The organism is Clostridium sp. ETTB3 (genome assembly GCF_053571985.1).
This window is the reverse complement of sequence record NZ_CP199832.1, coordinates 1,437,231-1,494,901: the sequence shown is the minus strand read 5'-3', so window position 1 is coordinate 1,494,901 and position 57,671 is coordinate 1,437,231. Positions and strand designations below refer to the sequence as shown.

Sequence of the window (57,671 nt, the reverse complement as noted above, 5' to 3'; positions counted from 1 at the left end):
AAAGAAAAGATAGAGTCAATCTAAAAATATAGTTATACCATTGCCAAAGATTAATGATTATAAGTATTCAAATAAAAAATTATATGAGCTATCACAAAATCAAGGGGAAAGAGAAGTCTTTGAGAAGCTTTATCCAGGATTTATTTATACTGGACATGATGTTGCCTTTAATGATATTGATGGTGGGACTTATATTTATATAAAGATGAGAAGAATGGAGTAGGATATATAAAAAAATAAAAAATATCACTAAGTCTTGGAAAATAAGTTCGTGATAGGTTATAATTATATCATTAACTTTATGCTTACAAAGGGGGAGAAAATATGGCAATACTAAAAAATGAATTTATAACATTTTATAATGATGAAGTAAAGTACGATGGGAATAATGAAATTAGAGAAAAAAAGAAAAAACTAAAGGATGACTTTAAGAGTAAGTTCCCAACCAAATTTAAAGAAAAGTATGAGGAAGATATTAAGGTGGAAGAGATAAGATTTATAGATCAAGGTAGTTATAGTATAAATACCACTATTAATCATACTGATACAGCATTTGATATAGATGTAGCCACAATTATAGATTTAGATAAAAATAAGTATGATGATGTATTAGAGATTAAAGAGTTAGTAAGAGAGGCATTAAAAAACACAAATAGAGAACCGGAAATAAAAGAACCTTGTGTGACTGTAAAATATACTAAAGTAGGAGAAGAAAAGTATCATATAGATTTTCCAATATATGCAAAGTGTGGTGATAAGCTATATTTAGCTAGAGGTAAAGATCCAAATAAAGAAGAAGAGATAAAATGGGAAATTGCTGACCCTGAAGGATTAAGTGAGTATTTTAAGAAGGATCATCTGCAAATTGAAGGGTTAAATTTAGATGATGAAGAAAAAAAACAAAGGAAACAAAAGAGACGTATTATAAGATATATAAAGTGGTGGAAAGCAGAAAAATATGGAACTTCAAGACGAGATCACTCTATACCACCAAGTATAGCATTAACAATATTGGCATGTGAAAACTTTGAAAGTGTAAAGATTGATGGTGAGTATAATGATTTAAATGCATTATATAAAACAGTAAAAAATATAACAAGTGAATTATTTGAAAAAACAATTGATGAAGAAGGCAAAGAAGTTATTGATTTAATAGAATGTAAACTTCCAAAAGCTCCAGGCTCAGATTGTTTCTTTAAGATAAGAAATTCATATTCATATATAAAGACTTTTTACACAAGATGGACAACATTTGAATCAAATTTAAAGAAGGCAGTAGAAGAAGAAAATGAAAGAACGGCTGGGGAAATATTGGTGGGGATATTTGGAGATAAATTTCCGCTTCCAGAAGTCGATGAGGTAAATAGTGAAGATAGCTTTGCAAAATAAATATATTGAATATTTAAAAGAGTTAAACCACATTTCAAATGTTGAAGTTTTTGAAGCTGGAATTATAAAATTTACGTATAGGATAAATGAGAAAGAGTATAGTTTTCTATTTGCATCATTAGATGAATATAAGTTACCATGTGTTTTACTATGTAATTCTAAAGATGAAATATCAAATAAACCACATATGTTATATTTAGATAAAAATGAGCTTTTTTATTTATGCTTATCAATTAGAGAGGATATAAGTGTTAGAAATAAGGATTATAGAGAAATTATTAACTATACGCTAATTAGAATAGAAAAGTTAATGACTATGAGCCATGAAGAAGAGAGAAGAGAATTTAGAAAAGAATTTTTATATTTTTGGAATAAGTGCGCTGAAAATAAGAATAAAATTCAGTTATATATAAATTCTTCATCTCAGATAAAGGTACTAAAGCCATATAATAAGAAAGATATTGATATTTATATTGATGATGATATTAATATAAATGATATATTCCTAAAACAAGATTGCAAGACTAAAAAGAGTGTTATTTATATACCGTTAATAAACAGTAATCTAATTATGCCACCAGTAGGTGATAAAAAATGGTCTGCTGATGAAGTTAGATATATAATAAATAATTGTGTTAGTGAAGAAAATATAGAAACTTTAGAAAAATTAATTATAGTTAATAAAGAAGTGTTCTTGGTATTTGAAATGTATGTTCCAGGAGTTGTACCAATATCATTTGTGCTAAAACTTAAATTTAAGAGTAGTAAAAATAAAACAATATTATCTGGATTAGATGAAATAATGTTTATTGAATATTTGAAATCAGAAAGATGTGATACTGAATATTTATTTAGAAGAATTGGCGTAAAAAACAGACTGAGAGATAAGAAAATACTTATCGTAGGGGCAGGTTCACTAGGTAGTTATATAATTTCTGAGTTGCCTAAAATTGGTGTGAAAAACATAACAATTATTGATCCAGATGATATTAATATGGAAAATATAATGAGACATTCACTTGGAGCTAATTATTCAAACTATAGTAAAGTATTTAGTATGAAATTTGATTTAGAGTTAGAATATCCAGAGGTTGAAGTAAATATAAACAAGAGTAAGTTTAATGTTGATAATATGCAAGAGTATAATCTAAGTGAATATGATTTAATAATTATAGCTACTGGTGGAACTGATTATATGATAAAGCTAAATAAGGCATTTAAAGAACTTAAAATAGATACACCTGTTTTATTTACTTGGATTGAATCCAGAGGAATAGGTGTACATGCACTTGCGGTTAATTATAATAGAACTGGTTGCTTCAATTGTCTATATACCAATAGCGATACCAACAAAGCTCATTTTAGTAATAAGAATTACAAGGATGAATTAACAGGAACTGGGTGTGGGGGAGTTATTAATCAATATGGAAATATTGTATTATTAAAAGGTTCTGCAATGATATTAAATATAATATTAGATATGTTAAATTCTAATAAGATTAATGATAATATTTTATTTTCAGTAAAAACTTTGAATGAATATATATTTAATAACGGAGATATATCTTTAGGTGGAGATACATTGGCAAAAACTTCATATAAAAGTGAAGGATGTGAGATATGTGGAATTAAAATATAAGGTTGATGAAATTAATTTTATATTAAATGAAGTAGTAATTAAAAAATTAAATGAATTTAGACAAAAGCGTAATATTGATCCTGAAAGTGGAGGGTTATTGTTAGGAAGAACTGATATACATGGGAATACAAGAATTATAGATATAACAGTACCTTTAGAAGGTGATGTTCAATCTAGATTTATATTTTTAAGAAAAAGTAAAAAACATAAAGATATACTCAGGGAATCAAAAAAAAGATGCTTATATTTTAAAGGAAATTGGCATACTCATCCCGTTAAAGTTCCAAAACCTTCTTGGACAGATATCATTTCATGGAAAAATACTTTAAAAAAGTCTAAACCAGGAGAAAGTATGTATTGTTTTTTTATCATAATTGGAATAAAAGACATTAGGGTATGGTATGGAAATATATACACTAAAGAAATAAAGGAAGCAAATTTAATTCAATAGGTATTAGAAGGAGATAAAGATGAAATATAGATGGTTACATTTGTCAGATTTACACTCTTATTGTGATGGTATAAAAACAAAAGTAATGAGAGATGCGCTTATTGATGAGGTAGAAGAGTTAAATAATGAAGAAAAGTTTGATTTTATTATTATAACAGGGGATATAAGTGACAAAGACACTGGTTATGATTTAGCTGAAGAATTTATATTAGAATTAATTTACAGAATTGATATAAACAAACAAAATGTATTTATAATACCAGGAAATCATGATTTAAGTAGGAATATACCGGATAATAGAGGTAGTATAGTAAAAGAATTATGGGATAGTGGAATATTAGATGAAGAAAAAGAAATTAATAGTATAAAATCATTAATTAGTGCTCAAAATAATTTTTTTAATACGTATAAAAATATATTAAATAGAGATTATCCAAAAGAAAACGTACATTTTGTTGAGAGATTAATAGAAGGTGTAAATATTATTCACTTAAATACAGCGTGGATGTGTTATGATTCAGGAGTAGAAGACGGAAGAATTCATATTGGAATTAATAGTGTGTATAAGTGTTTAGAGGAAGTAAATAAAGATGAATTTAATATTGTAATAGGGCATCATAGATTAGAGGATTTAAATCCACAGGAAAGGAGTCATTTGAAATCAGTATTTAGGAGTAAAGGTATTGATATGTATTTAGGTGGTCATTGTCATCAAGCAGTTATTAAGCAAGATATGATTGCAAATATGGTATTGTGTTTTTGTAAACAAGCAAGAGCAGAGTTTGATGATTATCCAGCAGGATTTATTATAGGAAATATTGATGTTGATAACAATCAAAGTTATTACTTGTTTTATAATTGGAGTACAAAATTTGCAAAATGGATGTATGATTATTCGGTAGATGAAGCTAAACATGGTAAGTATTATTTAAAAGGGGAGAAGTATAATAAGGAAAGAACAAGAAAGCAAGACACTATTGTTGATTTAAAGCTTATGGGAATGCCTTTAGATTATGAAGATATAAAAAATAAATTTGGACTTCGTAATACTTCTAACTATAAGTTTGGACATAAAAATATCTATCTTAAAACAGATGATGAGTGGAAATTATACTTAAGTGAATTAGTAACTTTTTATGATTCTATAATAGCAAAAATAACAACTGATAATATTCATATATTTCCTATAGCCCAAATACCATTATTAATTTCATTGGGATATTTAATGCAAAATGATTCGCCAAATGTAAAAGTATATCAATATATAGAGAATGAATCAAAGTGGGTATATGATGAGAGCGATGATAATATAGAGATTAAAGAAGAATTTATTGATAGAAGTAGTGATATTTTAGCATTAGCATTACAAATAAGTTCAAGAATAAATAGTGAAGATATAGATCAAGTTATTGATAAAGATTATGACTTATTATCATTTAAAGTTGATAATCCGAAGCTGTCGTATTTAAACTACAAAGCTGATGTGTTAAGAGTGAAATCTATAGTTAAGAATAAACTAGATAGTATATATAATAACTATAAAGAAATTCATTTATTTATAGCAGCACCAGCAGGGGTATGTATAGAAATAGGAAGAATAATAAGATATAGTATGTATCCAGATACATTTGTATATAATTACAATAATACGGATAAAGTTCACTATAAAAAGGTTTGTAATTTAAAAAAATTGAGAGATATAAATTAAAAATGATTAACCAATAAAGATTATCTGAAGAAAAGCTTAATAATAAGGCATTGGATTTCTAATCCAATGCCTTTTGACTAGTTAAGATCCCATTTTGTAACTTCTCTTTGTACAACTTGAGCGCTGTATTTACTAATTAATGCACCTTTACTTGTTACAAAGATATTGCTTGCGATAATGGTGTCCATTAGGGCTATTACATCTGAGTTTGTAAGTCCAGGTTTTACATCTGAAATTGTAATTGAACTCTTTTCACCACTCTCACATAAAAAGACCATTTGTAATGAGTATTCCATGGTTTATCCTCCTTTCTATAAGATTTGGATTAATAAGCTAAGCGTTGTCTTCTAGCATAGAGATTTCATTAACTAAGGTGTATCTAGTTGGATTAGCTAACACTAATTTAATTGCATCTGCAACGGTTGCTAGAGCTTCTGGTGTAGCATCTCCGTTAATACCTGAAAAATTCTTTTTCTTGTATGATGGATTACCATCTTTATCAACACCGCTTTGTACTTCAATATTTAAAGTAGTTGTTTTTAATTCTTTTGAAGTTGCCATGTTATTCACCTCCTTGTAGCTTGGTATTTAATATATATGGTTTAAAAAGAAGAAATCAAAAGTTAATAATAAAATATAAAAAATCTGATAAACTTTTGGCCTATCAGATTTTTTATATTATGCGGCTTTGTCTTTTTCATCTTTTACAACAGCACCTAATTTTACTGAAACAATGGTATTTAATGTATTTATACTATTTGATAGTGAAATAAGTTGCTTTTCTAGTCTAATCAATAGATAGGCAGTAATAGCTATTGGGAAGCTAGTACTGACTATTAATGATATAAGAGCTAAATTTTTCATGATATCACCTCTAAATAATATATATGGTTTTGAAGCAGGGAGTATAGGTTGTTTGTTTATAAAAAAATAGATCAGTAAGTTTTCGTTTAAGCTAGAATAATCTTGGGATATAATAGTAGGAGAAAAATAATAAATATTTATTTGAGGTGTTGGCTATGGATACATTTATTCCTAGATATAGATATAAATTTAAAGATGAATTACCACATGATATAAAGTTATCATGGGATTATGTTGTTAATTTGAGTAGAACAAATTCTTTAGAGTTAAACAAAGAAGTTATTTGTGATATTCATGGTAAAGTTGCTAAAGATGAGGCATTAATAGTAGGTGACTTTAGAAAGGGTAACATTGGAATTGCAGGTACTGTTGAATATAAGTGTATTAATTATGAGGATTTAGAGGAAGTATTTAAAGCTGATATAGATAAAATAAATTCTATAGATAATTTACTTGAAAAAGCTATTATACTTAATCTATGGCTATCTTACTGTCAGTTCTTTTATGATGGAAATGAGAGAACAGCTAGACTTTCATCAAACCTTATCCTGTTATCAAATGATATAGGAGTACTTTCTATACCAGCTAGATATAAGGTTGAGTATAATAAATTAATGCTAGATTTTTATGAAACTTTAGAAGCTGATGAAGTAATAAAGTTTATATTAGAAAAATGTATAACGTTTTTTTATGGATTTAACTATAAAAAATATAATGAATTAATCTAAGGTGTTAAAATAAATCCTCTCATACACAGTTAAACTGCAAAAGAGAGGATTTACTTTTAAAAAGGAAACCTTTAAAAAAATTTCATTTATTATTATCTTGTAATCTTAATCTTTATTTTATTTCATAAAAATCTATTTAACTATTTATTATCACTGAAGATATAAAAGAATTTTTTAAAAGCTCTAAATTATAGTCCTACGGACAGTAGCAGTCCACTTTTTCAAAGTTAACAGAGTAGAAGTTTGGCTTACGCCAAACCACTAAAACAAAAGTGCTAACGCACCTTTTATATTTATAATAATATTTTGTTTTGCTTTATTTTTAATTATTATTTTTATTGATTATGTTAGTAACTATTACTATTTAAAAGTGTTATTCCTAATATTACTCATACTATTGAAGCTACTAGTATACTGAAAATTTATACTTTGGGGCCCTTATCCACCACCCGAAATAGTACAGGATATTACCTTTACTATCTAAGGCAATATAAGTCTCTTAAAATGAAGCAAGCATTATATTACCTAAGATAGTAATAGGATTAATCTAGTCCTATTTAGGGTACCCGGTGGGGGCTATTATTTAATATGAAACCTTCCATGCTGGAAGCTCTAAATAAATATAATGGGGCGTGCCCCAAATCCTAGCAGCTAATCTATTTGTGTTAATTTTAACCATTTCTAATCACGAAACTGTGCCCATTTGGACAGGTAGGACAGGTATTCTTCCATTACATATTTTAATGACAAGTAGCCTTACTAGTCCTAAAAATATATAATTCCAAAATACTAGTCCTACTAGTCCACCTTAGACAGGTAAAAAAATCTTACTACTTAAATGACTTTTGGGTACAGGTTGCCTAACTAGTACGCCAAAAGTCATTTATTCTGCAATCTTTTTTTACTAGCCTAAGGAGGGGCTTTTACTTTTATTTAGCAGTCCACTTACAGCTACGCTCACATGGACAGAGTAGAAATAATTTTTTCAAAATTCTAAATTTAATTTTACATATGTAACACTTAAATATTAGTATTTTTTTAAAAGCGTTGAAATATGAGTAACCACTGGAAAACACAGAGTTTTAAAAGAAGAAGTATAAATTATTAATAGTTGATAAAATTGTTTTAATATTACTATAATTTATATATAAATTATAGTAATATTAGTTATATAATGAGAGTAAAGTAATATATAGATAATATAGTCTAAAGTTTGGATGGTGATATTATGAATAACATATTTTTAAAAGAACCTTGGTTAAAATGGGCAATTGAGATACAAAGTATTGCACAATGTGGATTAACATATACAAAAGATATATATGATAAAGAACGATATGAGCAATTAAGAAATATTGCAGCTGAAATGTTAAGCTATAAAACAGATATTCCTATTGGTAAAATAAAAACTTTATTCTGTAATGAAAGTGGTTATCAGACCCCTAAATTAGATACTAGAGCAGTAATTTTTAAAGATGAGAAAATATTACTTGTTCGTGAGAACAACGGATTATGGTCACTACCTGGTGGTTGGGTAGATGTTTTAGAATCAATAGAATCAAATACTATAAAAGAAGTAAAAGAAGAATCTGGGCTTGATGTTACTGCAAAAAGAGTTATTGCTATTCAAGATAGAAATAAACATAATAAACCGTTATATCCTTATGGAGTGTGTAAGGTTTTTGTTGAATGTGAAGTTACTGGTGGAGAATTTATTGAAAATATAGAGACTATAGAGATGAATTATTTTTTAGTTGAAAACCTTCCAAATCTTTCTGAAGAAAAGGTTACATCTAAACAAATCGAAATGTGTTTTGAAGCTAAAAATAATCCAAATTGGCAAGTAATGTTTGACTAATATATAGATGTATTTAAGGGGAGAGATATATGATAAAAGCAGTTATATTTGATTTAGATGGTTTATTAATTGATAGTGAGATAGTTTCATATAAAATCTATAAAGAAATATTAAACCAATTTGGACATAGCTTTTCTATTGAAGAATACGCTCAAAATTTTAGCGGAAAAACAGAAGTTAAGAATGTTACAAATTTAATAGATACATATAATTTACCGTGGACTATTGAGGTAGGATTAGACAACGTATTAAAAGTTGAAGATAAGTTTATTAATGAAGGTATTGATTTAAAGACTGGAGTAAAAAAATTATTAACGTATTTAAAAGATAACAATTTAAAAATTGCTATTGCTTCATCAAGTACAAGAGGTAGAGCATTAACGATATTGAGACAGCATAACATTGTTGAATACTTTGATGAATTTGTATTTGGTAATGAGGTTGAAAAAGGAAAACCAAACCCAGATATTTTCTTAAAAGCTTGTGATAAAATTTCAGTAAATCCAGAAGAGTGCTTAGTTTTAGAAGATAGTGAATCAGGAATTCAATCAGCATATTCAGCTAATATTCCAGTAATATGTATACCAGACATGAAAGTTCCAAATCAATATTATTTGAATATGACAAAAGCAGTATTATCTTCATTAGAAGAAGTTATTTATTATTTATAGAGTAGATTTAATGAACAATTTTAATAAATAACGAACTAAAAGTATAAATGAATTTATAAGTCCTTTTTAAATATATTATTTAAAGCTTTGGTATAATAATGAATATTCCTATAATATCAAGAATATGGATTGTTTTACAGAAATAAATTTTCATAAAACTTTATATTTAATTTTTGAAGAAAATTTCCGCTCTGTCCCATGAGTAGTGGGACTGTAACGTGAAAAGTAATTGCAAGGGGGACTAGCTTTCTAGCAATTGACAAAAAGGTACTAGTAAAGCTACGAGGGCACTGAAAAAGTGCCTTTCGGAATAAAAGACCTAAAAAATTTTTTTAAGACAATTTTTTAGGTCTTTTATGTTATACTTAACTTATAAAATAATGTGGGTGATGTGTATGATAAAAAAGCAAGAAACAATGATTTTAAGTGAATATACAGGAATTTATGATTTAGTTGTTTGGTCTTATGTCAATATTTTGGACACAAAAAGAAGGTTGTTATAAAGACGGAGCTAAGAGTAAAACTTATTCAGTTACTATAAAAAGTGATATACATAAATCGCAGATAGCTTTTCAAGAAAGCGAATATTTTAAAGAAAAGTCTAAAGAGCGTTATAAAATAGAATCAAAAAATAGTGAGTTAAAACATAGACATGGATATGATAAAGCATCATCTTCAGGTTTAATTGGCATGGAAATTCAAGGGGAATTATCAATATTTACAGTAAATATTAAAAGAATATTGAAGATATTAGGATAGAAATATCCTAGTTATTATATAAATAACTAAATAAAAATAGTTAATGAAACTAAAAGCTTCAGCTTCATTAACTATTTTTTACTTTGTGGATAATCGCACTTGAAAAACATTAAGTTTTTCAGTGCCCTCTAAGGCTAGCTGTACTTTTTTGTTAATGCTGATTGCCTGTCCCCCCTTAGCACCGTCTTGTGGTGATATTTACTGGTGTTAATGAGGAGTAGAAGGGCTTCCTGTTCTCTAATTAGCAACTAAGGAAATATTACCGAAAGTGTCCCTGCTGCAAAAAGTGGAGGAGCAAGGTTGCCTGTATACTTTTTGCAGCTATGAAATTAAAGGGAGTTGACACGTTGTATTTAATCACAGACCACAATAATTTTTATGAGAGATACGGATGGAAATTTTTATGTATGCTTCAAGGAGATGGAGAACCTAATATGACAAGAATGTATATTCATAGAGAACGTTAAATTTCAATTTATTTCTTAGTTTAAAGTACTAGTAGTTAATAAAAAGTGACTACATAGATGGATTATAGTGTATAATATCGACAAAGAGATTGAGTTAAACTAAGGTAGGTGAAAGTAATGCCATATAATGTGAAGATTGAATTGGAAAGTTTATTAAAAGAAATAAATCAAGTGGTCAGGGCAAGTTCTATATATTTATTTGGTTCTTATGCGTATGGAGAGCCTACTGAAGATAGTGATCTTGATATATGTATAGTAACTGATGATAAAAGTAAAAGAAAAGTTGAAATAATGAAGCTTATTAGAAAAGCTATAGCTAAAGTTCAAAATATGCCAGTAGATTTATTAATTTATTATAGTGATGAATTCAATGAAAGAGTTAAGTCTAATTGTACATTAGAAAGTAAAATATTTCATCAAGGAGTAAAGCTTTATGGATAATAATAAAATATATACTGAATGGTTTGAATTTGCTAAAAGAGATTTAGAATCAGCTAAATTCTTAATGAATATGCATCCAAGACCTATAGAAATGATATGTTATTATCATTGGTTTGTTATAGTTGAACTATAAACCTTTGAATTACCACTATAGAAATGATATGTTATTATCATTGTGAACAAAGTGCAGAAAAATACTTGAAAGGTTATCTTATTAAATCTGGGAATAAGATTGAAAGAACTCATGATTTAGTATTACTTAACAATAAGTGTAAAGCTATAGATAAAAGTTTCGAGATAATAGAAGATGAATGTATTGAATTAGCACCATATGGAGTACAAGTTAGGTATCCATATCAATTAGATGTTACAGATAATGATATGATAAGTGCCATAAATTGTGCAGAAAAAATAGAAAACTTTGTTAGAGATAAAATAGGTAATTAGGATATTTTACATTATTATTAATTTTCATATTTTAATTTTTTAAAAAAATTTCCACTCTGTTCCATGAGCAATGGGACTGCAACGTGAAAAGTAATTGCGAAGGGGGACTAGCTTTCTAGCAATTGACAAAAAGGTACTAGTAAGGCTACCTGTCTACTTTTTGTAGCAAGGATAAGGTGCGTTGCAAGTTTTAGATTAAAAATAGTTAAAAGATAATAAAATAAATTATGAGCAAAAAGTCTTAAAAGAAAAGAATTAGTTAGTAGGTCATGATATGAAAGTTTTACTGGAAAAGATCATTGGCCCCCAACGGTTACCTGAAAGAGAAATGTTTAATCTGTAGAATTTCTTAGGTTAAAAATGGTTCGGTTCATTTTAAGAAACCTTTTTTGCCTTAGAAATACTAGGTAATAACATGCACTTCTTTTAGGTGTTGGATTAAGGGCCCAAAAAAATATAAAATAATATTATCTAATATGGATATAGCAGTTATAGTAAATAAGGTAATATTGGTAGTAGATATACTGTGCAATAAAGAAATGTATTTACTATATTAAAGCCATGAGGAGTTATAACAATTAAAATAGCAGAATTAATTATAAGTAATATATATTTTTATTTATTACTTTACGAAGTAAAGTTTCCACTTTAGAAAAGCAAATAGGAGCACAGTTTACGTAATATTTAAAGAACATAAATTAAGTATAAGAATTGTAATAGTGTCATGATAAATTGAGGGCTCTTATTTGTGACTAGATAGAATTAACATGATTTGAGCCCATAGGTTTAAGGGAATGGAATTCTCTTTTAAATTCAAGCTTAACAATTAATTCTTTTATCTATTTATAGAATAATATTAGTTGTATTATTTAAAAATTTAAAGAAGAAAGAGTGGTTAGAAATTATAGATAAGTGAATTAATTATTAAGGTTTCATTTGATCAAAATCATGAATAAAGGTAATTAGTTGTAATGAATATATGGATGAAACGATCTTGCAATATTGAACTTAATCATTATCTATTATTACAGGTATAGTGGTGAAATATTAATATTTTTAGTTTCTTTTTAATTTATAATCGAATATATGTTCTGTATAATTATATTATGGGATAAAAAAGGGGGGGCATATAGTGTGAGTAAAAAGCAAAAGGAAATTTTAGAGATTATAAAAACTTTTATTAAGGAAAATGGGTATTCACCAACAATTAGGGAAATATGTAGGATAGCTAATATTAAATCAACAGCATCAGTACATGCTCATATTAAAAAATTAAAGGCTGAAGGTCATATTACAAGTGGAGTAGATATGCCTAGAAGTATTGTTCTTACAAAGAGAGAAAAGAATGTTAAAGTTGTTGTAAATGCTATAGCTTTAATGTGTACAGAGGATAAAGAGTACATATTGCTGCAAGAGAATAAAAATAAACATACTAATGAGAGTATATTTGAATTACCTGGTGGAGTTATTAAAGAAAGTGAAAATGTATATGAATACTTAAGACGTAAATTAAAGGCTAATGGATTTGAAGTAACAAAGATATTTGGTGAAGATAAATGTAATGAATTAAGCTATGAAGAGGAAGTATTGACAGTATTTAAGCCGTTTTGTGTCACCCAAAGCTTTAATGATAATAATTCAATTATTTCTAGTACTATTTTATGTGAAGTAGATAGTGCAAATGTTAAAAATGATAGCAACAAATATGATTTTAAGTGGGTTTGTACTGATGATTTAAGAACTATGCTAGTAGATCAAAATAAAAATATATGTGTTCATAGTGTTGAGGCATTAAAATTATTTTGTAAAGTTTAAAAAAGCTATATTTATTAAGTTAATATATAGAAAAAGAAAAGTTATAGTAGGTGGGTTCTACTATAACTTTTCTCATGTTAGGATTTCTTTTCTTAATTGATTTATTGCTCTATTTTTAATATTTACCGTTGTAGGATAATTAATGTTATTATTTTTTGAGTATTCCTTAAGAGAGCCATTATTTATAAGTGTAAAATTAAGTATATCCTTATGCTGCTGTGGTAGTTTGTCTATATATTTATAAAGGTTTTTTGCTAGTATACTGTCAGTAACTTGTACATCTACTGGTTCATTGTTTGATGGTAGGACATGCTCTAAGGTTCCATTTAATATTAATGCCTCAGAGCCTTCACATGAGCTTCTATTACAAGTCTTTTTTATTAGATAATTAATGTTATTTTTAATTGCCATGGTAGCATAAGCAACAAATCTCTTTTTATCTAAGTCATAAATCTTGATGCATTTTAGTAATGTAGCATAACATTCATGCTCTATATCAGAAAAGTCATATCCATGGACAAAGGTTCTTTTTGAGATATTTAATATCATAGGTCTAAATTCTTTGAAAATAATTTCCTTAGATGATACATCTCCATTTTTAGCTTTAGCAACTAAAGATTCTATATAATTAAAATTCATAAAAAATTACCCCCTTTCTTAGTATATATGGTTTTAAGCCATATATTTTAATTGGAGGTGAAATTTCATGAAAGAAATTATATTAGCAATAGACATTGGACATAATGTTCCTTATGATACAGGAGCAGTGGGAATACGTAGGGAGGATGATCTAAATAGGTTGGTTGGAAATTCTTTAATAAGTAAGCTTAGGGAAAGAGGGATTACGGTTGTGAATTGTACGCCTAATACTGCTAAAAGCCTTAATGATTCATTGTACCAAAGAGTAATTACAGCAAATAACTGCGGTGTAACATTGTTTGTATCAATACATCATAATGCATGCCATGGTGGATATGGAGCAGAGGTTTTATGTATTAAAGATAATCACCAAGATGGATTATCAACAAAGATAGGAGAAGCTATCTTAAATGAATTAGCTTCAATTGGACTTAAAAACAGAGGCGTAAAGGATAGAAGGGACTTATATGTCATTAATAATACTTCAATGCCTGCATTACTTGTTGAATGTGCCTTTGTTGATAGTAGTTCAGATATGAAAAACTATAATCCAGAAAATACTGCAGCTACAATATACAAAGGAATATGTACAGCTCTTGCTATATCAGAAGATCAACAACCTAGTACTAATGATGAAGAGTATTATATTGTTAAATATGGAGATACATTATGGGCAATAAGTAGAAGATTCAACACTACTGTAGAAAGGTTGGTAGCACTAAATAATATAGCGGATAGAAATTTAATTCATGTTGGACAGAAATTAAGGGTAAAGTAAAACTAAAGTGGAGAAAAGGTTTATGTATTAAGGTACATAAGCCTTTTGTTATTTAAGAGAATAAAAGAAAAATAGTGTTATTAAATTGTTTAAGTAACCTTAATATGTGATATAATATATTTACTAATTTTTAGATAAAACAAATTAAGGGCGGTATAAACATGGCTAATTCAAATAATTTTACGAAACAGAATATACTTGATGCAGTTAAATATATTGATAAGAATGGTATTCCAGATAAAAATAAAAGTGCAAAATATGAATTTGCTTTTGATTCAGGCAAAAAGTACCCAGCTAAATATGTAATTTCTGTGGCAAATCATCTGGTTAATAACGTAGATATTTCAAATGAAGAATTTAATGATATAGAAGCTAGGAATATATTAATGGGATTGGATTTTGTGATAGAAACAAGACAAGAAAAGTTTACATTAATAATTACTGCTAATGAAGTTATATCAAGTGATGAACGTTTTACAATGGACAATCTTGGACTTGGAGATAACTATAAACCACTAGATACATATTTTAAGAATTCTTCAGGTGATATAATTAGGCGAAAGTACACTAAAGGTGAAAAAAAGAGCTCTAATCAAACAATGCCACGATTGGCTTGTCAGATTTTTGAAGAGTCTCTAGTAGCTTTATCTGAAGAGGAAAAAGTAAACTTTCCTATTTGTCAATATACTCCAGAGTCTGAATTAATTCGAGGGATTTTTTCTAGCGTTGAAGAATTCAAGAAATATAGAAATTCAATTGAATATTTCAGATATAAGTATGGGGATGAAAAACTACTTGTTAGTTATTGTTGGAATATCTTTTCAACTATTATATTTGTTAAAGAATGCTTAAAGCGTTTTGGGAAAGAAGGCGATCAATTTGTTCTTACGTATCGTGAAAAAGATAAAAAAGAAGTTGATCAACTTGTAAATGAAAAATTGACAGATAAAGATGATGTAATAGAGTCTAATGGTTATATGAATCCATATTCTAATCAATTAATAGAATCTAAGAATATTATTTTACGTGGAGCACCAGGGACGGGTAAATCATATTTAGCAAAAGAGATTGCTGCTGATATCATTAGTAATGGCTACTTTGATAATTATACGTTACTTACCGATGAACAAAAAAAGCAAATTGAATTTGTTCAGTTCCATCCGAGTTACGATTACTCTGATTTTGTAGAAGGTTTAAGGCCTAAAGCAAATGATGATGGCTCTATGGGGTTCGAACTTCGAGATGGCATATTTAAAAAATTTGTAGCAAGGGCAAAGAAAAACTTTTATGATTCTCAAAAATCTGAAGAAGTTATTGAGAAAGAAGCATCAGTTCAAGCAATAATGACAGATTATTTTTCAGAACTTGAATTTGGAGTGGATGAACTAAAAATTGCCCGTGGCACTAAATTTTATATTACTAGTGTTGATGATAAACACATCAACATTTCAATTCCTGAAAATAATGTATCAAATAAGCTGAGTTTAAATATTAAAGAATTAAGAGAAATGTTAGAGTCAGGACAAGAATTTACACAAGTAAAAGATGTTACCAAATTCTTTGGAAAGAATAATGCTACTCAAGGATACTCGTATAATTTAGCCATTTTTAATGCAATCAAAGCAAAGAAAACAACAATATCAAAGACAGTAACTAAGCAAGAACAATTAAAAAAGTACATTTTTATAATTGATGAAATTAATCGTGGTGAAATTTCTAAAATATTTGGTGAGTTATTTTTCTCTATAGATCCTGGATATCGTGGACTAGCTGGTGAAGTATCCACTCAATATGCAAACTTACATGAAGATCCTGATGAAAAATTCTTTATTCCAGATAATGTTTATATCATCGGCACAATGAATGATATTGACCGATCTGTTGATAGTTTTGACTTTGCTATGCGTCGTCGTTTTAGATTTATTGAAATTAAAGCTGACGAACGTTTGGAAATGTTGGATGCTTTAGGGGAAAAAAAAGAAGAAGCAATTCGTCGTATGACTGCTCTAAATAGTGAAATATCAAAAGTTGAAGATCTCAATGAAAACTACCATATTGGAGGAGCATATTTCTTAAAATTAAAAACTTTAAGTTTTGACCAGCTGTGGACTGATTACCTTCAACCTTTACTTCAAGATTATGTGAGAGGTATGTATGACGAAGATATCATTATGAAAAAATTTGAAAAGGCTTATGAGAATGTACTACCTAGAGTAGGTGATGGCAATGACGGAATTCAAGATTAAAGACAATACAACTATTAGTAAATATGATTTTGATGAAGTAAGGCTAATAACAAAAAAAGTTTTAGATAAGACACTTGGCCAGCTTGAAAAAGAAGGAGTATTTGTTTTTCCTGAACTTTTAAAAGATGCTGAGGATATCACTAAAGAACAGATAATTTTACAAAGTGTTAATGATTGTTATCGTTCAAGTAATGTTATGGGGTTTTTAGGATATGGCAAGGAACGTCTTATAATTAAATCACGCTTTTCAACTGTGGAAAACGATTATTTCTTTCAATATCTAATTGAAAATGTATTGGAGATACCTAATGTTTTAGATTTAAATACGGATGCTAACCAAGATAACCGATTGTTTAATTTGTTGTTATTTCTATTTCCATATTACTTAAAAATAGCGATGAGGAAAGGCTTATTTAAAACATATATACGGAGTCAATATAATGATGGGAACGTTAAAGGAACAGTTGATATTGCTCGTCATATTAGAGATAATACCCCTTTTACTGGCAAAATTGCATATAACCAACGAGAATTTTCTTACGATAACTCTATAATGGAATTAATCAGACATACTATTGAGTTCATTAAGAAGAGGCCATATGGAAATAATGTGTTACGAAAAGCTAAAGATGAAGTTTCAGTGGTAATTCAAGCAACAAATAATTATGAGTATTATGATAGAAGGAAAATCATAATTAAAAACAAGAAGAAACCTATTAGTCATGCGTATTATCATGAGTATAGGAATTTACAACGTTTATGTATAATGATTTTACAACAAGAGAAGCATCAAATTGGTTCAGGGATGACTAAAATTCATGGTATTCTCTTTGATGGTTCATGGCTATGGGAAGAATATATCAATACATTGATTGGGAATAACTTTTATCATCCAATGAACAAAGGTAGAAAAGGAGCACAGAGATTATTTGATGGTAATATTGGACTTATTTATCCTGACTTTATTAGTAGAAATGCTACCAATCGGATAATTGCTGATGCTAAGTATAAACCATTGGGTAACATTGGAAATAAGGATTATCTTCAAGTATTAGCCTACATGTTTAGGTTTGATGCTAAGAAAGGTTTATACTTGTATCCCGAAAATGGTAAAGTAGAAAATCAATTATTAAAAATGAATCGTGGATTGACATATGAAGATAATGTAGAACCAAGAACTGACATTCAAATAATTAAATGTGGATTGAAAATACCAACTGATGCAAAAGACTACGATGAATTTAAGCATAAGATAAAGACTAGTGAGGTAGCCTTTATCAATCAGTTAAAAATATACAGTTGTGATATAAAGGATAATTGAATCTAATGAAGAGTACATAAGGCTATATAGAGGCTATATTGAAATTTATGTTAAGGATAAAAATAATACTAACAAGAAAAAAGAATTACTTAAAAAATGGTATCAAGAGAAAGCAAAAAAGAAGTTTGCAGAATTAGTACATGAATATGAACAGATAGTAAAAGAAGAGGTCAATAATATTAGAGTTATAACAATGCAAACAAGATGGGGTAGCTGTAATGTTGAAAGAAAAAATATTAATCTAAATTTAGAGTTAATTAAAAAGCCACGTTATTGTATTGAATATGTAATACTTCATGAGTTGGCACACTTAAAGTATCCTAATCATAGTAAACAGTTCTGGGATTATATGAGTGTTCATATGCCTAACTGGGAGTGGAGAAAAAATAAGTTAGAGTCAATAAATTAAATATTATATAAATAAAAAATAAATAGAAGAATATATTAGATTTACATTAAGGGATGAGAGATATGTATGAATTAATAACACAAAATGAAGCAAATAGAATTAAGCAGATATTAAATGAAACTGGATTAAAAGAAGATATTAATATAGAAGTATTAAATGGTAAATATAAAATTAATGCTTTTAATATTACAGAGAGCTATAAATCAGAACATTATGGATATAACATGAATGAATTTTACTTAATGGACAATCATAATAAGTATAATGTTTTAGAATATAAAAATAAATTGTATGAAGTTTTTGTAAATTTTGGAAAGTGGGGATATAAAACAAGATTGAATAACACCCACATTACAGTGGGTTCATCTAAATCCAATGACTATAGTTTTCAATTAGAATTATCTCAAGCTATTAAAGATAAAGAAAATCTTTATATTGTAAAAAATATATCCAATTTAGCTGGTAATGGAGCTTTGGTTAGATTATATAGAGGTTTAGGTAAGGATAGAGCTAAAAAGGAAAAGAGAAGAGAAAGATTTGTAGAAGAGTTTAATAGTGAAATATTAAAATATGAAGGTAAAGAGTGGATAGTTATATCAAAGATATCATTAAAGGATTTATTTGATGATAATAAGGATAAGGATATTTTTTATGATTTATTAATTTCAATATTAAAGGCAATGCTTTTAGTAGAAGGAATTGGAGGTATAGAGATATAAAATTATGGCGGATATAAAATATGAAATAAAAGAAACAGTTGGTGTTATAGCTGAGTCAGCTAAAGGCTGGAAAAAAGAGTTAAATCTTATTAGTTGGAATGGAAAAGACGCTAAATATGATTTAAGAGAATGGGCACCAGATCATGAGAAGATGGGTAAAGGTGTTACATTAAGTAATAATGAATTAAAAGCATTAAAAGAGTTGCTGAATAGTATAGATATATAGAGTGTAAAGGTAGGTAATTTACAATTATGTGTAAATTATCTATCTTTTTTATTTGAGCACTAATAGTATAAACATAAAAAGTTAATATTTGAAAAAAATGAAAATATAGGTAAAATTTAATTATTGGCTATTATAGTAGGAAGATGTTAGAGTGCGGGGATTAATAACAATGAACAAAAAATAGAAGATATTGAGTTTGAATTTAAAGATTATGAAAATCAAATTACTTATGAAGAAATATTAGAAGTTTAGACGATTTTAAATTATTGAGATAAAAGAAAAAGAAATTGTTTTAGATCTTGAAGAGGAGTTTGCTAATAAAAAAAGGATTGCACTATTTAAATTATGCTTTTAAAAATATTACTTCATTTTTAAAAGGGGGAGTGTATAAATGTTAGAAAATCTAACGTTGATAGATATAGAAAAAGAGTTAAGTAATAAACTAAAAGAGTGTGAGTTAGTAAGTGATTTACGATTAACATATCAGGATTTTTGTATTTTAATCAACTCATTAATTTATTGTACATAGGGTTACTCATATTTCTTAACCCTTATATATCAAAGCCTTTATGGCCAAGATTTTTTATATCACTCAAATTTTTCAGTATCATTTTTGATCCTTTGGATAAAACTAATAGCATATACATAAACTAATTAGTTGCACTAACGGAGGTTAAAAAAATGATAACAAGACAAGAGATATTTAACATAGTTAATCTATTTACTTCACAATCAACAATTAATTTTTACGAAAACATATTTGATAATTTAGATTTATCATTTATACCTGAATTTATTGAATCAAAACGTGGACCAAAAGGCTATTCACGTCACGCTCTTACTAGAGCGTTTGTTGTTATGAACTGTGAACATTTTAGAGAAATAACTCTACTTTGTGATTTTTTAAATACTAATTTAAAAATTGCTCAATTATGCGGATTTGACATTACTAAACCATTACCTTCTTATAGCGTTTACCAACGTTTTATTCATGATATTGATAATAATTTACTAAAGGAAATAATGAAATCACAAGTAAATGAACTTATAAAATTAGATGCCATAGATAACTCAATAGTATCTGTAGATTCAACCCCTATAAAAGCAAATACAAAGTATAATAATCCAAAATGTTTTTCTAAAAATAAATTTTCTAATGAAAAACATCCTAAATCAGATAAGGACTGTAAATTAGGAGTCCACACTGCAAATAATGAAGATTAAAAAAAGAATTATACTTTTTATTGGGGTTATAAAAATTTAATAATGTGTGATGCAAAATCAGGATTGCCAATTTATGAAGTAACTCTTACAGGCGAAAAAGCTGATGTTTCAAGTCTAATTAATTTTTTAGATAAAATAAATTCTTGGTTTAGCTTAAAAAATTCCAAAATTCTCGCTGATAAAGGTTTTGATTCTAAAGCAAACTATAATTACATAAAAGATGTTTTACATTCTGAAGCTTTTATTGCTAAAAATAAACGTAACAGCAAAACTGTTGAAACTATTTCTTGCGGTAACCCGCTATGCGAAGCAGGTTTAGCAATGCATAAAGACGGTAAGCAATACCTAAAAGGTTCAATAAAACAAAAATTTTGTTGTCCATTTAGAACATCAAAAGATGATTCTAAATGCCCTTGTAATCACCCTAAATATAATAATGGTCATAAAAATAGAGGATGTATAAAATATAAATCTATCAGTACAGACTATAGATCAACTGTCGATGATACATCAGATTATTTTAAACTATACTATTCAAAGAGAACTGAATCAGAACGCTACAATTCACGATTTAAGAATCTTAATCTTGAAAATGCCTCTGTTAGAAATATTTCTTCCATATCTAACCTAAATACCTTAGGTCACATATGCCTTTTAACAGTTGCTATTGCTGCAATTGTTAATAAAAAGGAAGATAAGATTTGTTCTCTAAGCAAGCTTAAACGAGCTAGTTAACTCTTTAACAACCTAATATTTTACATTTTATTATCCTCATAGGGATAGTCTGCCCTTTTTTAGGTCACTTTATTACTAATAATCCTAATTTTCCTATTTTTTCATCTCTAATTAATATTCACTTTTTAAAAGATCAATTATGCTCATCTCTAATTGTACAAAAAAAAGACTCTATATAGATACTCTTTTTTTGAGTGTCTACTATATAGGGTCCATTTTAAATGCTTGCAACCTCCTTTTTTTGCATAAAAATTGCTAAGTACCAAGAAATATTATACAATATATATAAAAAAGGTAAAAGGAGTAAAACTTTGATATATAATGTTATACCAGATAAATTTTTTTCACCATTAGCATCACCAAATAAAAAAGTTTATGCAGATTGTATTTTTCTAATATATAAACTTATGAATAGCCAGTTAGCTTTTGGTATAGAAAGAGATTTAATTATAGATTGTTTGATGGATTATTTTAATGAACATCAAGAAGAACTTGTAGATGAAGATGATATTAAAAATATAAAAAGTAGTAGAGATAAAGCAGGTCTCATACTTAGAAAGTTATATGAATATGGATGGGTAGACCAAGAGCAAACAAAGAATTATGAGCAAATTATAAGTTTACAAGACTATGCTATTGAAATTATAAAAACTTTAGATAATTTAGTTAATAATAAAAAATTAGAATATGAAGGATATATTTCTACTATCTATACATTAATTAGAAGCGTTAATATAAATAAAGGTATTATGATTACTCAAGTATATGAAAATACTGATAAGTTAATTGTTGGATTAAAAAGCTTAAACGCTAATATTAAAAAGTATATTAATGAACTTACTAAACATAAAACAGTTAAAGAAATAATGTCGGCATTGTTAGATGATTATAGATCAAATATAGTAGATAAGGCGTACCATAGACTAATAACTTCTGACAATGTATCAAGGTATAGACCAAAGATTATTGAATATCTTAAGGACTTTCTTAATAATTCAGATTACATAAATGAAGCAGCAGAAGATATAGGAAATAGAGAGGAAATTGAACTTCAAGCTGCAATAGAAAAAACAAGAGATTATATTCAAAATGTAATAAATATCTTTAACGATATAGACTTAATTATTGAAGATATAAACAAAAAAAATTCTCAATATCAAAAATCAGCATTAAATAGAGCGAAATTTTTACTATCAAATACAGAGGATTTAACAGGACAAATAAAGTCAATACTTCAATATGTAACAGATGAAGTTATTCAGGAGGATACTAATCTAAAAGCTATATATGAGATTGAAATAATTGATGAATTATTTAAGGTATTTAATCAAGGCTTTGTAGATAACGAATCCTTAAAGGCTCCTTTTGAAGGCAAAAGGGATTTTAAAGCAGATTCTATTGAAATTATAGAAATTGATATTAAAGAAAGAGAAGAAAAAATGAAAAAAATTAAGGAAAAAATGAATTCTTCAATGAATGCTAAAAATATTGAAAAAGAGGTTTTAAAACTCTTAGGTGAGAAAGATGTTATTGTTGCATCTAAATTAGATTTAAAAGAAGAGACAGATTTTATTAAGTTAATTTACATTAGGTTATATGGAAATAGAGATAGCTCTAAGTACAAGATAAAGCCTTTAGAAAGACAAGTAATAGTTCATGGAGCTAAATTTAATGATTTTGAGATATGGAGGAAATAACTTTGGATTTATACAATAATTTAAATACACGAGATAAAGAGCAATTTAAAAAGGTTAGCAATAAATTATTAAGTAATTGCTTTATATGTGGGAAGATAGAATCAAATAGAAATGACTACTATTTTATATTAAGAAACAAAAATATAATTTCAGAATATTTTAGCCCATTAGGATTTAGCCTTGAAATTAATGAAGAGTATAAATGTATTCAACTAGTAAACCTTTTAAACAATAACAGAACAAGATTTACAATATGGGAATCTATAGTTATTTTAATTCTTAGAGCAATATATGATGAAAAAATAAGAGAAATATCGCTAGCTAATGATGTTGTAATTAATATTGGTGATATTCAAGAGAAAATTATAACTTTAAAAATAAGAGATAAACTTATAGATAAGGTTGTATTAAATAATACGTTAAGAATGCTTAAGAGATTCAATATAGTAACAAATTTAGATTCTGATTTAACAATGGAAGATACAAGGATTATAATTCATCCTACAATTTTAATGGCTATTAGAGTTGATGATATAAGAGAAGTTTATAATAAGCTTAAGAATTATAAAAAAGGGGATGAGAATAGTGAAGAAGCTGAAGAAAATCAAGCTGATTAATTGGCATAGGTTTGTAAATGAAACTATAAAAATACATAATTCTGTGTTATTGTCAGGAGAAAATGGAGCAGGTAAATCAACAATACTAGATGCAATTCAGCTTGTTTTAACATGCTCAAAAAGTCACTTTAACAAAGCTGCAAATGAAAAGAGTAAAAGAAATTTAGTTGGATATGTTAGATATAAAACAGGAAAAGAAGATAAACCATTTGAGAGAACAGGATTTATTACATCACATATTGCACTAGAGTTTTTAGATGAAGACAAAAATAAAAGTTTTATCATCGGAGCTGTTATAGATTCATCATCAGATGTTAATGAAAAAACAATATGGTACAGAATCAATAACTCTACTATAGATGATGAAATATTTATGAATGGTAAAGCACCAAAATCAATTGATGAGTTTAAAAGAAAAAATAATATAAAGTCATTTAGCAGTATGGCAGAAGCTAAACGAAACTTTAGACTTGTTTTTGGTAATGTAAATGATAAGTTTTTTGAACTTATACCAAAGGCTATTGCATTTAAACCTATAGATGATATTAAGGAGTTTGTTTATTCATATGTATTAGATAAAAAAGAAGTAAGGATAGATGAGCTAAAAAATAATGTTAGGGCGTATCAAGAATTTGAGCAAGTTTTAAAAACAATAAAGATTAAAATGTCAAAGCTAGAAGCTATTAATAATGATTATGAGGAAATAGTTAAAAATAAAATTAATGTACGAAAATATAAGTATTACAAAAGTAGAATAGAAGAATTAATAAAGGAAGAAGAAATTTCAGGTTTAGAAAGAAGTATAAAAAAAGCAGAGTTAGCTAAAGAGGATTTAGAGAAAAGAATTATTGAACTAACCTCTGAAATTATTAATCAAAGAAAAACTAAAAGTATTTTAGAGAATGAACTAATAAATAATAAGGATTATATAGCCTTAACAAGAGTTGAAGAAAGTATAGCAAATTTAAAGGTTGAATTAAAAGAAATAAAATTTACCAAAAATAAGTTTGACGATGAGCTTAAAAAGGTTATTAAAAATATAAATGAGATAAAAGCTAGTAACATAGAACTAGATGAAGTAGAAGAGTTATCAAATAAATTAGAAGAGTATTCTAAGGTTGGTTTAAAAGAAGGTTTGGAAATAGAAATAGATTCTTTTATAAAAGTTAGAGATGGATTAAAATCCAATTATCTTAGTGAAAAAACAAGAGCTGAAATAGAAAAAGAAAAGAAACAAGAAGATAAAAAAGTACTTTATAAAAAAATAACAGATTTAGAAAAGAAAAAGCTGGATTATGATGCTAAGGTAATAAAGTTAATTGATGAGATTCAAAGTACTTTCAAAAGAGCATCAAAAACTGTAGAGCCAAAGATACTTTGTGAAATGTTAACAATAACAGATGAAGCATGGAAAAATGCAGTTGAAGGATATTTAAATACACAAAGATTTTATATTTTAGTTGCACCAGAGGATTTTGATTTAGCACAGAAGGCTTATGAGAAAGCAAAGAAGGAATATAATATTCACTCTATAGGTTTAATTAACACAGGTGGCTTAGAGGAGTTTGATAATCCAAAGGAAAATTCTTTAGCGACAATGGTTACTTCTAAAAGTATTTGGGCTAGAAGGTTTGTAAATAAGCTTTTAAATAAAGTTATTTTATGTGAAAAAGGTGAAGAATTAAAAAAACATAAATGTTCTATTACAAAGGATTGTATGTTATATCAAAATAATGTAGTTAGAGCGATTAATCCTGAAATTTATAAAAAGCCATACATTGGTGAGGATGCCTATAAGATTCAACTTGTTCAAGCAAAGAAAGATTTAATTGAGGTTGAAGAGGAACTTAAGGATATCGAGACACAAATAGATGGATACGAGAATAGCATAAAATTATTAGAAAATGAAGCTATTGTATTTATAAAGCATAATTTAGATATAGTACTAAAGTATATAAAATCAGTAGATAAATTAAAAGCGTTAGAAAATGATAAGGTTGCATACACAAAAAATAATTCATTTATAAAAAAACAACTTTTAATAAACTCTTTAGAAGAAACAATCAAAGATTTAGAAATTAAAGAAAGAACTGTGTATCAAAATATTGGAGCAGAAGAAAGTACAATTAAAAATACAAAAATAAAATTCGATTATGCTATATGTGAATTAGAGAAATGTAAAAGAGACACTTTAGAAATAAGAAATCAAATGACTAATATTTTAAGTGATCCAGAAAAGGAATGTGAAAAGATAATTGCTAATAAGTCATTATACAAAGCTTTAGAAGACACATCTCAAGCAAAAGATAGGTTTACAACCCGTATTGATAATATTACAAAGGATATGCAACAAAAAATGTTTAATTATAAATCTGAGCATGACTTTGGTGGAGAAGCAAGTATTGATGGTGCTAAGGAATTTATAGAAGAGTATGATAAGTTAGTAAAATCAGAAGTTCTTGATTATGAAGAAAAGGTTCAAAAAGCTAAGCAAAATGCGGAGCTAGAATTTAAAGAGCAATTCTTATCAAAAATAAAAGAGAATATAATAACAGCACAAGATGAGTTTAAAAGCTTAAATAGAGCTTTGAAAAATGTTGAATTTGGGAATGAATCATATGAATTTAAATATAGTGAAAGCAAAAAGTATAGCAAATACTATAAAATGATTATGGATGACTTAAATATGCTTGAAGGTTTCTCACTTCTAAGTGGTGAGTTTAATAATAAGCACCAAGAAGTAATAAATGAGCTTTTTGAAAGACTAACAATTGATGAAGAGGAAAGCTTTAAAGCTTTAGAGGAGTTTACAGATTATAGAACGTATATGGATTATGATATTTTAGTTAAGCATGCAGATGGAAGCAAAACATTATATTCAAAGGTTAGTAAAGAAAAGAGTGGTGGAGAAACTCAAACACCTTTCTATGTAACAATCGCTGCATCCTTTGTGCAACTATATAAAGAAACTGCAACAAATAGTATTGGAATAATAATGTTTGATGAAGCCTTTGACAAAATGGATGATGAAAGAATAAATGGTATTTTAAAATTCCTAACCAATTTACCATTACAAATTATAATAGCAGCACCTCCAGAAAAAATTCAATATATAGGTCCAAAGGTTAATACTAACTTATTAGTATTAAAGGATGGTAAATACAGTTATGTAGAGAGGTTTGAAATTAATGAATAAGTATGAAAATATAATACTAAATACATTATTAGATAAATATGAAAACTCATTAAGTTATATTGGATTAAATAAAGTAAATCAAACAATACAATTTAAGTTTTTAAAAACTACATTGCCAGATTATTTCAAAGATGATGGAGATTATTTCTATATAATAAATGATACCTGTGAAGCTTTACAGGATAGGAACTTAATAAGAATTTCATGGAAAAATAAAATAGGGCATCTTATAAATAGTGTAGAGCTTGTAAAAGAGAATGCAGATAGTGTTTATAACTATTTAAAAAGGGTAAAAAAGCAAGAAAAGAGTAATAATCTTTTAGATTTGCTTTTTAAATATCAAGATAAACATGAAACATTAATGAGGTTTGCACAGTATATAAATTCACGGTTAAATGAGAACAAAGGAATAAAGCAATATATCAATGATGAAAATCTAGAAGAAGTAGAATGGCTGTTGATTGGTGTAGAAGCTGTAATGAGCAACAAAGAGGAAATATTCCTAAGAGAACTATCAGTAAAGTTGTACAATGATTCCAAAAGGTTAGAATCACTAGAAAAGAAAATAAAGAAAATAATAATAGATTTTAGTGAGGAAAAAGAGGAGTATATGTCTGTAGAAGATTTATTCTCAGAATTTAATATACTAAAAAATCCATCATTTATAACAATTAAAGGAATAGGAGAATTTTCTATAAGAGGTAATACTGTAAACTTAGAAGCCTTTACAAATGGAATCGGAATAAGCAGTTTAGATTTGAATGAACTACAATTTATACCTTGTGATAAAGTATCAAAGATTATAACCATAGAAAATCTTACAAGCTTTAACAGATTTAATGCAGAAGAAGCTATAATTATATATTTAGGTGGTTATCACAATGAAGCAAGAAGAAATTTGTTGAAATCACTTTATAAAATATATAACAATTTATCAGAGTTTTATCACTTTGGAGATATAGATGTTGGTGGACTAAGAATATTAAATCACTTAAGAACTAAGACCGGTATTGATATTAAACCTTTGATGATGAATAAAGAAACTCTAATAACAAATCAAAAGTACTGTAAATCATTAACTAATAATGATATAAAAGCATTGAAAGATATGTTAGAGAGCAGCATGTATATGGAATTTTATGATCTTATTCAATATATGTTAAGTGAAGGTATAAAATTAGAACAAGAAATCATAAGTTTTTAAAGATAAGGGTTACTCGCTATTCCATTGAATTACATTTTAAATAACAGTCCAAATAATTTCAACTTATTGTTTAATCAACATTAAAGTTAGGATATAATAAAAGGTAAGAAAGAAAGTGGAGGTAAGGCAAAATGGAGCAAAAACCACTTCCAATAGGAATAGATAATTTTGAAATGTTAATAACAAGAGGATATTATTTTGTAGATAAAACTCTTCTTATAAAGGATTTATTAGATAATAAAGCTGCAGTAAATTTATTTACTAGACCAAGAAGGTTTGGTAAAACATTGAATATGAGTATGCTTCAATATTATTTTGAAGATAGAAGAAATGAGTTTACTGGAGAGAAAATAGATAACTCTTATCTTTTTGAAGGATTAAATATTAAGGGAGAAAGTGAAAAATATACTAAGTATATTGGGAAGTATCCTGTAATTAATCTTTCCCTTAAATCGGCAAAGCAAGGAAGTTTGGACTTAGCATTTCAATGTATTAGGGAAGAAATTTCAAATTAATTTAAAAGGCATAAATATATAATAGAAAATGACTTATTAAAAACTGAAAAAGAACATTTTATGAAAATTGTAAACAATGATAATGATATGTCATTATATATCACATCACTAAAATTTCTAAGCGATTGCTTAAATAAATACCACAATGAAAAAGTAATTATCTTAATAGATGAATATGATGTACCTCTAGAAAATGCATTTTTTGAGGGATTTTATAAAGAAATGATAGGTTTTATAAGAGCATTATTTGAATCTGCATTAAAAACAAATTCATCATTAGAGTTTTCAGTAATTACAGGTTGCTTACGTATCTCAAAAGAAAGTATTTTCACCGGATTAAATAACTTAAAAATTATTTCTATTTTAGATGATAGATATGCAGAGCATTTTGGATTTACAGATGATGAGGTTATAAAGATTTGCGAAGATTATAATATACAACAAAAGTATGAAACTATAAAGCAGTGGTTCAATGGATATATATTTGGAGAAACAAATGTATATAATCCTTGGAGTGTAATGCAATATGTTGACGACTTAAAGGCTAATATAAATAGATTACCTAAATCATATTGGGCAAATACAAGTTCAAACAGTATAGTAAAAAGTCTTATAGAAAGAGCAGATGATATAACAAAAGGCGAAATAGAGGCTTTAATAGAAGGAAAAACTATAGAAAAACCAGTACATGAAGATATAACCTATGACGATGTTTATGATAATTTAGATAACTTATGGAACTTTATGTTCTTTACAGGATATTTCAAAAAGATAAGCGAAAGAATGGATGAAAATACACAAGAAAACTTTGTAGAGCTTGCAATACCAAACTTAGAAGTAAAGTATATTTTTAGAAATAAGATACTTAAATGGTTTAATGAAAAGATAAAACTTTGTGATATGACAAAAATGTTTAATGCTATAATAAATAAAGATGTAGAATTGTTTGAAATAGAATTAAATAAATTACTTTTAGATACAATAAGTTTTAATGATGCATATGAAAATTTCTATCATGGATTTTTAGCAGGTGTCCTTTCGAATATGAAAGGATATATAGTTAAATCTAATTATAAGGTAGCATCTCATCGTAAGGATGAGATGGGCTGTACCTCTAAGCTCAATACTTCGCTAAGTAGTACATGCCAAGGTGGAACTGGAAGAAGTGATTTATTTATTAAGTCAGTTTCAAGAAGGGGAATTGCTATAGTAGTAGAGTTCAAAATAGCAAATGACATTGATGATTTAGAAAAAAAGCAGATGAAGCTATAAAACAAATAGAATATAGAAAATATGATATGGAGTTTAGAAGTGAAGGTTATAAGAATATTTTCAAATATGGGATAGCTTTCTATAAAAAGGATTGTCTAATAAAAATAAAAGATTAAAAATAGTTTTAGAGTTAATGTTTAGGCTATTAAGCGTTAACTCTTTTTTAGTAGCTAACATCATATGTTTTGTGGGAAAAATATAGCAACCAAATAACAATTGAAAGCATTGTTATTTGGCAGGTTGTTCAATTAGATTATAGATAGGAGGATTTTGATGATTAAAGTTGGCTGGATAGATTTTAGTAGCAAAGATAGAGAAAAAGCTATGGCTGTAATAGATCTTATGAAAGAAAATAGAGCAGTTGATGAACTTGGTATAGGTGTTGTAAGAGATAGATTAGCAGATATACTTTTTCCAGGAACATCTACAATACAAACTAGAGCTAAGTACTTTTTTATTGTGCCGTGGTGTATGATTGAGGCTGAAAAAAACTTTAAGAATAAAGTGGATTATTTAAAAAGACTTAATAATATTGAAACAGATGTTATTAAAGCTTTAATAAAAAATGAGCCATCAAATACTACAGGAATTATAGGTAAAGATTCTATTGGAACATTAAAGAGGAAGCCATCAGAAATTTATTGGAACGGGCTTAGGACTTATAACATTATGCCTTTTAATATTTCTAGAAATCAATATATAAGTTCAATTAAAACTAATAAGAATCACGATGTTGAAGGAGGTGATGACAAGGATAGTTATTATTTAGATAATGATGAGATAAGATGGAATATTACAAAGTTTAGAAAGAATTGGAAAGAGAATCTAACATTATCATTAACAAAAGAAGAAGCAGAATTCTTAAAGGAGAAAATCACAAGATATTATCCAAATTCTCTTTATTCATATATAATAAATAATAAATAATAAAGACATATCATTAGAGGATGAAGATATATATGATTTAACATTTAAGAATACGTTACCGGAAGTAGTTAGAAGCGATTTAGATTTAGCATTAAACTTTGGAAAAGTTATTCATGGTGCTCATATCAGATATAATATTATCTTAAGACAGAAGAATTCAGTAGAAATAGAAGATTACGAAGATTATTGGAATCAATGGTGTAGATTATGTAAAATATTTAAATTCATTAAATGAATTTGAAGGCAGCAAGAAATTTATTAATGATTTAAAGAAAGTTGTTTTTGATTTAGAAGGAAGTATATTTAGTAATATTAATTTTATTCCAATTATAGAAGGTGATTTTCAGAAAGAATTAATAGAAGATGAATGCGATAGTATGCTTAAGATACAGTTGATAGTGTACTAAAGGCTGATTCAAAAAAGATAAACCTAAGAACACACTATTCAGTAAGTTTATCACACAAAAATAATACTGATGCAGCTCAAGGTAGAACAGATAATGTTAGAGATGTATTCAATTCACCATTTAGACCATTTGTTTTAACATCAACGTCAATAGGACAAGAAGGTTTAGATTTTCATTGGTATTGTAGAAAAATAATCCATTGGAATTTACCATCAAACCCAGTAGATTTAGAACAAAGAGAAGGTAGAATAAATAGATATAAAGGTTTAGTTATAAGAAACAATTTAGGTAGAAGATATAATCCTACAAAAAAAGAAAATAATATAATAGACATGTGGAATAATGTTTTTGAAAATAGCGAAGAAAAGAAAGAAGCTCCAAACGATTTAATACCATATTGGATGCTTGGTGATGATAATAGAGATGATATAGTAAAAATAGAAAGAATAATACCATATTATCCATATAGTAAAGATAGTGAACATTTAGAAAATCTACTAAAAATTCTATCAATCTATAGAATATCATTAGGACAAGCAAGACAAGAGGAATTAATAAACTACTTACTTCAAGATAGTAATGAAGAAAAAATTAAAAAAATAAATAAGTTGGTTTTAAATTTATCTCCATTAGAGTAGTTTGAGTAAATCAATTAAGGACTTTGATTCAATTGAAGATATTAACAAATGTTAACGATAAAAACAGAGCCATTTTTTATTGTAAATTTTAAAAGACCAGTAATCATTATTCCTGGTCTTTTAAAAATGTATAATCTACATTAAGAATCTCGGCTATCTCTTTTATAGTTTCAAGTTTTGGAATTCTAACACCTTGCTCCCAATTACAAACGCTAGTAAAGCTCTTATTCAATAAATTAGCAAATTCATGTTGATTTAGATTTCTCTCAAGTCTAAGATATCTTAATTTTTGAGCAAATGTATCTAATTCCATATCTTGTAGTATAATAGTATTAATATTAAACTTTATTACTGAAAACAATGTTGCAAATGTTGCACTTTTGTACACACTGCACATGCTAAGCTTATGACAACTTATTATCCTTTAGAAAAGTTAAGAAAGATACATGGGCTTGAACATGCTAAGTATGTTGATCCTTATGCAGGAAGTAAAGGAAATTCTATAAGGTATTTATCTGTTGCTCCAAGAACTAATGATATGAAGGTTGTTGGAGTTAATAACCTTTTCTGTGCAGGAGAAAAGTCAGGCCTTTTTGTTGGTCATACTGAAGCTATATGTACAGGAAGTTTAGCTGGCCATAATGCAGTAAGACTTATGATGGGAATGCATCTTTTGATTTTCCCTTCATCTATAGCTATTGGTGATTTGATTGCTTATGAAAATGAAAAAGCTGAAACTAGAGAAGGAAGAAAGGATAGATATACCTTTGCTGGAGCTAGTTATTTTAAGAGAATGCAGGAATTAGGACTTTACACTATTGATAAGGATGAAATAGCAGAAAGAGTTAAGAAGCTTAATTTAGATAATATATTTGAGCAAAAGCTTGTTTAGTAATAATAAAAGTCACTTAAAATTTTTATTTTAGGTGACTTTTATTATTAAGAAGGTATAAAGATATGAGTAGAGATATAAATTTAAATTTAAATTTATAAGGAGAGGGTTTGATGTGTAAGTAAAAAAGAAAACAATTTTTAAATTAATAAATATCAATAATAGAAAGAAAATATTTAAAATATAAAAATTAGTAGATAAAAAGCAACATATATACTTTAAAATACAAAATTACACCAAAAGTATTTACAAATGATTCCGTATGTAGTACTTTATAATAAATTAATTAAAGCAAAATATAAACATCATATTGGAATTTAAATTATGTTGTACATTATATTAGATATTTAAATAGCACCATATTGGAATGTAAATTTCGAGTATACCAGTAGAATTGTTACATAATTCAAGTAGAAGTAGCTCCATATTAGAATATAAATCAAGAAGTTATTAAATAAAATATAAATAAAAATTATAAATATAAAACATACTAATGAATATGTATATAAAGTAGTAAAAAATAATTAGTGTAAATATATGCACTAAAAAGCAAAGGAGGTTAATTATGCTATATGATTTTACTTATTACAATCCAACAAAAATACACTTTGGAAAAGATTCTTTAAAGAATTTAAAAGGTGAGCTTGCTAACTATGGAAATACAGTGCTTTTAGCTTACGGAAAAAATGCAATTAAGAAAATAGGATTATATGATGAATTAATAACTATTTTAAATGAAAGTGGAAAGAAAGTAGTTGAATTATCAGGGGTTATGCCTAACCCAACTTATGAAAAAGTATTAGAAGGTGCATCATTAGTTCGTGAGAACAATGTAGATCTTATTTTAGCTGTTGGTGGAGGTTCTGTAATAGATTGTGCAAAAGCAATTTCTGTTTCTGCATATTGTGAGGGTGATTCATTTAAGAAATATTGGATGGACTTTGAACCTTTAAATAATAAGATTGTGCCAGTTGCTTCAGTTTTAACAATGGTTGGTACTGGTTCAGAAATGAATGGTGGATCAGTAATAACAAATGATGAATTAAAAATTAAATCAGGAAGAGTTTTTGGTCCAGAAGTTTATCCAAAGTTTTCAATATTAAATCCTGAATATACATTTACACTTCCAAAGTATCAAATGGTAAGTGGAATATTTGACATTATGTCGCATCTTATGGAACAATATTTTTCAGGAGAAGATAATAATACATCTGATTATGTAATTGAAGGACTTCTTCGTTCTGTAATTGATAATTCAAGAGTTGCGGTTAAGGATCCTAATAATTATGAAGCAAGAAGTAATATAATGTGGAGTGCAACATTAGCACTTAATACTGTTGCAGGATTATCAAAAGAACAAGATTGGGAAGTTCACATGATAGAACATCAATTAGGAGCATATACTGATTGTGCCCATGGAATGGGATTAGCTGCAATTTCTATTCCATATTATAGATATATTTATTCTTATGGATTAGATAAGTTTGTTAGATTTGCAAAACAAGTATGGGGTGTTTCAGAAGAAGGAAAGACAAAAGATGAAGTTGCACAAGAAGGAATTTCATGTTTAGAGTCATTTATTAAGGAATTAGGTATAGTTACATCAATTAGTGAACTTGGAGCTACAAGAGAAATGTTACCACTTATTGCAAATTCTACAGTTTTAGGAGGAGCTTATAAAAAACTTACTGCTGAAGAAGTTTTAAAAATTTTAGAAAACTGTTTTTAATACTTAATTTATTTAATGTGTATTTTCTTAATGGGAAATACACATTTTTTATATTATATAAAAATCAGTATTATTAGTTAAAAAAATATAACTGAAAGTTTGATTTCCAGTTATATTTTTATAAATTTTTAGATAAGATATACTATCATCATAAGAGCAATGTGATAGTATATCTTATCTTTTAGAAAAAGAAGCTTTTGAAATCTTTTTCTAAATTTAGTATTATCATATTAATAGAGAAAAATACATAAATTAAGTAATTTTTATATTTATTTAATTAAATATGCTATATAAACAATTACCATAGCCATCAAATGTACAAACAAGTTCATTACCTATTTTAACACAAATTTCTATATTCAAGTCAGGAACATCATATAATTCAGTTAATTCATTAGTAATTACAAGTCCAAAATTTTGAGCAGCAGAATAAAGTTCTTCCATTTTTGTTTCTTCTATAATAGTTTCATCATCTATTCCTAAATTTCTTAAAGTTGAAACAGAAGTATCGCCTTCATTAATAGTAATTGTTATAGTTTTAGTATCTTTATTTAATGATACATAAAAGTTATATTCAGTATCATCTAACTCTTCTTGTAAGTAATCTTTAGCATCTATATATGGCTGAATATCATTTTTTTTATTTTGGTCTAAATAAAAATCCTCAACATTTGAATTATAATTGTGAGAATCATTTTGAGGGGAGGAAATAGAATTAGGTATATTACAGGAAACTCCTAAACAAGAACAAGAAATAAGTAATCCAATTAGTAATTTTTTCATAAACAATAAATCCTTTTAATTACTTTAATATATTATATTAATGCTTTCTTTTATTTGATATATAAAAATTTTAAAAAAATTTTAAATTAAAGAAATTTATAGAAAAAAGTGGATATAATTATTGATATGATAGGAGGAGTAATATGTGTGGTCATATATCAATATACTATAAAAATAAAGAAGCAGATGGAGTTATTATAAGACAATTAACAAAAAAAATAATTCATAGGGGACCTGATGATACAGGATATTTTATAAAGGATAATATTGCATTTGGATTTAATAGATTAAGTATAATAGATTTAGAAGGTGGGAATCAGCCATTTAAGAAAGAAAATAAAACTATTATATTTAATGGTGAAATATATAATCATAAAGAGTTAAGAAAAGAATTGCTTAAAAATAATAAATTTAATACAAATTCAGACACAGAAGTTTTATTAACAGCTTATATTAATTATGGAGAAAAGTGTTTAAGTAAACTAAGGGGAATGTTTTCATTTATTGTATATGATGAAATAAGCAAAATAGTATTTGGAGCAAGAGATACTTTTGGAATAAAGCCGTTATATTATATAAATAATGATGACTTTATAGCTTTTTCATCAGAATATAAGGCATTAATAAAGTTACTTAAAAATATAAGTGTAGACCATGAAGCATTACAAAATTATTTATCATTTCAATATACTCCTAATTATAACACTATTATTAATGAAATAAAGGAAGTCCCAAATGGTACATATTTTACGATAAATGATGGAAGTTTAAAATTTTATAAATATCATGATATTAAGTTTAGTAATGAAGGAGTAACTGAAAATGAAATTTATGATTGTGTAAATGATTCAATAAAGCATCATATGATAGCTAATGTTGAAGTAGGAAGTTTTCTTTCTGGAGGCATAGATTCTACTATTGTTACAGCTTTAGCAGCAAAGATTAATCCTAAAATAAAAACATTTTCAGTTGGATTTGATGTAGAGGAGTATAATGAATTAACTGTTGCAAAGAAAACAGCTAAATATTTAGGAGTAGAAAACATATCAATAAATGTATCAGAGCAAGATTATATAAAAGCACTTCCCAGTGTAGCTTATTATATGGATGATCCATTAGCAGATCCATCTTGTGTTGGAATTTATTTATTATCAAAAGAAGCCAGAAAACATGTAAAGGTAGTTTTATCAGGTGAGGGTTCAGATGAATTATTTGGAGGATATAATATTTATAAAGAATATTATAGTCTTAAACCATTTTCATATTTACCAGAAGTAATAAAATATGAAGTTAATAAAGTAGCTAAAAAGCTTCCAGATATAAAAGGAAAGAATTATTTATTAAGAGGAACTACTAAGTTGAAAGATAGATATATAGGAAATGCTAAAATATTTAGTAATGAAGAAGTGAAAAATATGGTATATGATTATGATGAAAAAAATACATATAGTGATATTTTAGCAAAGTTATATAAAGAATGTGATAAAAATAATTATGATAGTGTTACAACAATGCAATATATAGATATAAATACTTGGTTAGAAGGAGATATTTTATTAAAAGCTGATAAAATGTCTATGGCACATTCTTTAGAGCTAAGAGTTCCATTTTTAGATACAGAAGTTTTAAAATGTGCTGAAAAATTATCTTTAGCTCAAAAAGTAAGTAAGAAAAATACAAAAGTTTTATTAAGAGAAGCTTTTAAAGATATAGTTCCACCTTATATGAAAGAAAAGAAAAAATTAGGTTTTCCAACTCCTATAAGAGTATGGTTAAAAAGTTATTTAGGAAAGTACGTTAGAGAAATTATTTCTAATGCAAATGTTGATAAACTAATAAATAAAGAATATGTAATTAATTTACTAGATGAACATATAGAAGGAAAAAGGGATAACTCAAGAAAGGTTTGGACAGTATTTATGTTTTGCTTATGGTATGAATTATATGTTGAAGGAAAATCTATAAGTGAATTAGAGTTTAAAAGTGATTTTAATAAAAATGGTGATATGTGCAGGTTAGCATAATGTATGTCTTATAATTAGTTGAGTAATTTTAAAGTTGTTGTATAGAAGTGTAAAAATTTTATATAACAGTTTTTATTTTATATAAGGGGATGTCGCATTAAGAATAAATACTACAATATATTGTGTATAAAAGTTTTAGTGCGACAGCCCCTTACTATTAGTATCATATTTTAACATCTAAAAATTATTTATATATTTATATTATAATATTAAATAAAATCATTAATTTGTAAATTAATATTAAATTCATGCATAATATAGAAAAGTACAAATCTAATATTGGGGGATATAATGAATAAGAAAGTAATAGGTACTATTTGTGGAGTAGTGATTGTAAGTAGTGTATTATCTATTTCAAAATGTGATTATTTTAATAATAAACATAAGGAAATAAATATAATAACTACAACTTCTGTTAAGAATAATTACTTTGTTATTCCTGATAGTAGTACTCGCTATTTAACCGAAGATGATTTAATGGGATTAACTTCAGATGAATTAGAAATTGCAAGAAATGAAATATATGCACGTCATGGATATAATTTTAAGCAAAAAAAGATGATTAATTATTTTAGTAATCAAAGATGGTATGTTAAAAGTAAAAATAAAGTTACAACAGATGATTTAAGCGAAATAGAATATGCTAATGTAATGTTGATAAAAAAGGTTGAAAATGAAGGATTTTCAAATGATGATCAAGATTATTCTAATGTAGATTTTATAATTCCAGATAGCAGTTATAGAAAGGTTACTTCTAAGGAGTTAAAATCATTATCATCTTATGAATTAGCAGTTGCAAGAAATGAAATATATGCACGTCATGGATATATTTTTGTTAGTAATGAATGGAAGGATTTTTTTGTGGGTAGATATTGGTATACTCCAACATCAAAAGATGTAACTCTTAATAGTGTTGAAGAATATAATGTTTCAATGATATTAAAAGAAGAAGCTACAAGATAATAGTAAAAAGGGTGCCTAGGTAAGGCACCTTTTTAAACAAGATAGTTTGATAACATATGTTCTTTCCAATCTCCATTAGGAAGATAAACTGCTTTATAATCAAAAAGTTCATCTTTATCTTTATTATAAAAATAAACATAACATGATTCAATTTCATTACTTTCAAGATTTTCAACTTCAAAAATCATCTTATGATATTCATTTTCAGGATTTCCTTCACCTAAGAACCCTTCCATTGCATCCATTGCTTCTAAAGTAGAATCATAATCAGCTTCGTTAATAACCATTATTTCACCTAATATAGAGTCTTGTCCATTAATTATTGCTGGATATCCCTTATAAGGCATATGATATAATTCAACATTATTTAATTTAGCATTCATTTTCTTTGAAATTTTACCAGATAAGTATTTATCATAATTAAAAAATCCTTCTCTTAAACTTCCATAAACAAAAATATTAATATTTTTCATTTGTAAAAAATCACCGCCAATTATTTTTATAATTATTATTTTAAAATAATAAAAATGACAAGATATATTATAATAGTATTTATTAAAAACAGCAAAGTTAAAATATGTAATATTAATAAATTATTGTTATTTAAAAATGAAAAAGATTAATGAAGAAAGTAATATTTGTTTTAAGCAACTTTTCCCTAAGGTTGAAACTGGTGCTGTAATAGTATGGAAAAATCATCAAGTATTTTCTCCAACAATATATAAATTCATAGAAGAAATTAAAAAGTCATTTAAAGAATAGTAAGAAATCAAAAGAAAATTTTTCATTTATATAAAAATATAATAGAAACAAATTAAAAGAAATTTAAATAATAAAAAAATACCAGTAGAATTTTGAACTGTACCCTATCTATTTGATAGGAGGCAGTTTAATTAGTTATTACTGGTATTTTTTACGTGGAAAAATTAATATAATTTAGTAATATTAATAAAAACTAGAAGTAATTAATGAAAATATATGAGAAATAATAATTTGAATAATAATAAAAGATGTAATAAAAGATGCTATAGTATAGCTAATAGCAAAGCAATAAGGATCAGATTGTTTCTTTTCCTTTAAATTTGATATTCCTTCATATAAGATAATAGTTAAAGCAAGATTTATTACAGATAAAAATAAAATTGCTAATATAGGCATAATTATAGATAATATAATAAATATTATTAATACTGCAGATTCAATAGTAATACCAACACAAGCAACTACAATATATTTTCTAAATTTAACTTTATATTTAAGAATACAATTGTGTATAAAGAAGCAAATTAATGTTAATAATCCAAAGAAAGCAAAGAATGAAAGAATAAATGTTAAAAATATCTTTGAAAAAGGAAGAATAGAATCCAATAGTGCATTTAAGTCAGCTGATATATAAAATAATTCGGCATTTGAAAGTTCAGAACTATCTAAAGTATATAAAAAATTAATTAGTGATTTTGAAAAAGTACTTATCATTCCTTTTAAAGATAGTGTAGATATTAATGAAATTATAAAAGCTGTTACTATAAAATAAAGTGAAGAAAATTTAAGAGAAAGTTTTTCTGAATATTCAATACAACATTTTATAGGTGAAGTAAATATTGAAATTAAAAAATCTTTTATATTTGGAATTGATTCTGTGAATTTTTTTTGAAATTCTGAAATAGCATCATTAGAATTAGTAGAGTTAGTAGGATCAAATGAAAAGCCACAATTTGAACAAAACTTAGAATCGTCTGGAAGTTTTGTTCCGCATCTTTTACAAAACATACAAATTCTCCTTTTGAAATTGATAATATATATATATTAGATTAATGTTAATAATATACTTGAAAATTATAATTATAAAGAGTACTAAAAGTAAAAAAATAAAAAATGAAAATAATAGGAAATATTGACAAAATGAATTAAGAGGGATAATATATTATCATAGTAAATTAAAAACAAATAACTTATTAAGAGTGGTGGAGGGATTGGCCCTATGAAACCCAGCAACCTATTAATAGTTAGTAATTAGTAGTTAGAAGTTAAGGAGAAATTTAGCATTGGCTGAATTTAGTTAGAAGTTATTAGTTAGTAGTTAAGGAAAAAAATTCAGCTTTGGCTGAATTTTTAAAAATGTAGATTTAAGAAATTCCCTAAGGATTTTCATCATAAACTAAAAACTATTCACTACAAACTATAAACTAGTTAAATGGAATTTCATCAATAACTATTCACTACAAACTATTAATGTTGGTGCTAAATCCTGCAGAATATCTGAAAGATAAGTGAATTATATAGTATTTATATACAAGATTACCACTTCTAATATCTTTTAGGAGTGGATTTTTTTATGCATTATTAATTAAGTTTAAAATTTGGGGGTTATTATGGAAAATAAAAAGAAATATTCATTTGAAACTTATGCTGTAACAGGGGCAAGAAAAGGTGATGCTGGAACAGGTGCAATCAGCTATCCTCTTTATCTTTCAGCAACCTTTAAACATGAGGGATTAAATCAAAGCACTGGATATGATTACACAAGGCTTCAAAATCCAACAAGAGAAGAAGTAGAGAAAACTATTGCATTACTTGAAAGTGGAAGAGAAGCTTTAGCATTTTCTTGTGGAATGGCAGCATTAACAGCTTGTGTACATTTATTTAAGCCTGGAGATCATGTAATATTATCAGAGGATTTATATGGAGGAACATTTAGATTATTTGATGAAGTTTATAGTGTTTATAATATAGAATCTTCATTTGTGGATACAAGTGATATAGATAAAGTAAAAGATGCAATAAGAAAAAATACAAAAGGTATAGTAATTGAAACTCCGTCAAATCCGTTAATGAGAGTAACAGATATTAAAGCAATTACTGATATATGTAAGGAAAAAGATATTATTAGTATAGTGGATAATACATTTTTAACACCTTATTATCAAAAACCATTAGAATTAGGGGCAGATATAGTAATTCATAGTGCAACAAAGTATCTTGGAGGACATAACGATTTATTAGCTGGGTTTGCTATAGCTAATGACAAAAAAATAATTGAAAAGTTAAGGTTTATGCAAAAATCAACTGGGGCAATATTATCTCCATTTGATTCATGGTTGTTACTTAGAGGAATAAAAACACTTCATATAAGAATGGATAGAATACAGGAAAATGCACTTAAAATTGCTAAATGGTTAGAAGCTAATAAAAAGATAGAAAAGGTATATTATGTAGGATTAAATACTCATCAAGGATATTATGTGAATAAAGAGCAAAGTACAGGTTTTGGAGGAATGATTTCTTTTAGAGTTAAAGATAAGAAATATGTAGAAGATTTATTATCTAATTTAAAAGTTATTAGTTTTGCTGAAAGTTTAGGTGGAGTGGAATCTTTAATAACTTATCCATTTACACAAACACATTCAGAAATGCCAGAAGAAATTAAGAACAGATTAGGTGTAGATGAATATTTAATGAGGCTTTCTGTTGGAATAGAAAATGTTAATGATTTAATAAATGATTTAAAAAGTGTATTAGAGTAAATTTTAGTGGAGGTTAGTGAGATGAATAAATTAGTGAATTGTGGATTAGAAAATAGATTTGGAACTAATTGCTTAAAGTGGGATGGTTTAAAAAGTAGATTTGGAAATGAAAATTTAATTGCAATGTGGGTAGCAGATATGGATTTTAAAGCTCCGCAGCCAGTAATAGATGCATTAAAAGAAAGAGTTAATCATGGTATATTTGGATATAATATAATACCAGATTCCTATTATGAAGCTTTTATAAATTGGGAAAAAGAAAAACATGGATATAATGTTAAAAAAGAATGGATTAGATTTTCACCAGGGGTAGTACCAGCATTATTTTGGTTTATTAATATTTTAACTAATCCGGGAGATAGCTGTATTGTAATGGAGCCTGTATACTATCCATTTCATGATGCAATAAAAGAAAATGAAAGAAAACTTATATTTAATAATTTAAAAAATGATAATGGAATATATACTATTGATTTTGAGAAATTTGAAGAAGATATTATTGAAAATCAAGTTAAATTATTTATTCTTTCTTCACCTCATAATCCTATAGGAAGAGTATGGACAAAAGAGGAATTAAAAAGAGTATTAGATATCTGTAAGGCTAATGATGTTTTTGTTTTAGCAGATGAAATACATCAAGATATAATAATTGGTGACAAAAAGCAAATTCCAGCAGCAACTATAGGTAATTATGATGATATTCTTGTAACATTAACAGCTGCTACAAAGACATTTAATCTTGCTTCTTGTCAAAATTCATTTGTAGTTATTCCAAATGATGAAATAAGAGAAAAATTTGATAAATATTATAATTCAATTGGTGGAGATAATGGTAATGTATTTGGATATATAGCTGTTGAAGCTGCTTATAGATATGGGGAAGAATGGTTAAAGGAAATTTTAGATAAAATAAGAGGAAATTATGAGTATACTAAGAGTATTTTATCAAAGCATTTGCCACATGTAGTTGTTTCTCCCTTAGAAGGAACTTATTTAGCATGGTATGATTTTAGCTATTATATAGAGGAAAAGGATATTAAAAATTTCTTCCAAGAAAAATGCAATTTAGCAGTTGATTATGGTATATGGTTTGGTGAAACTGGTAAAGGGCATGTAAGAATAAACTTAGCAACAGAAAGAAAAATTGTTGAAGGAGCAATGAATAATATTATAAGAAGTTTAACTTAATTTTAAACTCTAACAAAGATATAAAGGATTATTGAATTATTGTTAATAAAGGTTAGAGATTATATTTGATATCTTAAAGAGATATAGATTTTATAAAATGATTAATAAGTATAATTTATTTAGAAATCTTAGTTTTTATTCTAAGGTTTCTTTTTTTAATATAATAATCGTAATAAAAATCCTCGTAAATGATATAAAATAAAAACAAAAAAAATGCCAATTAATAAATATATTTTTATTTATTAAAGGTCCAATTTTAAATGTAAATGAAAATAAAAATGGATTAACAATAACATAACTTTTATCTAAAAATATATTTTGGAGTATGTTGGTTTCAATACAGTATATAAATTTTATGGAAATGTAATTATTATCACAGTAACATCAATAATTTTTATAGTATTATTAAAAAGACTATATTAAATACATGGACTTTTAATAATGAAGAAAGAGGTAGGGATATGAAAAAATTTATAAAAGAGCAAGTGCTAAAGGCGGTAGATGCTCTTGAAGTAATAATAGGAATACTTTTATCAGTTTGTATTGCAATATCAGTTATATATCTTATTTTTGATATAAAATCTATTTTTGGAGCTAATAACTTAGAAGCTTTTAACAATTATTTATCTATAGCATTTAATTTTGTTATAGGAATAGAATTTATAAAGATGTTATGTAAACATACACCTGAAACAGTAATTGAAGTTTTACTTTTTGCAATTGCAAGACAATTAATTGTTGAGCATATGACAATATTCCAAAATTTAATTGGAGTAATAGCAATTGCAGGGTTATTTGCAACAAGAAAATATTTATTTTATAATTTTGATGAAGTAGATAAAACTATTTATAGAGGTAGTGAAAGAGTAAAAAGAATAAATTTTTTAGAGCATATTGATATACCTTATGAAAATAAAGAAGATAATTTAGAAGACATTATTTTAAGAGAAGTAGAAACAAGAAAATTAGAGTTAGGTATAGGAGTTTGTATTTATTACCCAGGATTTGCTTTAAGAGTTGCAAAGATAAAAAATAATGTAATTACAAGAGTTGAAGTAATAAGATCAATTAAAAAGAAATAATTGCTAAGAAAAGCTTAGGGAAGTATAATAATTTCCTTGAGCTTTTTATAATATAAAGGATTTTAAAAATTTATTTTTAGTTTATAATTTAGTAGTATTATAAAAAATAAATTACTGACACCTAGGATGAAAAATTATGGTTGATATATTGATTGTAGAAGATGATAATAGTACAAGAAGACTATTAGAAAGAATTTTAAATAGATAAGATTATATTGTTTTTAAGATTGAAGAGGGAGTAAAGCAATGGAATTATTAGAAAATCATCATATTGACTTAATAATTTTAGATATAATGATGCCTAATATGAATGGATATGAATTTGCTAAAGAACTTAGAGAAGCAAATTGTATGACACCTATATTAATTAGAAAATGAAAAAGGTAAAGTATAAAATAAAAATATATGATATAATGAAAAAAATTTCTACTTAATAATTATACATTAGATAAATAAAAAGAGGTATAAAATGAAAAAAGGAATAAAAATAATATTAGCAAGTGTATTAATTTTACTAATTATTTTTGGAGTTATGTTTATTAGTAAAAATAATAAAATTAAATCTGAAATAAAAGAAGAAAATAATAGTGGCAGTATTACAGAAACTGAAGAAATAGGACAAGGTACATTAGGGTTTTTAAAATCAATTGTTGGTGTTAAGGCTGAAAGTTTAGAAATTATAAATAAACCTGTAATGGGGATTAAAGGAAGTGTTTTTGCACCAGAAGAAGCAATTGTAAAAGGAATAAATTATTTTTTACAGCAAACTAATAATAATAAAATGAAAAATCTTAAGATAGATATAGAAGATAATACTATAGATATTTATGTAAATTATAAAGTTAAATCAGATAAAGATATTCCTATTAAAATGAAAATTAAGCCAAGCTTAAATGAATCTAAAGATTTAGTTATTGACATTGGAGAAGTTAAGGTTTTAGATTTAAAAGTAGCAAATTTTATTGTGAATTTAGTTATGAAAACATTTGTAATAGATTGGTTTGATAATAGTAATATAAAAGTTGAATATGGAAAAAATAATGTGATTATTTCTAAAGAAAACTTTAAAAATGTAAACTTAAATTCAATTGAAGTTAAAAATGAGGGAATATTATTAGATATGATTATTAATTTAGAAAAGTAATAAGAAGATAAGTTAATGAATTAAATTTTATTATTATATAAGCTACATAGTAGTTTGAAAGAATACTATTAGATAATCCTAAGAAGTAAAAGTAATCTTCTTAGGATATTTTTATTTTATAAAATTATTCATTAGCAAAGCTCTTTTTTGCCTTTAATACAGGTATAAATGTTTTAATCAATAAGAATTATAGCAAATTAATATTATTAGTACAGTGTTATGGTATTTTATTAAGTTTTAATTTTTTAAATTTTAGAAGTTGGTATGTAATTTTATAAAAAATTAGCTTTATTTTTTATAAAATTATACTTAAATAATGTATATTTTAAATAAGGGAAAAGTAGAGTTTTGGATTATTAAATAGAAAAATATGGAGCAATGTTATTGGTATTTGCATAAAATACAAAGTGGGAGGGTGTGTTAAGTATGAAAATAGCAGTAAGAGGAGGACATTGTCCAAATGTTCCTGGTTCAAGAGGAATAATAGACGAATTAAAAGAAGATAGATTAGTAAAAAATGCTGTAATTAAATATTTAAATCAAATGGGAGTAAGTGTTTTAGATGTTACACCACCAGACTCAACTTCAAGTTCATCTGCAGATTTAAGTTATGGTGTTAATAAAGCTAATAACTGGGGTGCTGATTTATTTGTATCAATACACTTTAACAATGCTTATAGCACTTATAATGGTGCATTAGGAACAGAGGTATGTGTTTACTCTGAATATGACATTGCAGGAAGAGTTGTTAATAAAATGGCATCTTTAGGTTTTAGAAATAGAGGACAAAAAGTAAGAACAGGATTATATGAATTAAAGCATACAAGTATGAAATCAATGATAGTTGAAGTTTGCTTTGTTGAAGCAACTGAAGATGTTGCTTTATATAAGAAAGTTGGCTATGATTATATTGGAAAAACGATAGCTGAAGCTTTAGTTAATAGAAGTTCTGGAGTTACACCAACACCAACGCCAACTCCAGAGCCAGTACCAACACCAACTCCACAACCAACAAGTAAAAATTACAATAGTTGGATAGCTAGATTACAAGAAGAATGTAATAAGCAAGGATTTTCTAATCAAAAAGTAGATGGTATTGCAGGACCAAATACATTAAATGGATCTCCTATGGTTAGAAGAGGAGCAAGAGGCAATATTACTAAGTTGATTCAAGAAAAATTAGGGATAAGTGCTGATGGTATTTTTGGAGCTAATACAGAAGTTGCAGTTAAAAATTATCAAAGAACAAATGGACTTTCAGTAGATGGAATAGTTGGTCGTAACACTTGGAGAAAATTATTGAATTTATAATTAGATAAGTTATGATTATTAATTTTTCTACAAAGATATATTTAGAAGAAAGATTCATAATCATAGCTTTTTAAACAATGCTATATTTAAAATAGCTAATAACTAAATGGAAGGATGGTAATAAATTATGATAAATTCACTAAAGGTAAAAAGAAAAGATGGGGAAATAATAGAAATAAAATTAAGAGAATTAAAATTATCAGATATAAATAAGATAATAAAATTACAAGAATTAATAATAAATGGCCTTGAAAATAAGGAGTTATATGCAGATTCAAAACGAGAAGAATTTGAAGAATACATAAATTGTAATGGAAAAATAATAGGATGCTTAACAAATGAAGATGAGCTTATTGCAATGGGGGTATATGCAAAAAAGGGATATGATGAATCAAATTATGCATATGATATAGGTTTAAATGGAGAAGAAGTTCTTAAAGTTGCACAAATAGAATCAACAATAGTAAAAAGTGAATATAGAGGAAATAAGCTTCAAAGATTAATTTGTGAAGAATTAGAAAAGATTGCAAGAAAAGATGATATTGAAATATTAAGTGCAACAGCTTCACCATATAATGAATTTAGTTTAAATACATTTATGAATTTAGGTTATGAAATTAAAAAAGATAAATTAAAATATGGTGGATTAAGAAGATATGTTTTAGTAAAGGAGTTATAGTAAAAGATATTTTTTATTTTATAGTAATATTAAATAACTAATTCGAATAGTATATGATATACAAAATAAAAAAACATATGTAAATCATAAGTGAAAAGGAAGGGTTAGTTATGGATAATTTAGTATTTAACGTAAGTGAAAGAACTGAAAAGGGAAAAAAAGCACGAATGAACGGACAAATTCCATGTATTATTTATGGGAAGGAATTAAAAGAATCTCTTCTAGGAGAAATTACAAAAAGAGAGTTAATTAGATTATTAAGTTGTCCAAAAAGTTCAGTTATATCATTAAGGTTAAATGGAGCTTATAAAAAATGTATAGTAAAAGAAATGCAACAGGATTCTTTTGGAAAGGTAATTCATATAGATTTTCAAAGTGTAAGCAAGGGTGAAGTTGTAAAACTTAAAATTCCAATAGTATTTACAGGACAAGATGTTATAGAAGCAAATGGATTGCTATTAGAATCATTTGTTACTGAAATAGAACTTCAAGGTGAACCAGGAACTTTCCCAGAAAATATATCTGTAGATGTGTCTAAGCTAAGTCAAGGAAATCAACTATTAGTCAAAGATTTAAATATACCAAGCAATATGGTTGTTGAAACTAATGAATATTTAGCTGTAGCTAGAGTTGGATATATATCTAATAATATAATAGAAGAAAATGTGTAAGATGAATAATAAATAAAATGTATAAAATATAATAGAATAGTGAAAATAATTTTTCTTTAATAGAATTTAGACAAACTATGAAATATGAAACAATAGAAGTAGAATATCTTGATAAGAATTTTAAAAAGCAAAAGGATATATTTACTGGCTTTATTGCACAAATTATTCAACATGAAATTGATCATTGTAATGGAATAATAATTTAATTAATTAAATAAAAAGGAACAGCTAAGATATAATTATAAACTATCCTTGATAAAAGGTATGTTTTATTATTAGCTGTTCCTTTTTAATATTTTTATTTAAGATACATGTTTATTAATTGACTTATTAAAAATTATAAATGCAATAATTGAAGTTATAGCTTCAGTAATACCAAAGGCACTCCATACACCATTAACACCAAAAATACGACTTAGTAAAAAGGCTAAAGGTATAATTAAAAATACATAGCGTAATAAGGAAATTATTAAAGATTCAATACCTTCTCCAAGTGATTCTAATGCTCCTGATGAAGAAATTGAAATTGAAGAAACTATAAATCCAAGGCTTATAATTTTAAGTGCAGTTACACCAGCTTGTATAGTTTCATAGCTACTTGTAAATAATCCTAGTAGCTGTCTTGGAATTGTAAAGCATAAAATCATCCCTAAAATCATAAGAGCTAAAATTAATACTAAAGAAGTTTTATATATTCTTTTTACTCTTTTATGCTCACCAGCTCCAAAGTTATAACTCATTATAGGTCTCATACCTTGAATTATTCCATTGGCAGGAAGATATATAAATGTTTGAAGTTTATAATATACACCTAAAACTACAACATACATAGGTGAAAGTGCAGATAAAATACCATTTAATGCAGATACAAGTAATGATGGAAGAGCCATATTAAGTGATGCAGGTATTCCTATATTATAAAGTTTCCAACAAATAGGGTTTTCACGATTTAGATATTTCAATGATAATTTAATATTAATTCCTTTTTGTAAATAAGCAAATATGTAAATTAATAATGTAACAGTTTGTCCAATTCCTGTTGCCCATGCAGCTCCTTCAATACCCATAGCTGGGATAGGCCCAAGACCAAATATCATGATTGGATCTAAAATAATATTAATAATACATCCAGCAGTTAAACTAATCATTGCTATAACCATTTTTCCAACTGATTGGAATATCTTTTCAAAAGTTACACTAATCATAATAATTACAGAAAAGCTTAATGCAATATTAGAATATCTTGTTCCAAGGTTTATTATTGTAAAATCTGAAGTAAATAATTTAAGGAATCCAGGCATTATAATTATACCAATTATAGTTAGTAAAATTCCATGAACAATACTAAGAGCCATGCCTTGAGTAGCTACAACATTAGCTCTTTGCTTTTTTCCAGCTCCTAAATAAAGAGCAATCATAGCATTTATTCCCACACCAAACCCAACAGCAAGTGATATGATAACATTTTGTATAGGATAAACAAGTGATATAGCAGTCATTGCATTTTCACCTATTTTTGCGACAAAAATACTATCAATTATGTTATAAAGTGAGTTTACCATCATTGATATCATAGCTGGAAGAGATAATGATAGTAGCAATGGTAAAATGGGTTTTTCCTTCATATAATTTTGATTCATATTTTTATACATCTCCTTTAATATTAATATTTAAAAAAACTTATAATTTTTAATAATTTTTCACAGAAAAAAAGACTATAAATTTGGCTGTTTTTATATCAGAAACAACAAAATTTATAGTCTTAGTAATGTCAAGACGGACATATTTTTTTATAATGTTATCATATATATATATTAATGTCAATTTATAATATGTAAAACATTTAAAAGCATATAAGATAAATTGAAAATATGATAAAATAATCTTAGTATAAATAATAATAGAAAGATGTGATTTGATTGAATAATAAAATGAAGGTAAATTTAAATGATGTAGTTGAATGTATAGAGTTTGAAGGTGAATTATTAACTCATTATTATAATAAAAAAACAGACATTATAAATTTTGAATATAAAATAATTATAGCTTTAAGTAGAGCAAGGAGTTATGTAAAGTGCTATGGCTAAAAATTTAGCTTAAATAATAGGTTTAAATTTATAATATTTATATAAAATTAGTATAGGAGTGTTTTAAATGAAGGTAATATTACTTAATGGAAGTCCAAAATCGAAAGGATGCACATATACAGCATTAAAAATAATTGAAAATGAGTTAATTAATGAGGGAATAGAAGTTAAATTTTATGAGGTTGGAAATAAGCCAATAATAGGATGTACTGGATGTACCGCTTGTAGAAAACTTGGTAAATGTGTGCATGATGATTTAGTTAATGAAGTAAGTAAAGAAATAGAACGTGCTGATGGTTTTATTGTAGGTTCTCCTGTTCATTATGCCGCAGCAAGTGGAGCAGCAACTTCATTTTTAGACAGGCTTTTTTATTCAACAGATAAAAATCAATTAAGACATAAATTTGGAGCAAGTATTGTTTCATGTCGTAGAGGTGGAGCAAGTGCTACATTTGATCAATTAAATAAATACTTTACAATAAATGAAATGCCTATAGTGTCATCTGTTTATTGGAATCAAATACATGGAAATACACCAGAAGAGGTTGTACAAGATTTAGAGGGCGTTAGAACAATGAAAGTATTAGCAAGAAACATGGCGTATTTAATTAAGTGTAAAGAAGCAGCTAAAAATGTACCACTTCCTGAATTAGTTCCAGTTGAAAGAACAAATTTTATTAGGTAAAATATAAATTAAATAATTATTGACAAAAAATAGTATTTATAATAATATTAAATTATAATTTAATAAATCTTCAGGGCAGGGTGAAATTCCCTACCGGCGGTAAAGCCCGCGAGCTATTTTAGCAGATTCGGTGAGACTCCGAGGCCGACAGTAAAGTCTGGATGAAAGAAGATAAATGTAAATATAGTAGTTAAAAATACTATATTAGTTTTGTGTATTTATGCTCTGAAATATTTTATATTTCAGAGCTTTTATATTTTCACAAAATTTATATGATTATTTTTATAAATTTTATTTTTATAGTTATATTTATTAAATATTTTTTATTGAATTGATTGTAAATAAAATACTAATATAAGAATAATTTCAAATTATTAAGCCCTGAGTAAAAATCTCAGGGCTTTTTTTGAATGATTTATTAAATTCAAATTAATTTCATTGTGAGGTGATAAATTTGGATAAAAAATTTATGCAGTTAGCCATTGAATTGGCAAGGAAAGGGGAAGGAAAAGTAAATCCAAATCCAATGGTTGGAGCTGTAATTGTAAGGGATGGAATTGTAATTGGAGAAGGCTATCATGAAAAATATGGGGAAGGACATGCTGAAGTAAATGCATTTAAAAGTTTAAAGGAAGATCCAAGTGAAGCTACTATGTATGTAACTTTAGAACCATGCTCTCATTACGGTAAAACACCACCATGTGTAGATAAAATAGTTGAAAATAATATAAAGCGAGTAGTTATTGGGATGATTGATCCTAATCCGTTAGTTGCAGGAAAGGGAGTAGATAAATTAAAAAAAGCTGGTATAGAAGTAAAGGTTGGTATATTAGAAGATGAATGTAAAAAGCTTAATGAAGTATTTATAAAATATATATTATCTAAAAAGCCTTTTGTAGTATTAAAAGCTGCTATGTCCCTTGATGGAAAAATAGCAACAAGAACTGGTGAATCTAAATGGATTAGTTCTAAAAAATCAAGATTACAAGTTCATAATTTAAGAAATAAGCTTTCTGGAATTATGGTAGGAGTAAATACTGTAATTAAAGATGATCCAGAATTAACTTGTAGAATACAAAATGGAAGTAATCCAATAAGAATTATTGTTGATAGTATATTAAGAATACCTATGAATTCTAAAGTATTACAAAATAACGACAATAAAACAATAATAGCAACCACAAAAAGAGCAAATATGAAAAATATGCAAGAGTTATTAAAAAAGAATATTAAGGTGTTGATTATAGAAGAAAAAAATGGACAAGTTAATTTAAATGCTCTTATTAAAAAGCTTGGAGAATTAAATATAGATAGTATTTTATTAGAAGGAGGAGGAACTCTTAATTATTCTGCTTTAGAAGAAAATATAGTTGATAAAGTAATGATTTATATATCCCCTAAAATTATAGGAGGAGAATTTTCCAAGACACCAGTAGGTGGCATAGGAATAGATAAATTAAATGATGCATTTAAATTGAAAGATATTACTGCCAATATTGTAGATGAAGATATCTTAGTTGAAGGATATATAGGTTAGGAGATGATTATATGTTTACAGGTATAATTGAAGAATTAGGTGTTATACAGGAAATAAAAAAAGGTGTTAAATCTTCAAAATTATTAATAAAATCAAATAAGGTTTTAGAAAATACAAAGATAGGAGATAGTATTTGTACTAATGGGGTATGTCTTACTGTAACAGATTTAAAGATAAATAGTTTTGAAGCTGATGTTATGGCTGAAACACTAAGGAGAAGTAATTTAGGAGATTTACAAGTAGGAAGTAAAGTTAATTTAGAAAGAGCATTAACTTTAAAAAGTAGATTAGGAGGTCATATTGTAAGTGGACATATAGATGGAACTGGTGAAATTCTTTCATTAATGAAAGAGGATAATTCTACTTGGGTCACTATAAGAACTACAAGTGATATTTTAAGATATATAGTTTTAAAAGGTTCAATAACAATTGATGGTATAAGTTTAACGGTTTCATATGTAGATAAATCTGTATTTAAAGTTTCAATAATACCTCATACTGCACAAAAAACCACCTTATTAACTAAGAATAATGGTGATACTGTTAATCTTGAATGTGATGTGATTTCAAAATATGTTGAAAAGGTTATGGAGTTATCAAAAAAGGAAGAAAACAAAAAGAACACATTGTTAACAGAAGATTTTCTAAGAGAAAATGGATTTTTCTAATATGAAAGGAGCAAGGTTTTATGTATAAATTTAATATGGTTGAAGATGCTATTAAAGATATAAAGGAAGGAAAAATTATAATTGTTGTTGATGATCCTGATAGAGAAAATGAAGGGGATTTATTAATGGCAGCAGAGAAAGTTACAGGTGAAGCTATAAACTTTATGACTAAGTATGGACGTGGGCTTATTTGTATGCCTGTTGAAGAAAATAGATTAAATAAATTAAAAATAGAACCAATGGTTGATAAAAATACAGATAATCATGAGACTGCTTTTACAGTATCTATTGATCATGTTGATACAACTACTGGAATATCAGCATTTGAAAGAGCGATTACAATTCAAAAGGTTATAGATTGTAACTCTAAGGCGGAAGACTTTAGAAGGCCAGGACATGTATTTCCTTTAGTAGCTAAAAAAGGGGGAGTATTAGAAAGAAATGGACATACAGAAGCTGCTGTAGATTTAGCTAAACTTGCCGGATTAAAAGGTGCAGGAATTATATGTGAGATTATGAAGGATGATGGTACTATGGCTAGGACAGCAGATTTAATAAAATTTTCAAATGATCATAATTTAAAAATAATTACAATCAAAGATTTAGTTAAGTATAGAAGAAAAATAGAGGAAAAAGAAAATTTAGTAAAAAGAGTAGTAGAAATTAAAATGCCAACTAGATATGGTGATTTTAAAATGTTTGGCTTTGTAAATGAGTTAAATGGTGAACATCATGTTGCTTTAGTTAAGGGAGAAATAAATGAAAATACTAAAGTATTAACTAGAGTACATTCTGAATGTTTAACGGGAGATGCTCTAGGCTCTAAAAGATGTGATTGTGGAGAACAGTATGATGCAGCTATGAAGAGAATTGCTGAAGAGGGCAGTGGAGTTTTACTCTATATGAGACAAGAGGGAAGAGGTATAGGACTTATTAATAAATTAAGGGCTTATGCGCTTCAAGATAAGGGCTATGATACTGTAGAAGCTAATGAAATGTTAGGTTTTCCAGCAGATATTAGACGTTACGATGTTGCAGCTGCAATATTAAAAGATTTAGGTGTTTCTAAAGTGAAATTAATGACTAATAATCCTAGAAAGATAGATGGATTAGAAATGTATGGAATAGAAATTGTAAATAGAGTTCCAATTCAAATGAATCACAATGAGAAAAATGAATTTTACTTACAAACTAAAAAAGAAAAGCTTGGACATATGCTTTAAAATTAGGAGGAATAAGAAATGAGAATATTAGAAGGAAACTTAGTAACACAAGGGCTTAAAGTTGGAATTGTAGTAGGAAGATTTAATGAATTTATAGTATCAAAGTTATTAGGTGGAGCCTTAGATGGTTTAAAGAGGCATGGAGTAGAAGAAAATAATATAGATATTGCATGGGTTCCAGGAGCATTTGAAATACCACTAATAGCAAAAAAAATGGCTAAAAATGATAAGTATGATGTAGTAATTTGCTTAGGAGCAGTTATAAAAGGAGCAACACCTCATTTTGCTTATGTTTGTACAGAAGTTTCAAAAGGAATTGCAAATGTATCACTTCAAACAGAAAAACCAGTAATCTTTGGTGTTTTAACTACTGATAGTATTGAACAAGCTATAGAAAGAGCTGGTACTAAGGCAGGCAATAAGGGATATGATGCAGCGGTTACAGCTATTGAAATGGCTAATCTTTTAAAGAGTTTTTAGTCCATGAAATACATTATTTTTGATTACGATGGTACTTTGCATAATAGTATAAAAATATATAAACCTGCTTTTATGACAGCTTATGATTATTTAGTTGATAATGGTTATGCAAAGAAAAGAGAGTTTTCAGAACAAGAAATAAGTAAATTTCTTGGCCTAAGTGCAAAGGATATGTGGAATACATTTATTCCCAATTTGCCAAAGTGTGAAAAAGAAAAGTGTAGTTCAATTATAGGAGAATCTATGATTAAATATATATCTGAAGGAAAAGCTCAGCTATATAATGGTGTTATAGAAACACTTAATAAATTAAATGAATATGGATATAAGTTAATATTTTTAAGTAACTGTAAATCTAGCTATATGTATAAACATATAGAAGCATTTAATTTAAATAAGTATTTTATAGATTTTTATTGCAGTGAAAATTTTAATTTTATACCTAAGTATGAAATTTTTGAGTGTATTAAGAAGAAGTACCAAGGTGATTTTATTGTTATTGGTGATAGGTTTGTTGATATAGAATTGGCAAAGAGGTATAATTTATTTTCTATTGGGTGTGGTTATGGCTATGGAAATTATAATGAACTTAAAGATGCTGATTATATTATAGATAATTTTAAGGATATTATATCTATTATAGAGATATAGCTTTTATTAGCTATATCTCTTTTTTCAATGATACTAATTTAATGTAAATTTAAGGTTTATATAATAGTAGATTAATTATAATATATTATCTTAATATTAAGATTAACAATACCAATTGATAAAGATTAAAGAAATTTAATTAAAAATACTGAATATTTAGGGGGATAATAATAAAAATGATAAAATATAAGAAGAAAATTATAATTGGGACAAGTCTTGTTATTATTGTAGGGATGGGAATAGCTTATACTAATAGTACTCCTGGAAAAAAATTTATAAAATATAAAATAAATAAAATTTATTATTCACAATTTGAAGATAAAGAATATAAAAATAACTTTAAAGAAACATTATATAAAAACTACAAAATACTTCATAATGAATAAGTTGAAATAGCTTTGCCTTTATTATTTTCATATTTAGATAAAATTGAAGTAAAATCAAATGAAATTTTAGGATATATTCCTAAAGAAGAACTTACAATTCAGTTAGATTTTGATAAAGAAATATTTCAAGAAGGATTGAGCATAGGAGATACACAAAGACATGGGGCTGGGTATTATAATAAAACATATATGAATGTTGAAGATGTTTTTAGAGAAATTATTAATAACTTACCAAAAATAAGAGAAAATGATGATTCATTTGTAATACAGTCAATGAGTTTTAAAGAAAAATTATTTAACTTATATTATAATTATTTACTTGATAACTTTTTTAAAGATAATAACTTAAATGAACAATATTTTCCTATATGGTTTATAAATGGACTTAATGAATATTATTGTTCTATTAAGGAAAAATTATTGGAGGATAAATAATATGAAAATTTTAATTGCTGAAGATGAAGACGATATAAGAAGGTTATTAGCTTTAAATATGAAGAAAGAAGGTTATGAGGTAATTGAATGTAAAGATGGAATAGAAACTTTAGAAGCTTTTAAAAATCAAGAAGTTCATTTAGCATTATTAGATATAATGATGCCTAATATAGATGGTATAACTGTAATGGAAGAAATAAGAAAAACTTCTGTGATTCCAATAATTTTTATAACAGCTATGTCAACTGATAGTGATAAGGTTTTAGCATGAGGATTAGGTGCTGATGATTACATAGTTAAACCAATTAATACCATTGAGTTAACAGCGAGAGTAGCATCTCAATTAAGACGTTGTTATCAATATGTAAATAATAAAGAAGAAAAACAAGAATATTTAACTATAATTAACATAAATTCAAGGAGAGCAACTAAAATAATAACTGATTTATTTGAATTTTCTTTATTAGATAGTATGGATTATAAATTAAATATGAAAAATGTAGATGTAAATGAAGTCTTAAGAGAAATTGTTGCTTATTATATTCCGGAGCTAGAGGCAAAAGATTTTAATTATGATTTTAATATATCTGAAGAAGAATATTTAGTTAATATTGATGAAGTTAAATTTACAAGAGCAATAAGTAATTTAATAGATAATGCTATAAAATATAATGAAAAAAATACAACTTTATCTGTTATATCACGAAAGTTTAATGATAGAATTGAAATAAGGATTTTTGATGATGGAAGAGGTATTAATGAAGAAATAAGAGATAAAATCTTTGAGGCTTTTGTAAGAGAAGATAAAGCTAGAAGCTCGTCAACAGAGGGGGCTGGGTTAGGACTTGCTATTACTAAAGCTATTATAGAAAAGCATAGTGGAAGTATAAAATTGCTTGATAACACAAAGGGAACAGAATATAAAATAATACTAAATATTTAAAAATGCTGTATTAAGTTGGATGTATTAATATTGTTAAAGAGTATGAAAAAAGATACCAGTAATATTTATTGGAGGAGTTTATGATAGATATGACAACTATACTATATTGTATAACTGGAGCATTAATAAGAGTTGTAAAAGGGGGATATTAATAATTCGCTTATATTTTGTGGTGAAAATGCGTATAAATTGAATAAAATTATTACAGTTAAAGAATTAATTAGAGAATTAAATAAATAGACAATAAAAGCTGATTTATTAATTTAAATCAGCTTTTATGTATTAATTTTATTCAGTTTACACAAAGTTTTTTACAGGGTCTATAATTTATAGAAGCATATATTTTATTCATTTACTTTTCTAATTGTAATATCTCCAGAATTTAATATTTTAGTTGACCCATCAGAGTTTTTTACAATTAAAGAACCATCATTAGCTATGTCAATTGCTTTTCCAATTAAAGATATTCCTTTAGAAGTATATATAATATCTTGATTTAAAACTATACTCCTTTTTTTATATTCTGAAATAAAATCATAATTTTCTATTTTAGAAATCATATTTAAAATATTATTTGCA

At 26.5% G+C, this 57,671-nt stretch carries 59 protein-coding genes, 7 pseudogenes and 1 riboswitch (2 of these 67 cut by a window edge); of the genes and pseudogenes, 56 read left to right on the top strand and 10 right to left on the bottom strand.

Going from position 1 to position 57,671, the window contains the following annotated elements; genetic code table 11:
- The 6 genes from ACUN06_RS07340 to ACUN06_RS07315 form a co-directional block, all read left to right on the top strand.
- Positions 1–13 carry the 3' portion of a rolling circle replication-associated protein gene (locus ACUN06_RS07340; protein WP_449389556.1) on the top strand. The gene continues 527 nt to the left of window position 1, outside the view, so only the last 13 of its 540 coding nucleotides appear in the window; its start codon lies beyond the left edge, outside the window; its stop codon occupies positions 11–13.
- Positions 14–40: 27 nt separating this feature from the next.
- On the top strand, positions 41–223 hold the full coding sequence (locus ACUN06_RS07335; RefSeq protein ID WP_449389555.1) for a hypothetical protein: 183 nt from the start codon (positions 41–43) through the stop codon (positions 221–223).
- 101 nt (positions 224–324) lie between these two features.
- On the top strand, positions 325–1,389 hold the full coding sequence (locus tag ACUN06_RS07330) for a cyclic GMP-AMP synthase DncV-like nucleotidyltransferase (RefSeq protein ID WP_294162784.1): 1,065 nt from the start codon (positions 325–327) through the stop codon (positions 1,387–1,389).
- A complete protein-coding gene (locus ACUN06_RS07325; protein WP_449389554.1) occupies positions 1,367–3,028 on the top strand; it encodes a ThiF family adenylyltransferase in 1,662 nt (553 codons plus the stop codon). The genes ACUN06_RS07330 and ACUN06_RS07325 overlap by 23 nt, the downstream gene beginning before the upstream one ends.
- Positions 3,012–3,479 (top strand): Mov34/MPN/PAD-1 family protein, encoded by a 468-nt coding sequence (locus ACUN06_RS07320; RefSeq protein ID WP_294162780.1) that lies wholly within the window; start codon positions 3,012–3,014, stop codon positions 3,477–3,479. The genes ACUN06_RS07325 and ACUN06_RS07320 overlap by 17 nt, the downstream gene beginning before the upstream one ends.
- A 19-nt stretch (positions 3,480–3,498) precedes the next feature.
- On the top strand, positions 3,499–5,187 hold the full coding sequence (locus ACUN06_RS07315; RefSeq protein ID WP_294162778.1) for an SAVED domain-containing protein: 1,689 nt from the start codon (positions 3,499–3,501) through the stop codon (positions 5,185–5,187).
- Between the two features lie 77 nt (positions 5,188–5,264).
- Here the strand turns inward: ACUN06_RS07315 and ACUN06_RS07310 are convergent, their stop codons facing one another.
- The 3 genes from ACUN06_RS07310 to ACUN06_RS07300 all read right to left on the bottom strand — a co-directional run bounded on the left by ACUN06_RS07310 (position 5,265) and on the right by ACUN06_RS07300 (position 6,051).
- A complete protein-coding gene (locus ACUN06_RS07310) occupies positions 5,265–5,483 on the bottom strand; it encodes a DUF2922 domain-containing protein (protein ID WP_449389553.1) in 219 nt (72 codons plus the stop codon).
- 37 nt (positions 5,484–5,520) lie between these two features.
- The gene (locus ACUN06_RS07305; RefSeq protein ID WP_449389552.1) at positions 5,521–5,748 is read right to left on the bottom strand and encodes a DUF1659 domain-containing protein; all 228 of its coding nucleotides are present in this window, start codon (positions 5,746–5,748) and stop codon (positions 5,521–5,523) included.
- A 117-nt stretch (positions 5,749–5,865) separates the two neighbouring features.
- The gene (locus tag ACUN06_RS07300; RefSeq protein WP_294124474.1) at positions 5,866–6,051 is read right to left on the bottom strand and encodes a YvrJ family protein; all 186 of its coding nucleotides are present in this window, start codon (positions 6,049–6,051) and stop codon (positions 5,866–5,868) included.
- Positions 6,052–6,206: 155 nt separating this feature from the next.
- Between ACUN06_RS07300 and ACUN06_RS07295 the strand changes: the two genes are divergently transcribed.
- The 8 genes and pseudogenes from ACUN06_RS07295 to ACUN06_RS07260 all read left to right on the top strand — a co-directional run bounded on the left by ACUN06_RS07295 (position 6,207) and on the right by ACUN06_RS07260 (position 13,237).
- Positions 6,207–6,779 carry a Fic family protein gene (locus ACUN06_RS07295; RefSeq protein WP_449389551.1) on the top strand — a complete coding sequence of 191 codons (573 nt, stop codon included), beginning with the start codon at positions 6,207–6,209 and terminating at the stop codon, positions 6,777–6,779.
- Positions 6,780–8,007: 1,228 nt separating this feature from the next.
- A complete protein-coding gene (locus ACUN06_RS07290; RefSeq protein WP_291736933.1) occupies positions 8,008–8,637 on the top strand; it encodes an NUDIX hydrolase N-terminal domain-containing protein in 630 nt (209 codons plus the stop codon).
- A 29-nt stretch (positions 8,638–8,666) separates the two neighbouring features.
- A complete protein-coding gene (locus ACUN06_RS07285; RefSeq protein WP_449389550.1) occupies positions 8,667–9,308 on the top strand; it encodes an HAD family hydrolase in 642 nt (213 codons plus the stop codon).
- Positions 9,309–9,794: 486 nt separating this feature from the next.
- Positions 9,795–10,067: pseudogene (locus ACUN06_RS07280) on the top strand (transposase); the annotation flags it as partial.
- Positions 10,068–10,651: 584 nt separating this feature from the next.
- Positions 10,652–10,975: a nucleotidyltransferase domain-containing protein gene (locus ACUN06_RS07275; RefSeq protein WP_294126233.1), complete on the top strand. Its 324-nt coding sequence runs from the start codon at positions 10,652–10,654 to the stop codon at positions 10,973–10,975.
- The gene (locus ACUN06_RS07270) at positions 10,968–11,108 is read left to right on the top strand and encodes a hypothetical protein (RefSeq protein ID WP_449389549.1); all 141 of its coding nucleotides are present in this window, start codon (positions 10,968–10,970) and stop codon (positions 11,106–11,108) included. The genes ACUN06_RS07275 and ACUN06_RS07270 overlap by 8 nt, the downstream gene beginning before the upstream one ends.
- 23 nt (positions 11,109–11,131) lie before the next feature.
- A complete protein-coding gene (locus ACUN06_RS07265; protein ID WP_449389548.1) occupies positions 11,132–11,422 on the top strand; it encodes a HEPN domain-containing protein in 291 nt (96 codons plus the stop codon).
- A 1,134-nt stretch (positions 11,423–12,556) separates the two neighbouring features.
- The gene (locus tag ACUN06_RS07260) at positions 12,557–13,237 is read left to right on the top strand and encodes a LexA family protein (RefSeq protein WP_449389547.1); all 681 of its coding nucleotides are present in this window, start codon (positions 12,557–12,559) and stop codon (positions 13,235–13,237) included.
- Between the two features lie 72 nt (positions 13,238–13,309).
- Here ACUN06_RS07260 and ACUN06_RS07255 read toward each other — a convergent pair whose 3' ends face one another.
- Positions 13,310–13,876: a sigma-70 family RNA polymerase sigma factor gene (locus ACUN06_RS07255; RefSeq protein ID WP_302659952.1), complete on the bottom strand. Its 567-nt coding sequence runs from the start codon at positions 13,874–13,876 to the stop codon at positions 13,310–13,312.
- Positions 13,877–13,943: 67 nt separating this feature from the next.
- Here ACUN06_RS07255 and ACUN06_RS07250 point away from each other — a divergent pair, with 67 nt between their 5' ends.
- From ACUN06_RS07250 to ACUN06_RS07175, 16 genes and pseudogenes are all read left to right on the top strand, one after another.
- A complete protein-coding gene (locus ACUN06_RS07250) occupies positions 13,944–14,654 on the top strand; it encodes an N-acetylmuramoyl-L-alanine amidase (RefSeq protein WP_449389546.1) in 711 nt (236 codons plus the stop codon).
- 161 nt (positions 14,655–14,815) lie between these two features.
- Positions 14,816–16,900, top strand: coding sequence for an McrB family protein (locus tag ACUN06_RS07245; protein ID WP_449389545.1), 2,085 nt, complete (start codon positions 14,816–14,818; stop codon positions 16,898–16,900).
- Positions 16,875–18,221: a 5-methylcytosine restriction system specificity protein McrC gene (locus ACUN06_RS07240; protein ID WP_302740562.1), complete on the top strand. Its 1,347-nt coding sequence runs from the start codon at positions 16,875–16,877 to the stop codon at positions 18,219–18,221. The genes ACUN06_RS07245 and ACUN06_RS07240 overlap by 26 nt, the downstream gene beginning before the upstream one ends.
- Positions 18,214–18,630 (top strand): M48 family metallopeptidase, encoded by a 417-nt coding sequence (locus tag ACUN06_RS07235; protein WP_449390260.1) that lies wholly within the window; start codon positions 18,214–18,216, stop codon positions 18,628–18,630. Before ACUN06_RS07240 ends, ACUN06_RS07235 begins: the two co-directional genes overlap by 8 nt.
- A 62-nt stretch (positions 18,631–18,692) precedes the next feature.
- Complete coding sequence (locus ACUN06_RS07230) at positions 18,693–19,349, top strand: hypothetical protein (protein WP_449389544.1); 657 nt, start codon at positions 18,693–18,695, stop codon at positions 19,347–19,349.
- A 4-nt stretch (positions 19,350–19,353) separates the two neighbouring features.
- Positions 19,354–19,575 carry a YdbC family protein gene (locus ACUN06_RS07225; protein ID WP_449389543.1) on the top strand — a complete coding sequence of 74 codons (222 nt, stop codon included), beginning with the start codon at positions 19,354–19,356 and terminating at the stop codon, positions 19,573–19,575.
- Between the two features lie 681 nt (positions 19,576–20,256).
- Positions 20,257–20,799 (top strand): transposase, encoded by a 543-nt coding sequence (locus ACUN06_RS07220; RefSeq protein ID WP_449389542.1) that lies wholly within the window; start codon positions 20,257–20,259, stop codon positions 20,797–20,799.
- A gap of 30 nt (positions 20,800–20,829) precedes the next feature.
- A pseudogene (locus ACUN06_RS07215) lies at positions 20,830–21,534 on the top strand (transposase); the annotation flags it as partial.
- Between the two features lie 311 nt (positions 21,535–21,845).
- A complete protein-coding gene (locus ACUN06_RS07210; protein WP_449389541.1) occupies positions 21,846–23,231 on the top strand; it encodes a Wadjet anti-phage system protein JetA family protein in 1,386 nt (461 codons plus the stop codon).
- A gap of 2 nt (positions 23,232–23,233) precedes the next feature.
- The gene (locus tag ACUN06_RS07205; RefSeq protein WP_449389540.1) at positions 23,234–23,848 is read left to right on the top strand and encodes a DUF4194 domain-containing protein; all 615 of its coding nucleotides are present in this window, start codon (positions 23,234–23,236) and stop codon (positions 23,846–23,848) included.
- Entirely contained in the window at positions 23,817–27,044 is a 3,228-nt protein-coding gene (locus ACUN06_RS07200; protein ID WP_449389539.1) for an ATP-binding protein, read from the top strand. The genes ACUN06_RS07205 and ACUN06_RS07200 overlap by 32 nt, the downstream gene beginning before the upstream one ends.
- Positions 27,037–28,248, top strand: coding sequence for a Wadjet anti-phage system protein JetD domain-containing protein (locus tag ACUN06_RS07195; RefSeq protein ID WP_449389538.1), 1,212 nt, complete (start codon positions 27,037–27,039; stop codon positions 28,246–28,248). Before ACUN06_RS07200 ends, ACUN06_RS07195 begins: the two co-directional genes overlap by 8 nt.
- A gap of 131 nt (positions 28,249–28,379) precedes the next feature.
- A pseudogene (locus tag ACUN06_RS07190) lies at positions 28,380–30,151 on the top strand (AAA family ATPase).
- A gap of 157 nt (positions 30,152–30,308) precedes the next feature.
- Positions 30,309–30,962: a DUF6361 family protein gene (locus ACUN06_RS07185; RefSeq protein ID WP_449389537.1), complete on the top strand. Its 654-nt coding sequence runs from the start codon at positions 30,309–30,311 to the stop codon at positions 30,960–30,962.
- Positions 30,963–31,386: 424 nt separating this feature from the next.
- Positions 31,387–31,617, top strand: a pseudogene (locus ACUN06_RS07180) (helicase-related protein); the annotation flags it as partial.
- 84 nt (positions 31,618–31,701) lie between these two features.
- On the top strand, positions 31,702–32,007 hold the full coding sequence (locus ACUN06_RS07175) for a hypothetical protein (protein WP_449389536.1): 306 nt from the start codon (positions 31,702–31,704) through the stop codon (positions 32,005–32,007).
- A gap of 106 nt (positions 32,008–32,113) precedes the next feature.
- On the opposite strand, the gene ACUN06_RS07170 is transcribed toward ACUN06_RS07175, so the two are convergent.
- Positions 32,114–32,395, bottom strand: coding sequence for a helix-turn-helix domain-containing protein (locus ACUN06_RS07170; RefSeq protein ID WP_204572302.1), 282 nt, complete (start codon positions 32,393–32,395; stop codon positions 32,114–32,116).
- On the opposite strand from ACUN06_RS07170, the pseudogene ACUN06_RS07165 reads away from it, so the two are divergent.
- Positions 32,396–32,899 (top strand): annotated as a pseudogene (locus ACUN06_RS07165) (FAD-dependent oxidoreductase); the annotation flags it as partial.
- Positions 32,900–33,464: 565 nt separating this feature from the next.
- Positions 33,465–34,628, top strand: a complete 1,164-nt coding sequence (locus ACUN06_RS07160) for an iron-containing alcohol dehydrogenase (protein ID WP_294367860.1) — start codon at positions 33,465–33,467, stop codon at positions 34,626–34,628.
- A 273-nt stretch (positions 34,629–34,901) separates the two neighbouring features.
- Here ACUN06_RS07160 and ACUN06_RS07155 read toward each other — a convergent pair whose 3' ends face one another.
- Positions 34,902–35,411: a hypothetical protein gene (locus ACUN06_RS07155; protein WP_294162668.1), complete on the bottom strand. Its 510-nt coding sequence runs from the start codon at positions 35,409–35,411 to the stop codon at positions 34,902–34,904.
- 143 nt (positions 35,412–35,554) lie between these two features.
- On the opposite strand from ACUN06_RS07155, the gene asnB reads away from it, so the two are divergent.
- Both asnB and ACUN06_RS07145 read left to right on the top strand, forming a co-directional pair.
- Positions 35,555–37,435: an asparagine synthase (glutamine-hydrolyzing) gene (gene asnB / locus ACUN06_RS07150; RefSeq protein ID WP_301953814.1), complete on the top strand. Its 1,881-nt coding sequence runs from the start codon at positions 35,555–35,557 to the stop codon at positions 37,433–37,435.
- 291 nt (positions 37,436–37,726) lie between these two features.
- Positions 37,727–38,398: a YARHG domain-containing protein gene (locus ACUN06_RS07145; RefSeq protein ID WP_303188310.1), complete on the top strand. Its 672-nt coding sequence runs from the start codon at positions 37,727–37,729 to the stop codon at positions 38,396–38,398.
- 32 nt (positions 38,399–38,430) lie between these two features.
- On the opposite strand, the gene ACUN06_RS07140 is transcribed toward ACUN06_RS07145, so the two are convergent.
- On the bottom strand, positions 38,431–38,871 hold the full coding sequence (locus tag ACUN06_RS07140; protein WP_294126175.1) for a gamma-glutamylcyclotransferase family protein: 441 nt from the start codon (positions 38,869–38,871) through the stop codon (positions 38,431–38,433).
- A gap of 136 nt (positions 38,872–39,007) precedes the next feature.
- On the opposite strand from ACUN06_RS07140, the gene ACUN06_RS07135 reads away from it, so the two are divergent.
- Positions 39,008–39,160, top strand: coding sequence for a hypothetical protein (locus ACUN06_RS07135; protein ID WP_294126174.1), 153 nt, complete (start codon positions 39,008–39,010; stop codon positions 39,158–39,160).
- Between the two features lie 183 nt (positions 39,161–39,343).
- Here ACUN06_RS07135 and ACUN06_RS07130 read toward each other — a convergent pair whose 3' ends face one another.
- Entirely contained in the window at positions 39,344–40,168 is an 825-nt protein-coding gene (locus ACUN06_RS07130; RefSeq protein ID WP_291733448.1) for a zinc ribbon domain-containing protein, read from the bottom strand.
- Positions 40,169–40,770: 602 nt separating this feature from the next.
- On the opposite strand from ACUN06_RS07130, the gene ACUN06_RS07125 reads away from it, so the two are divergent.
- The 9 genes and pseudogenes from ACUN06_RS07125 to ACUN06_RS07085 all read left to right on the top strand — a co-directional run.
- A complete protein-coding gene (locus tag ACUN06_RS07125) occupies positions 40,771–41,922 on the top strand; it encodes a trans-sulfuration enzyme family protein (protein ID WP_449389535.1) in 1,152 nt (383 codons plus the stop codon).
- Positions 41,923–41,943: 21 nt separating this feature from the next.
- Positions 41,944–43,110: a PatB family C-S lyase gene (locus ACUN06_RS07120; protein WP_440250497.1), complete on the top strand. Its 1,167-nt coding sequence runs from the start codon at positions 41,944–41,946 to the stop codon at positions 43,108–43,110.
- Between the two features lie 461 nt (positions 43,111–43,571).
- Positions 43,572–44,192 carry a hypothetical protein gene (locus ACUN06_RS07115; protein ID WP_294126170.1) on the top strand — a complete coding sequence of 207 codons (621 nt, stop codon included), beginning with the start codon at positions 43,572–43,574 and terminating at the stop codon, positions 44,190–44,192.
- 246 nt (positions 44,193–44,438) lie between these two features.
- Positions 44,439–44,570 (top strand): response regulator, encoded by a 132-nt coding sequence (locus ACUN06_RS07110; RefSeq protein WP_294162678.1) that lies wholly within the window; start codon positions 44,439–44,441, stop codon positions 44,568–44,570.
- Between the two features lie 91 nt (positions 44,571–44,661).
- Complete coding sequence (locus tag ACUN06_RS07105; RefSeq protein ID WP_449389534.1) at positions 44,662–45,336, top strand: hypothetical protein; 675 nt, start codon at positions 44,662–44,664, stop codon at positions 45,334–45,336.
- A 426-nt stretch (positions 45,337–45,762) separates the two neighbouring features.
- A complete protein-coding gene (locus ACUN06_RS07100) occupies positions 45,763–46,647 on the top strand; it encodes an N-acetylmuramoyl-L-alanine amidase (protein ID WP_291733436.1) in 885 nt (294 codons plus the stop codon).
- A gap of 127 nt (positions 46,648–46,774) precedes the next feature.
- Complete coding sequence (locus tag ACUN06_RS07095) at positions 46,775–47,326, top strand: GNAT family N-acetyltransferase (RefSeq protein ID WP_449389533.1); 552 nt, start codon at positions 46,775–46,777, stop codon at positions 47,324–47,326.
- Positions 47,327–47,436: 110 nt separating this feature from the next.
- Positions 47,437–47,997 carry a 50S ribosomal protein L25 gene (locus tag ACUN06_RS07090; RefSeq protein ID WP_449389532.1) on the top strand — a complete coding sequence of 187 codons (561 nt, stop codon included), beginning with the start codon at positions 47,437–47,439 and terminating at the stop codon, positions 47,995–47,997.
- 41 nt (positions 47,998–48,038) lie between these two features.
- Positions 48,039–48,203: pseudogene (locus tag ACUN06_RS07085) on the top strand (peptide deformylase); the annotation flags it as partial.
- Positions 48,204–48,299: 96 nt separating this feature from the next.
- Here the strand turns inward: ACUN06_RS07085 and ACUN06_RS07080 are convergent.
- On the bottom strand, positions 48,300–49,637 hold the full coding sequence (locus tag ACUN06_RS07080; protein WP_449389531.1) for an MATE family efflux transporter: 1,338 nt from the start codon (positions 49,635–49,637) through the stop codon (positions 48,300–48,302).
- Positions 49,638–49,916: 279 nt separating this feature from the next.
- On the opposite strand from ACUN06_RS07080, the gene ACUN06_RS07075 reads away from it, so the two are divergent.
- The 12 genes and pseudogenes from ACUN06_RS07075 to ACUN06_RS07020 form a co-directional block, all read left to right on the top strand.
- Positions 49,917–50,084, top strand: coding sequence for a hypothetical protein (locus ACUN06_RS07075; RefSeq protein ID WP_302740529.1), 168 nt, complete (start codon positions 49,917–49,919; stop codon positions 50,082–50,084).
- A 67-nt stretch (positions 50,085–50,151) separates the two neighbouring features.
- A complete protein-coding gene (locus tag ACUN06_RS07070; protein WP_301953820.1) occupies positions 50,152–50,769 on the top strand; it encodes a flavodoxin family protein in 618 nt (205 codons plus the stop codon).
- A gap of 62 nt (positions 50,770–50,831) precedes the next feature.
- Positions 50,832–50,946: riboswitch (FMN riboswitch) on the top strand.
- A gap of 277 nt (positions 50,947–51,223) precedes the next feature.
- Positions 51,224–52,306 carry a bifunctional diaminohydroxyphosphoribosylaminopyrimidine deaminase/5-amino-6-(5-phosphoribosylamino)uracil reductase RibD gene (gene ribD, locus ACUN06_RS07065; protein WP_294126163.1) on the top strand — a complete coding sequence of 361 codons (1,083 nt, stop codon included), beginning with the start codon at positions 51,224–51,226 and terminating at the stop codon, positions 52,304–52,306.
- A gap of 11 nt (positions 52,307–52,317) precedes the next feature.
- Complete coding sequence (locus ACUN06_RS07060) at positions 52,318–52,974, top strand: riboflavin synthase (protein WP_294162689.1); 657 nt, start codon at positions 52,318–52,320, stop codon at positions 52,972–52,974.
- A 20-nt stretch (positions 52,975–52,994) separates the two neighbouring features.
- Positions 52,995–54,197, top strand: a complete 1,203-nt coding sequence (locus ACUN06_RS07055) for a bifunctional 3,4-dihydroxy-2-butanone-4-phosphate synthase/GTP cyclohydrolase II (RefSeq protein ID WP_294162691.1) — start codon at positions 52,995–52,997, stop codon at positions 54,195–54,197.
- 18 nt (positions 54,198–54,215) lie between these two features.
- Complete coding sequence (gene ribH, locus ACUN06_RS07050) at positions 54,216–54,677, top strand: 6,7-dimethyl-8-ribityllumazine synthase (protein ID WP_294126161.1); 462 nt, start codon at positions 54,216–54,218, stop codon at positions 54,675–54,677.
- Positions 54,678–54,680: 3 nt separating this feature from the next.
- Positions 54,681–55,328, top strand: a complete 648-nt coding sequence (locus ACUN06_RS07045; RefSeq protein WP_294126160.1) for an HAD family hydrolase — start codon at positions 54,681–54,683, stop codon at positions 55,326–55,328.
- 176 nt (positions 55,329–55,504) lie between these two features.
- Entirely contained in the window at positions 55,505–55,714 is a 210-nt protein-coding gene (locus ACUN06_RS07040; protein ID WP_294162693.1) for a hypothetical protein, read from the top strand.
- A 12-nt stretch (positions 55,715–55,726) separates the two neighbouring features.
- Positions 55,727–56,149 (top strand): hypothetical protein, encoded by a 423-nt coding sequence (locus tag ACUN06_RS07035; RefSeq protein ID WP_294162694.1) that lies wholly within the window; start codon positions 55,727–55,729, stop codon positions 56,147–56,149.
- A gap of 1 nt (position 56,150) precedes the next feature.
- The gene (locus ACUN06_RS07030) at positions 56,151–56,420 is read left to right on the top strand and encodes a response regulator (RefSeq protein ID WP_294162695.1); all 270 of its coding nucleotides are present in this window, start codon (positions 56,151–56,153) and stop codon (positions 56,418–56,420) included.
- A 219-nt stretch (positions 56,421–56,639) separates the two neighbouring features.
- Positions 56,640–57,092 (top strand): sensor histidine kinase, encoded by a 453-nt coding sequence (locus ACUN06_RS07025; protein ID WP_294162696.1) that lies wholly within the window; start codon positions 56,640–56,642, stop codon positions 57,090–57,092.
- A gap of 104 nt (positions 57,093–57,196) precedes the next feature.
- Positions 57,197–57,332 (top strand): annotated as a pseudogene (locus tag ACUN06_RS07020) (nitronate monooxygenase); the annotation flags it as partial.
- Positions 57,333–57,436: 104 nt separating this feature from the next.
- Here ACUN06_RS07020 and ACUN06_RS07015 read toward each other — a convergent pair.
- On the bottom strand, positions 57,437–57,671 hold the 3' portion of the coding sequence (locus ACUN06_RS07015; protein WP_294162697.1) for a biotin--[acetyl-CoA-carboxylase] ligase. It continues 746 nt past the right edge of the window; 235 of the gene's 981 nt are visible here — the last part of the coding sequence; the start codon falls outside the window, past its right edge — the gene reads right to left on this strand; its stop codon occupies positions 57,437–57,439.

Coding starts and splice junctions, on each gene's coding strand:
- asnB (WP_301953814.1), top strand. CDS start 35,555: ATGTGTGGTCATATATCAATATACTATAAAAATAAAGAAGCAGATGGA.
- ACUN06_RS07330 (WP_294162784.1), top strand. CDS start 325: ATGGCAATACTAAAAAATGAATTTATAACATTTTATAATGATGAAGTA.
- ACUN06_RS07160 (WP_294367860.1), top strand. CDS start 33,465: ATGCTATATGATTTTACTTATTACAATCCAACAAAAATACACTTTGGA.
- ACUN06_RS07220 (WP_449389542.1), top strand. CDS start 20,257: ATGATAACAAGACAAGAGATATTTAACATAGTTAATCTATTTACTTCA.
- ACUN06_RS07080 (WP_449389531.1), bottom strand. CDS start 49,637: ATGAATCAAAATTATATGAAGGAAAAACCCATTTTACCATTGCTACTA.
- ACUN06_RS07310 (WP_449389553.1), bottom strand. CDS start 5,483: ATGGAATACTCATTACAAATGGTCTTTTTATGTGAGAGTGGTGAAAAG.
- ACUN06_RS07105 (WP_449389534.1), top strand. CDS start 44,662: ATGAAAAAAGGAATAAAAATAATATTAGCAAGTGTATTAATTTTACTA.
- ACUN06_RS07195 (WP_449389538.1), top strand. CDS start 27,037: ATGAATAAGTATGAAAATATAATACTAAATACATTATTAGATAAATAT.
- ACUN06_RS07110 (WP_294162678.1), top strand. CDS start 44,439: ATGGAATTATTAGAAAATCATCATATTGACTTAATAATTTTAGATATA.
- ACUN06_RS07045 (WP_294126160.1), top strand. CDS start 54,681: ATGAAATACATTATTTTTGATTACGATGGTACTTTGCATAATAGTATA.
- ACUN06_RS07290 (WP_291736933.1), top strand. CDS start 8,008: ATGAATAACATATTTTTAAAAGAACCTTGGTTAAAATGGGCAATTGAG.
- ACUN06_RS07265 (WP_449389548.1), top strand. CDS start 11,132: ATGATATGTTATTATCATTGTGAACAAAGTGCAGAAAAATACTTGAAA.
- ACUN06_RS07315 (WP_294162778.1), top strand. CDS start 3,499: ATGAAATATAGATGGTTACATTTGTCAGATTTACACTCTTATTGTGAT.
- ACUN06_RS07305 (WP_449389552.1), bottom strand. CDS start 5,748: ATGGCAACTTCAAAAGAATTAAAAACAACTACTTTAAATATTGAAGTA.
- ACUN06_RS07120 (WP_440250497.1), top strand. CDS start 41,944: ATGAATAAATTAGTGAATTGTGGATTAGAAAATAGATTTGGAACTAAT.
- ACUN06_RS07245 (WP_449389545.1), top strand. CDS start 14,816: ATGGCTAATTCAAATAATTTTACGAAACAGAATATACTTGATGCAGTT.
- ACUN06_RS07090 (WP_449389532.1), top strand. CDS start 47,437: ATGGATAATTTAGTATTTAACGTAAGTGAAAGAACTGAAAAGGGAAAA.
- ACUN06_RS07240 (WP_302740562.1), top strand. CDS start 16,875: ATGGCAATGACGGAATTCAAGATTAAAGACAATACAACTATTAGTAAA.
- ACUN06_RS07115 (WP_294126170.1), top strand. CDS start 43,572: ATGAAAAAATTTATAAAAGAGCAAGTGCTAAAGGCGGTAGATGCTCTT.
- ACUN06_RS07300 (WP_294124474.1), bottom strand. CDS start 6,051: ATGAAAAATTTAGCTCTTATATCATTAATAGTCAGTACTAGCTTCCCA.
- ACUN06_RS07285 (WP_449389550.1), top strand. CDS start 8,667: ATGATAAAAGCAGTTATATTTGATTTAGATGGTTTATTAATTGATAGT.
- ACUN06_RS07155 (WP_294162668.1), bottom strand. CDS start 35,411: ATGAAAAAATTACTAATTGGATTACTTATTTCTTGTTCTTGTTTAGGA.
- ribH (WP_294126161.1), top strand. CDS start 54,216: ATGAGAATATTAGAAGGAAACTTAGTAACACAAGGGCTTAAAGTTGGA.
- ACUN06_RS07270 (WP_449389549.1), top strand. CDS start 10,968: ATGGATAATAATAAAATATATACTGAATGGTTTGAATTTGCTAAAAGA.
- ACUN06_RS07130 (WP_291733448.1), bottom strand. CDS start 40,168: ATGTTTTGTAAAAGATGCGGAACAAAACTTCCAGACGATTCTAAGTTT.
- ACUN06_RS07230 (WP_449389544.1), top strand. CDS start 18,693: ATGTATGAATTAATAACACAAAATGAAGCAAATAGAATTAAGCAGATA.
- ACUN06_RS07185 (WP_449389537.1), top strand. CDS start 30,309: ATGATTAAAGTTGGCTGGATAGATTTTAGTAGCAAAGATAGAGAAAAA.
- ACUN06_RS07070 (WP_301953820.1), top strand. CDS start 50,152: ATGAAGGTAATATTACTTAATGGAAGTCCAAAATCGAAAGGATGCACA.
- ACUN06_RS07145 (WP_303188310.1), top strand. CDS start 37,727: ATGAATAAGAAAGTAATAGGTACTATTTGTGGAGTAGTGATTGTAAGT.
- ACUN06_RS07255 (WP_302659952.1), bottom strand. CDS start 13,876: ATGAATTTTAATTATATAGAATCTTTAGTTGCTAAAGCTAAAAATGGA.
- ACUN06_RS07275 (WP_294126233.1), top strand. CDS start 10,652: ATGCCATATAATGTGAAGATTGAATTGGAAAGTTTATTAAAAGAAATA.
- ACUN06_RS07030 (WP_294162695.1), top strand. CDS start 56,151: ATGAAAATTTTAATTGCTGAAGATGAAGACGATATAAGAAGGTTATTA.
- ACUN06_RS07055 (WP_294162691.1), top strand. CDS start 52,995: ATGTATAAATTTAATATGGTTGAAGATGCTATTAAAGATATAAAGGAA.
- ACUN06_RS07135 (WP_294126174.1), top strand. CDS start 39,008: ATGAAAAAGATTAATGAAGAAAGTAATATTTGTTTTAAGCAACTTTTC.
- ACUN06_RS07140 (WP_294126175.1), bottom strand. CDS start 38,871: ATGAAAAATATTAATATTTTTGTTTATGGAAGTTTAAGAGAAGGATTT.
- ACUN06_RS07040 (WP_294162693.1), top strand. CDS start 55,505: ATGATAAAATATAAGAAGAAAATTATAATTGGGACAAGTCTTGTTATT.
- ACUN06_RS07225 (WP_449389543.1), top strand. CDS start 19,354: ATGGCGGATATAAAATATGAAATAAAAGAAACAGTTGGTGTTATAGCT.
- ACUN06_RS07250 (WP_449389546.1), top strand. CDS start 13,944: ATGAAAGAAATTATATTAGCAATAGACATTGGACATAATGTTCCTTAT.
- ACUN06_RS07295 (WP_449389551.1), top strand. CDS start 6,207: ATGGATACATTTATTCCTAGATATAGATATAAATTTAAAGATGAATTA.
- ACUN06_RS07125 (WP_449389535.1), top strand. CDS start 40,771: ATGGAAAATAAAAAGAAATATTCATTTGAAACTTATGCTGTAACAGGG.
- ACUN06_RS07025 (WP_294162696.1), top strand. CDS start 56,640: ATGAAAAATGTAGATGTAAATGAAGTCTTAAGAGAAATTGTTGCTTAT.
- ACUN06_RS07175 (WP_449389536.1), top strand. CDS start 31,702: ATGTGGAATAATGTTTTTGAAAATAGCGAAGAAAAGAAAGAAGCTCCA.
- ACUN06_RS07100 (WP_291733436.1), top strand. CDS start 45,763: ATGAAAATAGCAGTAAGAGGAGGACATTGTCCAAATGTTCCTGGTTCA.
- ACUN06_RS07095 (WP_449389533.1), top strand. CDS start 46,775: ATGATAAATTCACTAAAGGTAAAAAGAAAAGATGGGGAAATAATAGAA.
- ACUN06_RS07060 (WP_294162689.1), top strand. CDS start 52,318: ATGTTTACAGGTATAATTGAAGAATTAGGTGTTATACAGGAAATAAAA.